This window comes from Subsaximicrobium wynnwilliamsii, from assembly GCF_007997225.1.
GTDB classification, from domain to species: Bacteria; Bacteroidota; Bacteroidia; order Flavobacteriales; family Flavobacteriaceae; genus Psychroserpens; species Psychroserpens wynnwilliamsii.
In genome coordinates this window covers 1-57,671 of record NZ_VORM01000009.1, presented here as the reverse complement: position 1 = coordinate 57,671, position 57,671 = coordinate 1, and the positions used below count along the sequence as shown (strand labels likewise).

Genomic DNA, 57,671 nt, shown 5'->3' with positions numbered 1-57,671 from the left:
TGTTTTGAAGCGCCACATTTTGCGAAATCTGCATTTGGGTTAGCAGATTGTACACTTGGGTTTCCTGATTTATCAAGCTCAATTCCAAATCGGTGTTGGAAAGTCTCAAAATAGGATCTCCTTTTTTGAGCACCGCGCCGTCTTCAGCCAACTTTTCTTCCACGCGACCACCTTCCAAAGCGTCCAGGTAAATAGTGGTAATGGGCAGCACGATTCCGTTTACTGGAATATTCTCCTGAAAAACGCCTTGTTCCGCAGCATTGATGCTAATGCGTTCTTTCTCGACGTTCAGTTTTGAACCGCCCATAGACGATAGAATCACAAAAACGATTAAAGCCAACAACAGGAAGATGCCCCCTATAAGTAATAAGTTTTTAGTGCTGAATCGTTTTTTTTCCAATAGAATGTCCATAGAGTATGTTGTTTTTCAATGGATACATTGTGAATATGATGCCAAAACCATAATACGTTCATTTTTAGAGTTATAAGTTTTTTTACTGAATAAAAAGTGTTCGGTTTTAAGACACTCCCTGTTCGCTGCCGACACAGTTTTATTAATTCTAAATTATGGATTCAGAATTCACAGTTAAAAGACTTGAATTTATTAATATTGTATCCTTAGTCTTCGGTAATAATTTTAGAATCTTTCGATTTAGCTCTATTTCAAATGGTTTTTAGTAACCTACCAGCAGGAAAGGCCTTAAGACTTAACCAAACAGCAATGCTATTTTAACTATGCTTCTCCAAAACTCAAAAATATTGGTCATCGACGATGATGAGGATGTGCTCATCGCGCTTCGGCTTTTGCTAAAATCGAAAGTAAAAGAGGTAGTAACCAATAACAATCCCAACAACATTCTCAACCTCATGCAGCAACATGCCTTTGATGTGGTGGTCCTGGATATGAATTTTAACGGGTTGGTAAATACAGGTAACGAAGGTATCTTTTGGCTGAATAAAATAAAGAAACAAAGCCCCGAGGTGGATGTGATTTTAATTACCGCTTATGGCGATATTGATTTGGCCATACGCTCTTTAAAGGAAGGCGCTGCCGATTTTTTGGTCAAGCCTTGGCAGAACGAAAAAATATTGGATGCCATACGCGAACGCATTGAAAAACAGAAAAAACAAGGCCCTAAAAAGCTGCATTTAAATGCCGACACCAAAATAATTGGCGACAGTGAAGCGATGCAGGATGTCTTTGTTAAACTGAAGAAAGTAGCACCAACCGACGCCAACATTCTCATTTTAGGGGAAAACGGAACAGGAAAAGACCTTATTGCCAAGGCGATTCACGACAATTCACTGCGGAAACACAAGCCTTTTGTAAAAGTGGATGTAGGCGCTTTAACCGAAACACTTTTTGAAAGTGAGCTCTTCGGATATAAAAAGGGAGCATTTACCGATGCCCGGGAAGACCGCAAAGGCAGGTTTGAAGCTGCAAATGGTGGCACACTTTTTTTAGATGAAATAGGAAATATAAGTTTGCGTCAACAAGCGCGTTTATTAACGGTTTTGCAAAACAGGCAAGTAACACCATTAGGCGCTAACCAATCCATATCCATTGACATTCGTTTAATTTGCGCCACCAATGTATCAATCCGCGATTTGGCAGATGAAGGGCGTTTTAGAAAAGATTTGATTTACCGCATCAACACGGTTGATATGACCATTCCACCCTTGCGGGAACGTGGCACAGACATGACCATACTGGCCCATTATTTTATCGATTTTTATGCTGAAAAATACGGAAAGGGAAACTTTAGCCTGTCGGCCAGTTTTATTCAAAAACTGAAAAAACACCATTTCAGCGGAAACGTTCGCGAATTGCAATATGCTTTAGAACGCGCCATTATCATGGCCGATCAAGACCTTTTAGAAGCAGAGGATTTGACCTTTTCGGCGATTGAACAACCGCAAGTGCGAGCGACAGAAAACGAAACCAATCTGGATGCACTTGAAAAAAACACCATCCTAAACGTGATTGAGAAAAACAACGGGAACATCTCCAAATCTGCCAAAGAATTGGGCATTACCCGCGCGGCACTTTATCGCAGACTCCATAAATATGACCTATAAAAGCTACGTCTTCTCGCTTACGATACGGGTGCTGGGCTTGCTTCTTGCGCTGATTTTATTGGCTTTTGGGATTGCCTGGGTCAAGACCTACGTGATTATAGGAGGTGGTATCCTTTCGGTAATTGCGGTATATCACCTCTATCGTTTTATGGTCAAACGTTTTGTGGAAGTGGATGATTTCTTCGAATCCATTAAATACCGCGACTTTTCAAGATGGTTTGTGGAGACCAAAGGCCCACAGGACATTCGAGAGCTGCACAAGGGATTTAACTTGGTCAACAAAACCATCAAGGCCATAGACAGCGAACGCCAAGCACAGTTTGTGTACCTTCAAAAAATATTGGAGATGGTCAATATTGGCCTCATCGCTTATAATGTTGAAACTGGCGAAGTGCTCTGGACGAACGACTCTTTCCTGAAAACCTTGGATTTCCCTGCGTTTAAAAACATCAGTTTTATTGAAAAAAGAGCGGCAAAAATATATGACGAATTGTTTGAGACCTACCACTCCAACACGACTTCGGTCACTTTGGAGCTGCGACAGGAATCACTTAAAGTCTTGATTTCAGACACGGTTTTTGAGATGGAATCCCATTCCTTCAAGCTCATCGTGCTTCAGAATATTGAAGACACCCTAAACCGCAACGAAAGTGAAGCTTGGAAAAAGCTGTTGAGCGTGATGACCCACGAAATCATGAACAGCATTGCACCCATCACGTCTTTAGCAGAAACCCTTCAGAAAAACATTCAGCAATCCATAGAACACCCAAAAACCACCTCATTGGAACTGGAAGATGTCAATGCAGGTCTCAACAGTATCAAAAAACGCAGTGCAGGCTTGATGAAATTTGCAAAGACCTATCGAAGTCTCAACAAAATCACGCATGTCAATAAAACCAAAATCAAAGTTTCTGAGCTGTTCGACAACATTAGCGAGCTCATGAAACCTTCTTTGGAGGACAGGGAAGTGCAACTGATTTTCAAGTTGGACGATCCCAATTTGCTTTTTGAAATTGATGCTTATCTTATCGAGCAAGTGCTCATCAACCTCATACTAAATGCCTTCGATGCCACAGAAAGCGTCGTGAAACCACAGATAACCGTATCGGCGGCCATCGGTTATAAAGGCGCTGCCCAAATCAAGGTGAGCGATAATGGCAAAGGCATTCCAGCCGAAATCATGGACAGTATTTTTGTGCCGTTTTTCAGTACCAAAAAGACCGGAAGCGGAATTGGGCTAAGCCTTTGCAAACAAATAATGCTCTTGCATGGCGGTAAAATTCAATTGCAAAGTATAGAACATGAAGGCACAGTGGTAAGCTTGTTGTTCTAGGATTTTCAAGCTCAAAATGTGGTTTTGACACCTGTTTTCTATAAAAAAATCGCCTCGACACTTTACTATTTTGAGTTACTTCCTATAGAGCGATCGTTGTTCCTTTTCGTATTAAACCATGGACTAAAGTACCATGGATTTCTTGAGAGTGGCGCCATTAAAAAGAACGGCCTGTTACAAATCAAACCCTTAGACGACAAAATTTATATCTGAAAAATGGTATTGATTTATGCTCCAACATGCGCTTTAGATTAAAAATCAAAAACTTTCGTGATGGCTAAACTTTTAGCTAAATTTATGAATACTCGTGAATTGAAATAGTTTGAAAATTAATGTCTTAAAAACCAATACATACTCAAGCAAATTTGTAAAAGTCAAATTCGTTTAATCGCGTCTCATCTTTAATTTCTGAACTATGAATTATGACCAAGAAGCAACCAATCAAGATATATTGCTATCCATTCCCATTAAAGTTAGTTTTATAAGCTTAAAAAATTACTTAAATAAAGAGTTCAAAGGGAAAATCATCAGTAGGGATAATTCTAATGGAAAGCGTATCAATTACTTTAAGATACTCGAGATTGATATCGCCAAAAGCACTATCAAAAAGTACAATTTAGAATTGATAGTTAAATTAGAAACCCTAACAACGCTCTACAAAAGTCGAGAACTTGAAATCTCAATTCAAACCTTTGTGAACATGGATATGGAATCCCAAAAAATTTTTATTGAAACTTATAAAATTGACAGTACAGGAAAAAGTTGGTTTGCTAATCAGATGCTGAAATCTGTGATCAATACATTTATGTATCGAAAATTCATCAAAAAACTCAATATTGAATTATTACCAATTATAACTGAAAACCTGATGCTGTTAAATGCAAAGCTTGCTTCTAAAATTGAAATCAAAAGTGGAATTTCGGTTTTAGGAGCATTGAATGACTTAACTGTCACTCATTTTGAGATAAAACAAAAAAATATATGGATCATCATAACAATAAATGGGTGGGGCATCATTGACGTAGAAAACTTGGATTTCTAAATGGCATTAAAATTTGGGGTTATTTTAAATTCAGAAAATACACTGAACATGACTAAGACTATTTTCTAAAAAGATGCAGTCTCAAGTTGAATCTCGCGAAAAAAGGGAGTCGCTGCATGCATCCCTCAAAGTAAATTTATTTACGTACTCAGATTTTTATTCCAAAGCCGTGCAATAGAATGAGTCTCAACCCAACATAGAACACAAGTATTGCTGTAAGGATTCCTAAAATCTTTAAGTTGAATTTTTTATTGGACAGATAAGATCCCAGACTTCCACCGAGCACAACTGCAATAATAAGGTTGAATACAAGATCATAGTCCAAACGAAAGGTTCCTGCTACGTTAAGGCCCACAAGTCCCGCAAGAGAATTCACGAGGATAAAAACTGAAGCCAGCGCAGCAATGATTCTGGGATTTTCCCATTTAAGTAAGTTCAATACTGGAGACAAAAATATCCCACCCCCAATTCCAGAAATACCAGAGAGCAATCCAATACTTCCTCCTAATAACAGCTTCTTAGGATTGGAAAATTCTACAGATTCTAATCGACTTTGAACAAGTTTCAGCAGCATAAATATCCCTGCCAATAACAAAGCACAACCTAACACTAAGAAAAATGAGTCTTGCGAAAGCTTCACCAGTGCTCCTAAATAGGCCATTGGGATGCTTAGCACAAAAAACGGCCAAAGCAATTTTGGTTTTAGAACCCCATGCTTCATATAAACGATTGTTCCAATAGTAACCACACAGATATTTAAGATCAAAGCTGTGGAACGGATCTCATAAAAGTCGGTAAGCACCAGACTCAAAATTGCCAGATAACTTGAGCCCCCTCCAAAACCAACGGAACTGTAGAATAAGGCAATAAAGAAAAAGATAAAGGGCAGGTATTCTATAGGCATGCTATGAGATTAAAAGACATTGTACCTGTTCCCCTTTTTTAAGCGAAGTTTCAGCATCTATAAAAGCCAACGCGTTTCCTTGTGCCATTGATAAGATCATAGACGACCCTTGCCCGTCCAGGATCTCAACTTCACCATTGCTGATCTTTGCTTTCAAAAATGAAGGCCGATCGCCTCTGTTCTCAAAATCATGGGAAATAAGGAAAGCGTATCGTGGCAATCCGCGTTTTTCTGATCCGCTAAGCTGATAAAGAAAATGCAATACATAGACGTAGAAACAACTTAAGGAAGATGCAGGGTTTCCTGGTAAAGCGAATACAAATCTCTCTTCTTTTCTTCCAAAATAGAGCGGTTTTCCAGGCTTTTGAAAGACTTTATAGAACTGCTCTTCCACTCCGTTCTCTTCCAGTGCCTGCTTAACAAAATCATAATCTCCCACTGAAATTCCTCCGGAAAGAATTAAAACATCTGCAGTTTCAAGGGATTTTTTTATTCCTGATTTTATTGCTTCAAAATCATCCTCAATTTGTTTCTTATTCCCACATTTAAATCCGAACTGTTCACAAGCGGAAGCCAGTGCGTAGCTATTTGATTCATAGATCTGCCCTACTGCCTTTGGTTTTCCGGGCTCTATCAATTCGTTTCCTGTAGTGATCAAATTAATAAGTGGCTTTCTAAAAACCTCAACGTTCTGGATTCCCAGACTTCCTATCAACCCTATTCCTGCAGGAGTGATGCTGTATCCTTTTTCGAAAACAAGCTGACCCTGGGTTAACTCTTCTCCTTTTCTACGAATGCTCTGTCCTTCCTTCGGCATTTGTTCCAAAGTAAGCTTGTTTCCAGCCACACTGGTTTTCTCCTGCATCATCACTGCGGAAGTGTTTTTAGGAACCTTCGCTCCGGTAAAAATGCGCACCGCTTCAAACTCCTTCAATTCAAACTCCTTCTTGTCACCGGCAGCAACTTCCCCAACGATTTTATATTCCTGAGAAATTCCGCATAAGGCATAGCCATCCATTGCCGAATTATCAAAAGAAGGCATATCAAAGGGAGCATTAATATCTTCTGAAATTGAAAAACCGAGACAGTCACTAAGTTTCCTTGTTTCTGTTTTCAGCTTAACCTTCTGATCTTTGATAATTTTATGTGCTTCTTCAATTGTTACCATTAGCCTCCAATTGAAATCATAGACCTGTTTTGTTCGTAATGGTCGGCATCCATTTTTACATCCATGCCATCACGGGAAAACTTTTTGGTCTTGATCGCGTTTATAATTAGCTCGTTCATTTCCCCACCATTACGCATAGGCGTGAGCAGATCGGTTTCTGAATTTGCGAAAAGACAATTCATCATTTTACCATCGGCAGTTAGTCGAATACGGTTACAATCGGCGCAGAAGGGATTCGTAATCGTGCTTACAATTGCAAAACTCCCTGTGTGACCTTTCACTTGAAAATTTGACGATGTACTGTGCTTTGGGTTTTGTAATACTTCAATATTTCCAAAACGTTCAGAAACAATATCCAGAATCTCTTGTTTTCCGACACCTTTGCTCCAGTCCCATTTATTGCCTTTAAAAGGCATGAATTCTATAAATTTTACGGTCAGATTTTTATTCTTGGTCAGTTCAATAAAATCATTGATCTCATTGTCATTCACTCCTTTTATCAAGACAATATTCAACTTCACTTCCATATCCATTTCAAGAGCCGTTTCGATATTCTTGATGATACGCTCAAAATAATCCCGTTTCGTGATGAAAACCGACTTTGCCTTATCCAAAGTGTCCAAACTCAGGTTGATTTTTTTCAAACCTATCTTCTGAAATAAATCCAGATATTTATCCAGCATAATTCCGTTGGTAGTGATTTTTAGGGTCACTCCCAGTTTTGCCAGTTCCTCTACCAGATACCCGAAATTCTTTCTTACCAAAGGCTCCCCACCGGTAAGCCGAATGGTATCCACCCCTAGATCGCGAAAAGTTGTAGCGAGTTCAATGATCTCTTCAATGGTCATGATATTGGATTTCTCCATCAATTCAATTCCTTCTTCTGGCATGCAGTAAAAACAACGCAGGTTACAACGATCGGTCAGCGAGATCCTGAGATAGGTATGTGCTCTTCCAAAATTATCTACTATTTTCTTTTTTTCTTCAATCATGTCTTTTTCCTTCTATAACTTTAAAAACGTGCAATACGTGCGGGAATATGGCGTCCATACATTCTGCAGCTCCTTTGGTAGATCCTGGCAATGCCAAGACTACCTTTCCGTCTTTTATTCCGGCTACAGATCTGGAAAGCATCGCATAAGGCATGCGCTGCTGCCCGTAATTTCTCATTTGTTCTTCAACGCCTTTCAATTTCAGATCCAGCATTGGTTCTATAGTTTCAGGAGTTACATCACGCGGACTAACGCCAGTTCCTCCCGTAAAAATCACAATATCTGCATCTGCAGTATTTAATGCCGATCTTATGTCTTCAGGTTCATCTGGAATAATAATCCGTTCAGATTTAATTCCAAGTGCTTCCAATTTTGAAACGATGGCCTTTCCTGCTTTATCTTCTCCTTTTCCTTTCGAAATGGTATCTGAACACACAATGACCTTTGCAGTCAATCCTTCAGCATCAATTTTATAAGCAGATTTTCCTCCCTTTTTATTCTGAAGTTTGATTGTCCCGATCTCTACATTCTTGTCGATAGGTTTTAGCATGTCATACATCGTAAGAGCCACAATACTTGCTCCATGCATGGCTTCCACCTCAACACCAGTTTTATAAATGGTTTTTACTTTAACTGAAATCTGGATTTCCAATCCGTTTATCTCATATTCTATCCCTGTATATTCAATAGGCAAGGGATGGCAATCTGGCAACAGCTCTGGCGTTTTCTTTACGCCCAGTAATCCTGCAGCTCTGGCCATTTCAAAAACATTCCCTTTCGGAACTCTATTTTCCTGTAGCGCCTTTATCGTGTCTTCGTTGGAAGTCCTTACTATCGCAATTGCGGTAGCTTCCCTCAACGTATTTATTTTATGGGTTATATCAACCATATTATGTATTCACTTTCCATTGGTGGGTTTCATCTTCGAAAATCTCTTTTCCGAAAATGGGCACATTGGCCTTGATCTCTTCCACGAAATAATTGCAGGCTTCTATTGCAATCTTTCGGTGTGCCGAAGAGGTAAACACAAAAAGGCAAAGTTCTCCAGTTTTTACTTGGCCCAGACTATGATAAATATGGGCACAGGTAATATCGAATTTTGAAAATGCCGCTTCCCTTATCTCATGAAAAACACGTTCTGCCATGTCTTCGTATGCCGAATATTCAATTGCGCTTACCATTTTACCGTCAATTTCATCGGCACGAATTTGTCCTAGAAAGATGCTATGTGCACCAATATTGGTTTTCGACTGATGATTCGCTATTGAATTGGCGATCTTCTCCGGCGGAATGGCGCCTTGAACAAATACTTTCTTTGGTTTTTTCTTATCCATTTATTATAGTTTTTATACCTCCTTCTACATTTTTTAAATTCTGAAACCCGAAATCTGTTTGCAGCATTTCAACTGCTTTCGCACTTCGTTTTCCAGACTGGCAAAACACCAGCACTTCTTCTTGCTCTGGAATTTCATTCGAACGCTGTTGCAGCTCTCCCAAAGGAATATGGATCACATTGGCAGCAGTCACTTTTGGCTGTTCAAATTCCTCCCGAACATCCAGATATTTTTTATCGGAATCTTTCATTTCGCAGTCCATACGCACCGACATGATTCCATTTTTTTTCACTTTTTCGATCTCTTCCGGTTTTTTCTGAATATTCAAAATTTGTTCTGAACCTGAAAGCAGATTCGATATTTTCAGTTTTCCTGAAAGCACATTTCCAACACCCAAAATTATCTTGAGAGCTTCCATCGCCTGAAGCATTCCAAAAATTCCTGGAACCACTCCTAAAACTCCGGTTGCTTCACAACTTACATTCTGTCGGGTTGTCTTGGAAAAAAGACATCTGTAACTAGGCCCGTTCTGATAATTGAACACCGAAAGTTGCCCTTCATTTTTATAGATCGACGCATATACCCAAGGCTTTCCGGCCAAAATACAGGCATCGTTGATAAGGTATTTTGTTTCGAAGTTATCGGTTCCATCAAGGATAAGATCATACTCACTGAAAAGCTTTTCCGCATTATCAATGGTTAAGGCCTCTTCAATGGCAACCAACTCTATTTCGCTATTCAATCGCTGTAACTTTTCTTTAGCTACCAAAACTTTAGACTTTCCAAGATCGTTTTCATCATACAAAACCTGTCGGTGCAGATTGCTAACGGAAATTGTATCATGATCCATCAATCCTATTTTTCCAATCCCTGCACCCGTAAGATATTGCGCTGCAGGACATCCAAGTCCGCCAACGCCAACGATCAAAACACTGGCGTTGCGGAGTTTTTCCTGCCCCGAAACTCCAACTTCATCTAATTTTATTTGTCTGTCGTATCTCATCAACCTCCTGCAAATGGTGGTAAAAATGCCACCTCATCGCCCTCTTTTAATTCTACTTCGTTATTTAAATTCTGATTTACCGCAATTTGTACCGATCCTGCATCTTGAATCTGATATGTTTTGATCTGCTGATCTTTCAATTCTCTTAGGGATAATCCTTGCTCCAGCTCTAAAACTTCTTCGCTTTTCCCGGCTGACTCAGCGATCACACCAAAATATTTTAAGGTCACTTTCATTCTTCCATTTGTTTTAATAATTCTACATCTTCCGAAGTATCCACGTCAAAATTTCCCATTTCGAATTTCACGATCTCAAAATCTAATTTCTGATCATGAATGAGTTTTTTGGCTCCCTGATCTCCTTTCAATTCTTTCAAATCATGAAAAACTTCCGCAGAAAAAATTGCAGGAACTCCAATATCTCCGGCATATTCTGAAAAGGTAGCTTGACTATTTTTGTCCAACTGAACCTGTATCAATGCCTCAATGCTTTCTCTGCTCACAAAGGGTTGATCTGAAAGCAAAATTACTATATGATCCAAATTATTTTCTAATTCCTGAGACCTCAACACGCCTTTCCTGATGCTGGAAGCCATTCCTTCTTCCCAGTTCTCATTTATCAAAATCTCAAATCCCTTTAAATCTATTTTACGTTCTATTTCTTCTTTCCTTGCTCCCAGCACTAAAACTTTGCTGTCAAAATCCATCACTTCTGAAATAGCTATCGCGTGTTGCAATAATGATTTACCTTTAAATTCCACTAATTGCTTTGCATACCCAAGTCGGCTGGAAGAACCTGCCGCAAGAATCATAACTCCTATTTTAGCATTCTTTATCAAACCTTTATTTCTTTGAAATGATTATTTTTCTTCTCATGTATAGGTTCCGACTTCTCTCTTAATGGTCTTGCACTGGTCTGCGTCAATACCGATTGAATTTCAGATAGAATTGAAAGTCCGATTTCTGCAGGTGTTTCTGCTCCAATTTCCAAACCTATCGGGGCGTGGATTTTTTTTGCAATTTCTTCAAAAAGTCGAATTCCTTCAGACTCCAGATCATTTTGCATTCGCTCATATTTCTTCAGTGGACCTAAAATTCCGATATATGGAATTTGATCTTCAGTCAGCAACAGTTTTAACACCGCCAAATCGTAATTGTAATTATGACTCATCAGCACAAAACAACTGCGTTGGTCTATCTCTATATTCTCCAGCGTTTTTTCAGGTTTTGTTACAATTACCTGGCAAGAACTGGTAAAACGTTCTTTATTCGCATGCGTTGGTCTACCATCAGTGACGATCACTTCCCATCCAAGTAAATCTCCCTGTTGTGCCAAGATCTGAGCATCATTCCCGGCTCCAACTATGATCAATTTTATTGGAGGTTGATAATTCTGAATGAATAAATGATGCGTTTCTCCGTTAATAGAAAATTCAGCAAAATGAGATCTTTTATTTTCCAGAGTTAATTGAGCTTGTTGCAGAATAAGGTCTAATACTTCGTTTTCCGGTTTTCTACCTGTATATTCTGAATTTTCATCGATTACCAAAATTGTACCCGTTTGCTCTTTAGATCTGTCTAAGTTGAACTGAACTGCAATTGCCAAAGAATTTTTCTGTGCAAGGACAGATTTAAGCAGTTCACATGAGTTTAGGCTATCCTCATAATCCAGTGGCTCAAACAACACCTGAATGATGCCATTGCAACCCAATTGCGCGCCGATTACAGCGTCGTCTTCATCACTAGTGTCGTACGTGATCAGTTTGTTTTTTTGCTGATGTAAGGCGTGTAAAGCTTTTCTAAGCGCATCGCCTTCCAGGCAACCACCGCTGATGGCTCCAGCAATATTCCCAAATTCATCTACCAGCATTCTCGCTCCGGCACGTCTATAGGAAGAACCTTCCACATGAACAACGGTCGCCAGCACGCATCCGATTCCCTGAGAACTTAAATTTTCGTATTGCGATATGATGAAATCCAACTCTCTCATACCACCGCTTTTTTTAGTTGGTGAACTGTATTCTTTATTTCTTCCGCAGCAAAGTTGATATCAGCCAGCGTGGTATTTCTACCAAGGCTAATTCGAAGCGAAGACAATGCAACTTCATCACTTAATCCCATGGCTTTTAATACGTGGGATGGATTTATCAAATTCGATGTGCAAGCAGAACCACGGGAAACAGCTAGACTGTTCAGTTTTCGAATTAATTGATTGCCATCACTGTTTCCAAAAGAGACATTGGTTGTATTTGGAAGTCGGTCGCTATTCTTTGAATTGATAAGAACATCTTCAATTTCTTCCAAAAGCGCTTCCAGCCTATTTCTTAATTTTGATATTCTGATGGATTCCTCTTGCATTTCTTCAGAAGCAATTTCCGTAGCTTTTCCAAAACCAACAATTCCGGGTACGTTCAAAGTTCCCGGACGCATTCCTTTTTCCTGACCTCCGCCAAAAACGGTTTGGTCGATCTCTACTTTATTCTTTTTATTGATATATAACGCACCAACGCCTTTAGGTCCGTAGAGCTTATGAGAAGAGAAAATGGCAAGATCTAAATTCAGTTCTTTCAGATCTACAGGAATCTTCCCAACCGCCTGCGTAATATCGCTCATCAACTTAACACCTTTAGAATGAACAATTTTTTCAATCTGCTTCATTGGATGAATGAGTCCGGTTTCATTATTAGCAAGCATCAAACAAACCAGAATAGTTTCCGCATTAATGGCATTCTCTAATTCTTCAAGATCGATAGTTCCTTCAGTATCCACATCCAGATACCTGATCTGAAAACCTTCATTTTCCAGCGCCTGCATGGTATCCAGAATGGCTTTATGTTCTGTTTTACAGGTAATAATATGTTTTCCTTTTGAGCTGTTCCTTTTACAAAAGCCGAAAAGGGCAAGATTCGCAGCTTCCGTAGCACCTGAAGTAAACGTGATCTCTGTAGGTTTACAATTTACCAGATTGGAAACCTGTTCCCTTGCGAATTCAACAGCTTCTTCAGCATCCCATCCAAAAACATGATCACTACTGGCATTGCCGAACATTTCAGTAAAATAAGGCAACATTGCATCCACCACTCTTTTATCTACCGGTGTGGTCGCATTGTAATCCAGATATATTTTATTTTTAGTTTTCATTAAAAGCGTTATGTATTTGTAAACATATCGGTTTATAAATTTAAGAAAGGATACGGACTTCTCTTGTGATTTAATGTTATTTTAAGAACTTTAGTAATTTTCCTTCTTGATCTATCAATTGCTTTACCTTCAATTGAAGCGTATCATATTCTTTCATTATTTCTAATGCGTAAGGACTTACTTCAGCGCCTCCTCCATGTTGGCCTCCTTTTTTCAAAATTACCAATGCCTCTTCTGAAAATTGATTCAGTCTTTGAACCATTGCCCAAGCTTTTTTATACGACATGTGCATTTTCTCGGCAGCTTTGGAAAGGGAACCTTCCTTTTGAATCTGTTTAAGGAGTTCATGTGGTCCCGGTCCGTAATACTTTTCTCCATCTGCTTCTATCCAGCACTTGATCTTTAATTGCTTCATTCAAGCGGCATCTTTAGGTCTTTAAATCATCCTGCATGTGTGAAATAAATGGCTGATCATAAAATCGCTTTCCGGTTGCTTTGTAAAGCGCATTCGCTAAAGCGCCCTGAATTGGCGGAAATGGCGGTTCTCCCAAACCTGTAGGATCTATGCCATTCTCTATAAAATAAACATCTATTGTTTTTGGAGCTTCTTTGTGACGAATCAGTCTGTAAGTATCAAAATTGCTTTGCTGTGGCACTCCATCTTTGAAGGTCATTTCACTATAAAGCGCATGACCAATGCCGTCGATGGTACCACCTTCAACCATATTTTTAGCGGCGTCAGGGTTTACCACGATCCCGCAGTCTACAGCACAGGTCACTTTATCCACCGATGGCTGATTATTCTTTACCGATAGGTCTAAAATTTGCGCCACATAAGAGTTATGACAATAGTAGGCAGCAACACCTCTGCTCAATCCGGTAGTGTTATCCCAGCCAGATTTGTCTCTAGCTAGCTTTAGAACCCCAGCGTAACGGGCTGCATCATAATCATTTTCTTCACCAACAGGATTGCTTCCTGCGCGATCCAATAGATCTAAACGAAATTGAATAGGATCCTGACCCATTTCTTCGGACAATTCGTCCAAGAAAGACTGTTCGGCGCCAGCTATAAAATTAGATCGCGGCGCCCTAAAAGCTCCGGTTGAAATATTCGATTCCATACTCCAACTTTCAGCTAAATAGTTCTCTATTGCTCCTGCCGGAAACCGATTCGCAAAAAGCGGACTTTCAGGGATTCCTCCCGCATTTACATGAAAAGCGGTTAGTTTATTATTGGCATCAAGCGCTGCACGATAAGTGACGTGATACGCCGGACGGTATACCCCGTTGGTCATATCATCCTCTCTTGAATACACAAGTTTGATGGGTGTTCCCATTTTTTCAGAAATCACAGCTGCTTCCACAAGAAAATGTCCATACAGTCTGCGACCGAAACCACCACCCATTCGGGTCATTTGAATGTCTATATTTTCCAAGTCTAATCCCAGACGTTTGTTTACACTTTTCTCGGCAAATTCAGGAGTTTGGATTGGGCCTAATAATTCTGCCTTACCTCCGCTAACGTCTGCGAAAAAGTTCATTGGTTCCATGCAGTTGTGAGACAGGAACGGACAGGTATAAGAACGTTCAATAACCCGAGCTGCATTTTTAAATGCCTTTTCAGGATTCCCATCTCGTCTCACAATTTCAGATTTTTTAGAGCCTACATCTGCCATTAGTGTCATATGGATCGAAGTGCTTTCCAATCCGCTGACACCATCCATTCCTGCAGATTTCTCGAGGATTTCAATTTGTTTAACGAGTTTCGGATTTAAATCCCATTCCACCTTTACTTCTTTTTTAGCCTGCATGACCTGCCAGGTACTTTCGCCAACTACGACGACAAGTTTAGAAAATGCTGCGACATCGCTCCATTCCTTCTCCATATCATCAGGATAGGTGTCAATGGTAAACACATCTTTTATGCCTGGCATTCCTTTCGCTTTCGCCGCATCCATCGTTTTGAACTCCATTCCGAAAGCTGGCGGTTGCACAATCATCGCAATCAACATTCCCTCTTTAAAAGTGTCTATCCCGAACAATGGTTGACCTGTAACTATTTTCTTGGCATCCACATTTTTCCGGGAGGTGCCTATAATTTTAAAGCTGTCTATATTTTTTAATTCCACTTCTTCGGGAATTTCAACATTTACGGCAGCTTTTGCGATCTCGCCGTATCCAATGGTACGGTCGCTATTTTTATGACTTATTATTCCGTTTTCAACTGAAAGTTCTAATACAGGAACTTCCCATTGCTTTGCAGCAGCGGTTAGCAACATTTGCCTTGCTGTTGCTCCGGCTGTTCTTAAGGATTGCCAGCCTTGACGAATAGACTGACTTCCACCTGCAAGTTGACGGGTAAAGACTTCAGTATTCAAAGGCGCCTGTTCTACCACTACATTATTCCAGTCTACATCGAGTTCTTCAGCAACGATCATTGGCATAGACGTCTTCACGTTCTGACCAATTTCCGGATTTGGAGAATAAATAGTTACAATGCCGTTATCTCCAATTTTGAGATAGCCATTCAGTTCGAACCACTCCTCTGGCATTTGCATCGCCAATTCCTTTCCACCTTCTTCCGTAGGGCCTTGACACGCTAACCAATTAAATCCTATTATCAGTCCGCCTCCAGCTAAAGAAACACTTTTAATAAAGGATCTTCGGCCCATTGATGTTTTTATTTTAGTCATTTTTATGTATGAATTAAACTGATAATGATTAGAGTTGTGAATCTGAAGCCGTTTTGATGGCAGCCTTAATTCTGGTGTAAGTACCACAACGGCAGATATTCCCGCTCATGGCATTGTCAATATCCTTATCACTTGGGTTGGGATTTTGTTTTAACAATGCCGAAGCAGTCATGATCTGCCCTGCCTGACAATAACCACACTGTGGCACATCATGCTCCAACCAAGCTTTTTGAACTGGGTGGTCTCCATGTTCTGAAAGTCCTTCTATTGTGGTGATCATATTATCTACTGCTGCAGAAACAGGAAGCTGGCAAGATCTCACGGCAGTTCCATTAAAATGTACTGTACAAGCTCCACATTGGGCTATACCGCAACCATATTTTGTACCTACCATTTTCAGATGGTCTCTCAACACCCATAGCAAGGGCGTACTAGGATCGACGTTTACGTTATGATTCTCGCCATTAATGTTAATACTGAATTCTGCCATGATCTTAAATTTTCCTAAAAATTAAGAAATAATTTCCTTTTATCGATACATATTAGAAGACTTATTATTCAAAACCTTATAAAAAGAAAACGCCCAACTCTAGAGCTAGGCGTTTTTACTTTAGTTTTTAAGCTGTTATGCCGGGCTCCAGACCTGCTACAATCAACTTTTCTGGAGTGATAGGCAGGCTTCGCATTCGCTTACCAGTGGCGTTAAATATGGCATTTGCAATGGAAGCAGCAACACTGGTTATCCCCAATTCGCCAATTCCTTTAATACCCATTTTATTGGCGACCTTATCTTCTTCGGGAAGGAAGATCACATCAATATTGGCCATATCCAGATTTACCGGTACGTGATAATCTGCAAAAGAACGGGTAATAAAATTTCCAAAATTAGGTTCCACATGAGTTTGTTCAGCCATGACCATGCCTACGCCCATCGTTAAACCTCCTATGATCTGTCCGTACGCCGTCTTCGGGTTTAATATTTTTCCAGCTGAAGCTACATTGACCATCTTCTCAATGCGATACATTCCTGTATCCTTATCTACCCAGACTTCACAAAAATTAGCGCCGAATGAGAAAACCGAGTATTTTGCGAATTCTGCAGATGGCTCCGCCATTCCTTCAGCTTCGAATTTGGTAAGTTGGTTCTTTTTTAGAAGTTCAGAAACCGCAACTTCTTCGTCTTCTGCTATATTTCCATTATTCTTAAGTGTTTTAATCGCATTTTCACAAGCAGCACGGGCTCCATTACAATAGGAAGCTGCTCCCCAAGAACCTCCGGAACCGGGGGTTATGGGGAAATCGGAGTCCCCTAATTCTACACTTACTTGTTCTACCGGGATCTTTAAGTATTCTGAAGCGGTTTGGGCAATAATGGTATAACTACCAGTACCAATATCAGTGGCATCCATTTGGATGGTAGCAAATACCTTATCTTCATCCAATTTCAGAATTACTTTTGAATGCGTTTTCTGGTATGGAGAATTTCTGGAAGCGGCACTTACGCCATAACCAATAAGCCAATTCCCTTTTTTGTTAGTACGTGGTTCTGGTTTTCGGTCTTTCCAACCAAATTTATCGGCTCCAATTCTCAAACATTCCACCAATAAGCGGGAAGAAAATGGTCTGTTCTCATGAAGATCGGTTTGTGTATCGTTTTTTATGCGGAATTCCAAAGGATCCATTTTAAGTTTCCAGGCCATTTCATCCATAGCAGATTCCAATGCAAAACTACCAGTAGCTTCTCCGGGAGCTCTCATAGCGAAGGGCACCTGGATATTCATCGGGATCAACTTATAGGTCACCTCATTATTAGGTACTTTATATAACATCTTAGAAACCATTCCGCAAGGCTCCTGATATTCTTGGTTTGTAGCGGTATGAGAAAGCGTTTCATGAGAAAGCGCTGTGAGCGTACCATCTTTTTTAGCGCCTACACGTATTTTTTGTTCGTTCTGTTGACGCATGTTTGTATTGGTAAACATCTGCGTTCTGGTAACGGTTACCTGAACTGGTCTTCCCACCATTTTAGACGCCATTACGCCCATAATCACATGTCGATCCAGGTTTAGTTTAGATCCGAATCCACCACCCACAAAAGCAGATATGACGCGCACATCTTTCTTCGGAATCTGGAATGTGCCTGAGATGGCTATTTTAGCATCTTCCACAATTTGCTGACTCGAATAGGCCGTTACTTTTCCATTATCCCAAGAGGCGATAACGGCATGTAATTCCATTGGGTGGTGATGCTCGATTGGTGTATTATAGGTTTGCTCTACTACCGAATCTGCTTCAGAAAGTCCTTGTTCCATATTTCCCCTTGAATAATTTGAACCATTATCTGGAGTGTAGGCTTTGGATTTCGACTTCTCAAAGTCGATAACTGCGGAAGGATCCTTTTTATATTCAAATTTCACTAAACTCGCTGCATATTGTGCCTGCTCGAAAGTTTCTGCCACAACAAGACCAACATATTCTCCATAATAATGCACTTTATTACTTTGCAACACCGGAGCAATAGTGTCTGTGGCAATTGGGGTCATTTCCTTATCGAAATCTTTTAGTTTTTCAGCATTTTTATAAGTAATGATCTTTAGAACCCCATCTAATTTTTCAGCTTCAGAAGTATCTATGGAGATGATCTCTCCCTTAGCGATCGTACTGTTGATACCTTGTCCATAAACTTTGTTCTCTACCGGGAATTCAGTCGCATACTTAGCCTTTCCCATGACCTTAAGATGGCCTTCCACTCTATTGATGGCAGTTCCAACACCGGATGCATTTATTGTCTTCGTCATAATTTTAATTTTTCGGGATTGGTCTATACGGTTCTCTCGTAGGCTTGGGTAAGCGCTCTTACGATCGCATTTTTGCCCATTTCTACTTTATATGTGTTCGCTTCAAAAGGTTTTGCATCCTTCATCTCCAGTGCTGCGGCTGCTTCAAAATTTTCCGAAGTTGGTTTCTTTCCAGCAAGGAATGCTTCAGCTTTTGTAAGTTTCCAAGGGATATGCGCAACTCCGCCCATGGCCAATCCAACCTTTGTGATCACTCCACTTTTTACCTGCAATCCTGCAGCAACCGATACCAATGCAAACGCATAACTGGAACGTTCGCGAATCTTTAAGTAGTAATAATGATCTGCAAACTCTGGCTCTGATAAATGAATGGCAGTAATTAATTCTCCTTGCATAAGGGTCGTATCCTTTTCAGGCCGATCGCCCGGCAAACGATGAAGATCTGTGAATGCTATCATGCGTGAAGAACCATCTGTTTGCTGAACTTCCACCGTTGCTCCAATGGCAGCGAGCGCCACGCACATATCTGAAGGATTTGTAGCAATACAACTATCGCTATATCCAAAAATGGCGTGTAAAGCATTCATTCCGTTCAACGCTCCGCATCCGGAACCTGGCTCTCTTTTATTACAGGGCATCGAAACCTCGAAGAAATACGGACAACGGGTGCGCTGCAGTAAGTTTCCTCCATTGCTCGCCATATTTCTAATCTGCGCCGTGGCAGCAGAAAGCATGGCCATGGATAGTAAGGGATAATTGGTTCTTACTTCTGGATGATTGGCAGTTTCAGAATTGCTAAGCATTCCGCCAAGTGTTAGTCCGCCATTTTCATTAGAAGTTATTTTTTTATAATCGAGGTTGTTAATATCGATAAGTTGATCTGGACGCTCCACATCTTCCTTCATCAAATCCACCAGATTTGTCCCACCCCCGAGATAATGAGAAGTTGCTGTAAAAGCCTGAAGCGCTTGATCTTTATTTTGTGCACCTGTATATTTGAATGGTCTCATTTTGGTTGAATTTTAAAATCTTTAATAGTATTTCAAATTAGAAAAACCTAAGCTCCTCTAAGCATTCTTGGCATTATCCATTTGCTCTTGTGTGGCAAATTCCCAAGTTGGCATCTCCTCATTTCCGGTATGCACTTCTTTAAAGGCCTGTACAATATTATTGTAGGCACCGCATCGACAAATATTTCCAGACATGCGTTCCCGTATTTCTTCTTCGGAAAGCGTCAAACCAGATTTAATGGTCTTCAAATCTTCAGTCACATAACTGGCTTCTCCATTTTTAGCTTCCTCTAAGAGCGCTACCGAAGAACAGATCTGTCCGGGTGTACAATAACCACATTGAAAACCATCGTGTTTTAAAAATGCCTGCTGCATGGGATGCATTTCTCCATTATTAGCGAGCCCTTCTACCGTTGTGATCTCTTTTCCTTCACAGGTAGCTGCCAAAGTAAGGCAAGAAAGATTGCGTTTTCCGTCTATAATTACAGTACATGCGCCACATTGGCCATGATCACATCCTTTTTTCGTACCAGTGAGAGCCAGTCTTTCTCTTAAGGCATCAAGCAAACTAGTTCTCGAATCTATAGTGATTGGTTTTACGACTTTGTTAACCCTAAGATTAACCATGACCTCGTTTAATAAAACTCGGGCGTTTTCTGGTAAGTCTTTCATAGTATCGGCGAATATTTCAGAAGTAAAAATAGAGGATGCGTATAATCCTAAACTAAACATAGAAACCTGTTTTAAAAATTTTCTACGGTTACTTCCGTTCAGCCCCATCGCATCGAGGATGATATTCTCGTCATCACTCAGCTTGTCTAAATTGACCTCTTCTTTAAATTTGTCGTCTTCTTTCATAAAAATAATGTTAGTTATTTCAAACAGCTCTTGACCTAATACATAATGTCCAAAAAGACGCTACTTGTATTTCTATTGAGGCATCGAATTTGATTAATATTTATATCTTAAAAACTGTGAACTTAAAAAGCATAATGCAATCAATAGGAGGGCTTTATAGTGCTTGCTTTAGCTTCTAAAGCAAATTTATACTTATGACTTTACGTTGTTAACTCGAAAAAATAATATTTTAACCCAAAACCGAACAAATTTTAATATTGAGAATTTCAAAAGTGTAAATTCTACTGCCAAATGAGGGCGCTTATTAAAATATGAGCGCCATATTTTAGTTTTCTGATTTTCAAAAACCTACATGATGAATGCTTGTCTCTATCGCATTTTCGAATTGCAAGTGAATGGGAAATCAAGGTTTGACACTCATTCATTCCGGTGGAACTGCTATCAATTGTTTGAAACATATTTCAGATCATTCAGAAGTATTGCTTGATCAGTTCAATCCTACTTCAAGTCTCGAAAAAAGCAAAAAAATGCGTTATGGAATGGCATACAATCCAAATCTGACTGACATTTACAATTTATCAAAAATAGCTTCCGAAGAATTTCCCGAATGCCCCTGAATTATTTGCCGATAGCTGTAACTTTAAAATGGTTTCAGCAGTTAATTTTACTCATGGCATCTAACAATTGATTGAGCACTTTCTTCATAAGAATTAAAAACACATAATTATCCATATTCATATAAGTGCCACTATTTTAACTGTAACAGCAATTTTTTTAACTCATAATACCATTTACAAAAGGAAATTCAGAATAATATTCTATTTTCAAGAATCCTATTGCTGAGTGCCTAGGAAACGAAATTGGTATTCAGAACTAATCAGTAGTGTCCAACTAGAAATATGACCTAAACCATGCACGATAAAAACAGCTCTAATACAGCAAATTTCAGCAGCAATTCCAACGCTACAAAAGTTCAACTGCACATCAACAAAACCACATTACACCTACACGTCATGCCTTGGGTAAGCCTATTGGATGCCATTCGTGACCACGGAAAACTGACCGGCACTAAAAAAGGTTGTGACCATGGACAATGCGGAGCTTGTACTGTTATCTGTGATGGCAAAAGAATTTTGAGCTGTCTTACGCTAGCAGTCATGAAGGATGGTTCAGAAATCACAACCATCGAAGGCATCGCAAATGGCGAAGTGTTGCATCCACTGCAAACAGCCTTTATTGAGCACGACGCTTTTCAATGCGGATATTGCACACCCGGACAAATTTGTAGTGCCATCGCAATGCTTGAAGAAGGCAAGGCCGATACACGTGATGAAGTTAAAGAACAAATGAGCGGTAATCTTTGCAGATGTGGCGCGAACACCAATATAATTGATGCAATAATGGAATTTAAAGACAAGCGCAATGAATAATTTTACATATCAAAAAGTTTCAAATCCCAACGATGCCTTAAATAAAATCTCGAAAAACAATGCAGCAAACTTTATTGCAGGCGGCACAAATCTTATCGATTTATGGAAGTACAATCTAGCGCATCCAAAAACATTGGTGGATATCAATGGCCTCAACGACTACAAAGCTATCAAGGAAGATGATCATGGCGGGCTGTTTTTGGGAGCATTGGCGACAAATTCAGACACAGCTTATCATAAACTAGTTGAAGAGCGTTATCCATTATTATCCAAAGCAATATTGGCAGGCGCTTCAGCTCAAATTCGAAATAGTGCAAGCAATGGTGGAAATCTTTTACAACGCACACGCTGTTATTATTTTTATGATGCCTCTTCGCCTTGCAATAAGCGAAATCCTGGTTCCGGTTGTCCGGCAAAAAACGGTCTCAATCGAATACACGCCATCCTTGGAACAAGCGAAGACTGTATTGCCGTATTTCCTTCAGATATGTGCATCGCCTTGGCTGCACTTGAAGCGGTTGTACATGTAAAAAGTCCTGATGGAGAACGTGAAATTGAGTTTTCAAATTTCCACAGACTCCCTGGCGACACACCAGAATTGGACAATAATTTAAAAGAAAACGAATTGATTACCGGCATAAGTTTACCTTCAGAAGGTTTTGCTGAAAATTATTCTTACCTAAAACTTCGCGATAGAAATTCCTATGCATTTGCACTCGTAAGTGTAGCAACAGGAATGGTATTAGAAAATAATAAAATCACTAAAATCCGAATTGCCTTAGGCGGAATTGCTCACAAACCATGGCGAGTAGTAGCAGCAGAAGAATTTTTAGTTGACAAATCACCGACCGAAGAAAATTTTGCCTCAGCAGCCAACATGATTTTAAAAGGCGCCAAAGGTTTTGGCAAAAATGATTTCAAAATCGAACTTTCAAAACGAGCAATTGTACGTAACTGCATCATGGCCTTAGATCCAGAATCACAAAGGCCAGGAGCGCAACCTTCATTATAAACAGCTTATGAAAATATCAAAACAAATAGGTAAATCTGTAAACAGGCTCGAAGGTCATCTCAAGGTCACTGGAGCAGCAAAATATGCAGGCGAATATGACGTGCCAGGTTTGCTGCAAGGGTATATTGTAAATAGCACAATTACCAAAGGAAAGATTTTAGAAATAGATGAAAGTGCAGCCCATGCTTTATCTGGAGTCGTCGCTATATTTTCTCATAACAATCGTACAAAACTTCCTTGGTTCGACATCATGTATGCCGATATGGATGCGCCACCAGGAACGCCCTTTAAACCTTTCTATAATGACCAAATTTTGTATAATGGCCAGCCCATTGCACTTGTTGTTGCAGAAACTTTCGAAACTGCACGTTATGCTGCAACTCTAATTAAAGTCACCTATGATGAAGAACCGTTTGAAACAGAATTGGCAGCGCATTTAGACGACGCTCGTGACCCCAAAAAGGGAATAGCAACCTTTATAAAACCTTTGCCACCAAGTGCGAATGGCGATTTTGAGAAAGCCTATAACGATGCTGATGTACAATACGCCGGTGAGTTTATCCATGGCACTGAGCACCATAATCCCTTAGAGCTTTTCACTACAACCACCGTTTACGAGGGTGATGGCAAATTGACGGTTTACGACAAAACCCAGGGAACGAGTAATTGCCAAATTTATATAGCCAATGTTTTCGGACTTCATTATAAAGACGTGCGCATTCTATCACCTTTTGTTGGTGGCGCATTTGGTTCTGGCTTAAGACCTCAATACCAACTGTTTCTTTGCGTCATGGCATCGTTGGAACTCAAAAGGAATGTACGTGTTACGATGGATAGAGCGCAGATGTTCACGTTCGGACATCGACCACAAACCATTCAGAAAACAAGATTTGGGGCTACTGCTGACGGTACTGTTACAGCAATCAACCACACTGCAATCGCCGAAACATCACAACATGAGGATTACACCGAAGTGGTCGTGAATTGGGCCAATATGCTCTATCCTGCCAAAAACACCTTATTGGATTACAAATTAGTGCCATTAGATGTTTTTTCACCAATGGATATGCGCGCACCAGGCGGAAGCACAGGATTGCATGCCATCGAAGCCACAATGGATGCACTGTCTTATATATTGAAAGTCGACCCAATGGAATTGCGTTTGCTCAATTATGCTGAACGAGATGTGAGTGCAAACAAACCGTTTTCGAGCAAAGAATTAAAACAATGTTATCTCCAAGGTGCAGAGAAATTTGGTTGGGCAAACAGAAAATCTGAACCTCGAACCACAAGACGAGGCAACCGTTTGGTAGGAACTGGCATGAGTTCTGGAATCTGGGATGTTATCGCGCTTCCTGCAAAAGCAAAAGCCAGCATCAACAAAAAAGGAAAATTGAAAGTGAAAAGTGCTGTGACCGATATTGGTACTGGAACATTGACTGTAATGACACAGATTGCTGCAGATTCATTAGGCATTCACATTGATGATGTTACTTTTGAATATGGCGACAGCAACATGCCATTGTCACCAATTCAAGGTGGTTCATATACAACCGGCGTTGTAGGGTCGGCGGTAAAAGCTGCTTGCGAATCCCTCAAAAAGAAAATCTTTAAGAAAGCCAAAAAGATGAACAACTCCACTTTTAATTCGGTAGCTCTGGAAGATGTCGTTTTTGAAGATGGTTCCATGCACTTAAAACAAGACAAAAGCAATTTTGTAACATTTAAAGAGATTATAGCCGATAATGATGGAAAAAAAATCAAGGCTTCAAAAAACAATATTCCGAATGTGTTGAAATTGAAACAGTATACACGTGCAGCGCATAGTGCAGCTTTTGTAGAAGTTGAGGTAGATGAACAATTGGGGATCGTAAACGTAACCCGTGCAGTAACTGCTGTAGCTGCTGGAAAAATTATTAATCCGAAAACAGCACGCAGTCAGATTTTAGGCGGAATGATTTGGGGAATTAGTAAAGCTTTACGGGAGGAAACCTTAATGGATCACAATTTAGGTAAATATATGAACACCGATTTAGGCGAATATCATATTCCTGTTCACGCAGATATTCATGAATTGGATGTGATATTTGTCGATGAAAAAGATGATATTATAAACGAGTTGGGCAGCAAGGGTGTTGGCGAAATTGGATTGGCTTCCATGGCACCTGCCATTGCGAATGCGATTTATCATGCTACAGGAAAACGCGTGAATAAATTCCCTATTCATTTTGATCAATTGCTATAAATATTCCAGTAGTTGCACTGTTACAACGCCTCAAAAACCGCAAAAAATATGTTCTAAAGTTGTTGCATGGTTTGTGTCTATTGAGGGTTATGACTTCCAAAATCAAGAGAGCTCCCCACCTAGTGCAAGCGTCTCGCTCGTGCCCACAAGATAATGTCTTCTCCTTTTTTTCTCATAATTCCTTAATGCCTACATGCAGTCCCTGATGATCTATATTCAGTTAGGTTTTACCTTTGGCATAAAACAATAGGCAAAAATTTTCATGCCTTTTTGAGTTCTTCAATAGCTTATGCGCTCTTCTAAAACATTGAAATAAACTTCTCGAGTTAAATAATATCTAAGCAATACATCGTTGCACATTAGAGAAGCGAATGCATGTATGCCATAATGAAAAATAGCAAGCTGTGACTAAAACTCATAAAGTATGCTGCGGTTGGGATCTGAGATTTGTAGTTTTAACTCGTGTTTTTTTTACTAGTGCAAGCCTCTTGTTTGTGCTGCTATAATTATTCGTTCTTACTCAGACGGTCAAGAGCGGGACGCTCGCGATAGCAGGGCATAAGAAGCTTTGCCTAAACTTTTGTGGTTTTAAGGCATGCTTATAGCTGCTAGAACCTTTCAAGAATATATAAAAACATTGTTTTCATAAAGTTGTGGCAATAAAAAAGTGGGGCATAGAGCCTGGTTATTAATTTGCACTGGTATTCTATCTGGGGTGTATAAATCTAGAAAACTTTATTAAATAAAAAGAAGCCGACTCCAATTTTAATTGAAGTGGCTTCTAAACCATTAAGGTTACAAATATTAAGGGCAGCTGGGTCAAACCGGAGGCAGTACCTTTAGCATTCTACTCCACAAGATGCTCCAAGATTTATTCGTTTGGATTAATCAACATGGGCGTTTTACCGTCGGTGATGATAATTTTACTATTTGGCGATGCAGATAATCTATTAAAGGCATCTATACTTTTAATTTTAATGATTTCTGGAGTAAGTCCTGTAGCCAGAATAATTTGAGCATCTCGTTCTCCTTCGGCATCTATAATTTTTCTCTCGGCTTCTAGTTTGGCTTGCTGTATAACAAATTCCATACGCATGGCATCTTGTTCGGCTTGTAGTTTTTCCTCAATAGAATTAGCTAAACCTCTTGGAAGTCGGATACTTTTCATTAAAACGGCAATAAGCTCAATACCTTCTGCTTGCTTTAAAAGATTTTCTTCCATTTTAATTTTAATTTCTTCTTCTATGGTTGATCGCATCCCAGAGTGCATATCCTTTGCGTAAAATTTAGCACAAACGTCAGAAGAGGCAGATCTAAATACACTGGTAATGATATCTTCATATTCCTGTCCTAAATTCTCTAAAACAGAAGGGATTTTGTTTTGCTCCAAACGGTACAAAATAGAAATCTCGGAATCCACACTCAAACCTTCTTTACTAGGTAAACTCAAAACCAGTTTTATATTATTGGTCTGTGTTGATTCTTTTATAATTTTACTGATAAAAGGGTTATAAATGACCGTGCCCTCTGTGATTACGTCATCCGAAAATTTACCTAATGTCTGTTTTACACCAGCCTCCCCTGGTCTAATTACAGCACAATTAGAAAATAGTAGCAATATTGCTGTCAAGAGTAAAAATTTAGTTTTCATAGCATTATTATTTATGGTTTATATTTTTGTTTACTTTTTTTATTGTTTTAAAGCAGCTTAAAGCTGAAACTAGGATGACAATTAATTGAATAAGAAACGAGCTTTTGTCATCTCATATTGAATTTAAACATATCTAGCTTTTTCAGTTATAACTTAGTTCTCTCGTTTTATTCGTTTGCATTGATCAACATCGGCGTTTTCCCGTCGGTGATGATAATCTTACTATTTGGCGAAATTGATAATTTATTGAAGGCATCTATACTTTTGATTTTAATAATATCTGGAGTAAGCCCCGTAGCTAAAATTATCTGAGCATCTCGTTCTCCTTCTGCATCAATAATTTTTCTTTCTGCCTCTAGTTTTGCCTGTTGTATTACAAATTCCATTCGCATGGCATCTTGTTCGGCTTGTAGCCTTTGTTCTATAGAATTAGATAATCCCAATGGCAGTCGAATTCGCTTCATCAATACGGAGATAAGTTCAATGCCGTCCGCTTGCTTTTCAAGATTTTCGTCCATTTTAAGCTTTATTTCCCGTTCTATGTCGGCACGCATACCGGAGTGCATGTCTTTTGCGAAAAATTTAGCGCAAACATCGGAAGAAGCAGATCTAAACACACTCGTTATGATATCTTCGTAATCCTGTCCTAAATTTCTTAACACAGAAGGAATTTTATTCTGCTCTAAACGATACAAAATTGAGATTTCTGCATCAACACTCAAACCTTCTTTACTTGGTAAAGACATTACTAAATTTATATTATTGGTTTGTGTTGATTCTTTTAAAACTTTACTTATAAAGGGATTATAAACCACAGTACCTTGGGTGATAACCTTATCTGAAAATTTACCCAAAGTTTGTTTAACGCCGGCCTCCCCAGGTCTTATTACGGCACAATTAGAAAACAATATCAATACACCCGTTAAAAGAAAAAAATTATTTTTCATCGCAAATTTATTTTAGTTTAAAAGTTAGCGTCTTAATTTACTCTAAGATGGACTAATAGATAACAGGGAATTATTCATGGTATGAATTCGAAACAAACGCTTATTCTTTAAAATCGAATTACTTATGGTTTTATGCCTATATACATTATTTTTTAAAATCAGTAGTTTTGCCAAGCAACTTACTATTTATCTAAATTTTTAATAAGTTTTGGAATGGTTTACGTCATATATTTCAAGAATAATGGTCGATCTGCTCCATTTGGAATATCTATTTACCTTTTAGTCATTTTAATATTTCAAGGAACTTCTTTTTTTAAAGTTATAAGATATATTGCTTATATTATTATTTATAATTATTATGTTACATATAAATATAATTTATGCTAAGACCAATTTAGTTCCTTGGGTTCTTACGATGTAAAAAGTGGATTTTATCTTGTTTTTAGAAGTCAAACATCTTGTTAAAAATGTGGTACAATTCTAGAATTCCGATTCCAATTTTGTTTTCTTTAACTTTTAAGATTGAGCATGAAAGAATATGTAGTATTTTTTTTCAGTCTAAAAAGGCAGATTTATAAAAAATGTAATGCGAAATTGTTGTTTATAAGGTAATATTTTACTCGAAAACGTTAAATTTTTTCAGTAATCTTTCCTAATAAATGAAATAATTTTGAACTTATTATAGTCTGATTTATGGATTTGAATAGCATTGTAAATGTGAACGTTGAACGTACCATTTTATTTGAAATTGCTACTTCAGAGCCTACCACACTAATCGTTTTGATGCTTAATAGAACAAATAAGGTAACTATTCTGCCTTTATATAGCAATAGTTTTAGAAGCACCCAAAATGTTTTGACCGTTTTTAATACAGGTATCTGTTAACTAACCTATTACGGCATATATTTGTGCCCCCACAAGCGCGAGCGTCTCGCTCCTGCCCACAAGATAATGTCGTCTCCTGTTTTTCTCATAATTCCTAAATGCCTACGTGCAGTCCCTTATGATCTATATTCAGTTAGGTTTCATCTTTGGTATAATCAATTGGCAAAAAATTTCATTCCCCTTTCCGCTCTTCAATAGCTTATGCGCTCTTCTAAAACATTGAAAACAAACTTCTCGAGTTAAATAATATCTAAGCAATACATCGTTGCACCTAAGCGAAGCGAATGCATGAATGCCATAATGAAAAATAGCAAGCTGTGACTAAAACTTATAAAGTATGCTGCGGTTGGGATCTGCGATTTGTAGTTTCTACTCATGCTTTTTTTACTGGTGCAAGCCTCTTGTTTCTGCTGCTATGGTTTTTCGTTCCTGCTCAGACTGTCACGAGCGGGACGCTCGCGCTAGCAGGACTAATATCATAAATCCATGAAACAATAATCCAGATGGGCAGACCAATGGCTAGAACGATCATAATAGATTGAATGACCTAATCTGCAGCTCCAAATGTAGGGAGCACTGCTAAAGTGAATTGTATGACAATCCAAGACACAACCAAGTAAGCAATTGTAGACTTAATGACGTTACGTCGCTTTAATTCATTAAAAAAATTGCTCATTGAATTATCATTTTGATTGCAAAACTAAATTATTGAATTTAGTATAAAATGAATTGTAAAAATGATTAAGTTATAGCTGAGGACTTATAAATACACAAAAAAGAGGTCCACATTGTGGTTCCTAAATGATTTTAAGTGATTCATTTTCAAATCGTCAAGACTCTGTTTTATTTGCCTGTCCACGACATACTTTTTTTGTCCAATAAGAAGTTAGTGAATCCGTAATGTCCGTTTGTAATTCCAAATTTTCCATCGAAATTGAATAATCATTTGTCAATTCTGCTTTAAAACTTTTTATAGGGAAACAATTGCCGCGTATTATCTCGTAATCCTAAAGTTATCTAAGTTAATGTCGTCTGTACCGATATTATCAAAAGGGTATTCTAAATGGTTCTGAATATTGTACAAGGAGATAAGGATGAATTCCGTAAGAATCACAATGGTATATGCCACCCAGCTCAAGGATTCTGAACCTATAGCATAGATTATGGTTGGCGCGTACATGAACGGAAAAACATACACAAATATCTTACAATAAGCTTTTAAGCTTATTGGTGTTCTGTGCGAATGTATGGAATGTAAGTTTTCAATAGAGCGGTGCACATCCCGCATAAACCTAAATACCTTGTCGCGCGAGCCTTTTGCCATTGTAGCATCTTTGTCTAGTGTAAACTGAAAGACCTTATCGGTAATAGTATCTAGGTCTTTTAACGAGTATTCGGACTTACCTAAATGCTGTAATACCGACTCGTTAATCTCAATTAAGATGTCTACACTTTCGATTTTTTCTTGTTCTGTCAACCCGTTCTTACTCATCAAGAAGGCTTGAACGGTTTTTAAGTTAGAGCGAAATGCGCTCAAATGTTCCAAGGCCTTCTCACGGCGTTTGAAAGAACCTCGAATGGTAAATACCAGAGGAAAGATAATGGCAATACTCAATAAGGTGAGGTCTACATTAAAACTGATATTAAAATAATAGGCAAGAAAGGTGACCACAATAGAGATGACCGTCACTATGATCGTTCTGTGATTTAATATGGAGAAATATTGTTTAATACGTTAACTATTAATAGCTTATATTAGCTAAAGCTATTAACAATCTCATGAATAAACAAATATTTTCTGCTCTCGTTTTGTTTTATTTTTTTTTCAGCACGTCCAGTTTTGCACAAACCGCTGCTGATACAACGCAAACCACGAAAATTTCCAAACTTTTTCGAAGTCAACGTGTAGTCCCTATAAAGATGAGCTATTCGCGAAAGGAAATGAAAAAGGAAACTAATGACAGTAGCTATATTACTACTAATTTTGAGTACCAGACCTCCGAAGGTAATTGGAAATCCATAGGGTTGCAATTACGAAAACGTGGCAATTTTAGGTTAAAGAATTGCACCTTTCCTCCATTAAAATTGAAAATTAAAAAGGACTCTGCCAAAGGCACCATATTTAAAGGTAATAAGCGGTTGAAAATGGTTATGCCCTGTTCTGCACAATCGGGCAATAACAATAAGGTGGTAAAGGAGTATATGGCTTATAAGTTTTATGAGCAGCTCTCACCCTATCATTTTAAAACACGGTTATTGGAGATAGATTATACGGATATGAAGAACAAAAAGCCGAAAAACTATAAGTTTATGGGCTTTCTTATTGAAGATGATAAAGTGGTTGCCAAAAGATATAATGGCAAAGTGCTGAATCGCAACGTGCATCCTTTGCATCAAGAAGTAGTATGCTCGGTAAGGCATGCTTTTTTTCAGTTCATGATTGGCAATACAGACTACTCTGCTGCATATGGACATAATGTAAAGCTTTTTTTTATAGATAAAAATACCGTACCTGTACCCTACGATTTTGATATGTCTGGTTTGGTAAATGCCCGTTATGCAGTGGTGTCACAAATTAATAATGAAACACTGCCTATGGAAAATGTACGCCAACGCTTATATCGTGGTTTTAAGCAACCAAATGACGTATTTCAACAAGTGAGACAAGAATATCTAGGTCAGAAAGACGCTATTTACGCTATAATTGAGGATTGTAAACCCATGTTTGATGATGATAGCGAGTATGAGAAAGCTAAAGAATATATACAAGACTTCTATCAGATTTTAATTAACGACGCCAAATTTTCAAAGGAAATTGTTAAGGTGGCACGGACGAAGTAGACCAACGAAACTATCGTCATCACTGTTGTGTCTCTATGAATGGGAAGGTTAAATGCAGGTATTTTATTTTTTTATTTTAATCTTTTGGCCATCCATAGTACCTCGGTAAAAATTGCCATTTTCTATAAAAAGCAACTCACCAGAAACACCATTTTTTATACTGGTATCTACTGCAAAAATCTTATTCCCAAATAGTGATTCGATTTGTTTTTGCGACGTATGACCAACTATAATATGATCGACCTGTAAGGTTTTGAGTATTTTTTTTAGTTGTGATTTTTTAAAGTCTTCACTAAAATAACCACGATACCATATTGGACCCTCGCTGTTATAATATTTGTTGTAAATAGAGTCCCATTTAGTTTCTGTTTGTTCTTCTAACAACGATTGCCTCATTTTTTGATTGGTTGCTTCCAGGTCAATCCCGCTTTCTATGAAGTTTAATGATATTCCGGCATGGACAAAAAGATAATTATCAATTTTCAAAATGGTCGCTTTTGAGCGTAACCATTTCCCTAAAACGGTTTCATTGCTATAAAGTTGGTCATAGTGCGTTCGTAGTATTCTTTCGGTCTGTCTGTATTTCTTGTTAATATATCGCAAGTCGTTTTGCATTACCATATATTCATGGTTACCTAACAGATAATGGACTTTTCCTCCGGCTTGTTCAGCCTGCGTTTCGAGTTTAAAAATTAACCAAAGAAGTTCCGTAACATTTGGGCCACGATCAAAGATGTCACCAACAATTACAAAATGCCCATCTCCGTAAGCCCAATTGTCTTCAGCATCAATAATCCCATTGTTTTTTAGGATGGTTTTCGCTACATCATATTGGCCATGGATATCGCTTAATGCAGCAATTTTTGAGGCGTTCGTAAAGGTTGAAGATTCGTTATCGAATTGCGACCGCATTGTTTGCAATGCAGCCGTTTTAGTCTCTAACTTACCCTTAATGATTCTCTTTTCGATTAAACTATCACTAGTAATAAAAATATAAGGGCCATCCGTAATTTGGATGGTATCAAAGCTTTCTGTTTTTGGAAACGAAATATCCGAAACTCTTTTATAATCATAGGTTCTAGAAGCGACTAAAGCCAATCCTATAAAGCAAATGAATATAAGTGAAAATACTTTTGTCATTATAAATCTATTTATCATTTTGCAAGGCTATAATTTATAAAATATAGTTTGACTTTAAAACCAGAATAGTCTCTTTTCCTATTTCTTGAATATCTTGAACACGATGTTTAACCTAAAGTACGTCAAATCTCCTTAAAACAGGTTAGTTTATGATTCATTTAGTGCTTTTCAATTTCCGTGGATTGTTTTTTTTGTGCGTCAACATCCCAAGTGATGTTCCATATTGAAATGTATTCTTGTAGCGTGCGAAGGCCTGCATCGGGGCGTGGAGACTTTTTATGATGAGCTCAAGAACAAATTGAGAATCGCGCATTTCCCTGGCTATTCAAACCAGAGCATCCTGCAGGATTTTAAGGCGGTATTATTCATAAGTAACGCACAGACTTTGATTGTCAGTGAGCTCGAAGAAGACCTTAAAGAGAGTAATCGGGAGCACGTTTCGCCCCACAAGCGCGAGCGTCCCGCTCGTGCCCACAAGATAATATCGCCTCCTGTTTTTCTCAAAATTCCTAAATGCATTCCTTTATCATCTATATTCAGTTAAGCTTCATCTTTTGCATTAAACTATAGGCAAAAACTTTCATACCTTTTTCCACGCTGCAATAGCTTATGCGCTCTTCTAAAACCTTGAATTAAACTTTCCGACTTAAAAAATATCTAATCCATACATCCTTGCACTTGAGCGAAGCCAATGCATGAATTCCATGATAAAACATAGCAAGCTGTGACTAAAACTTATAAAGTAGGCTGCGCTTGGGATCTGCGATTTGTAGTTTCTACTCCTGTTTTTTTTACTGGTGCAAGCCTATTGTTTCTGCTGCTATGGTTATTCGTTCTTACTCAGACTGTCACGAGCGGGACGCTCGCGCTAACAGGTTAATCTTGAAAAACCAATCGATGAGCCATCCCTGAAGCGGCTTGGTCTATCGTAAAATCACAGCTTTTCAAATTGGCCTTTAATTGTACACTATCCTGCCCAAACGTCCATGATATATCGAGTTCATGGTCAGGACTGTCCTTTATGGATACCATGCCGAGAAATGCTTTCGAGGTGTTTCGCAAGCGCATGATTTTTAATTGGTTCAGTACAATGGGTGTCTTTAGGCCTTTTTCAATGGCATCCATCGTGAGAGAGCTGCGATTGATTTCCTTGTGTCCTGCACTTCCACCTTGGTCGGCAGCTTCGTAGTTGTTCTTTCCGGCGAATAGGTCCAAATACCAGACTTGCGGAATTCCCGGCATGAACATTTGAATGGCCCTGGCCAACAGCAATTTTCGCTCGTCTTCGCCCAAGGCACTAAAAAAAGTGGCGTTGACCTGATAGTATGAAATCTTTCTTCCCGCGGGATCATACAGATTTTTAACGCGACCACCACGCGCGATGATGGTTTCCATGATGGCTTCAATGTCGGCATCTTCTAGCAAACCTTTGTTATAAGTGCCATCCACTTCCTTGCCCTTTAAATCCAGAACAGGGATGCCGTCATGGCAACCGAGCATATTAACGGTTTTGTAATCTTCCGCAATAATTTCGGTTACCCAACTTATAAGGGCTTTGCTGCTGCCGTTTTCAAGGGTGTGAATCATTAAGCCTGGTAAGAAAAAATCATAAATGGGAAATCCCTTTTTGGCGACCTCATCATGTAAGCCCAGACCATATTCGGCATGGATTTCTGGCAAGACCATCAGCTTATTGCGTTCTGCCATCTTCTTGATGCGCTCGAGATAGTCCCAAGTGCCTGGTTTGTTGAAAAAATTGGTTTGCCCAACTTGCTTGTGCAAATAGGCAAAGGCATCCAAGCGTAGAATTTTGCATCCAAAATGGTTTAATTTTGAAAGCGTTTCTTCATAAAAATTCCAAACCAAATCTGACTTGGCATTCACATCCATCTGACCCAAATAGGTTCGCTTTTTTTTGACGATTTGTATGATGTCACTTTTGAAGTGTTTGTTTATGCCAAAGTCTATGCTTTTGAAATCTTGGTTTTTTGCGAGTGCGCTATTTACTTTTTCGCAAATCACGAGCATTTCTTCAGTACTGAAAATTTTTAGCCCTTTTAAATCTTGAATAGTAATCTCATGATAGTGTATGCTTTGGTAAAAGGTATTCCAAAATGGTTTTTCGCTTCCGTCAGGGAAAAGCACGTTTAACACTGGAAGTCCGGGTTTTCTCATGAACAGTTTGTTCAGGAATTCAGCATCTGGAATCACGACGCCATCTGCTGAAAGCGTACCGTTCCCTTCCCAGAATTCATTCCAATTGATAAAAAAATCTTTATATTGTGATGCCTCGCCATGTTGCAATACATCCTTGAATTGAGGGGACGCCACCGAAATATGATTTAACACAATATCCAATTTCAACATGATATTAAGTTCGTCCAACGCTGCCAAATCTTCGGGTGACACCAAAGTTTCATTGAGGTCATAATCTACGATTGAAAACCCCCTATCCAAATCACTGTTGAAAAAGGTGGGCAATACATAAAACATGGAAAAAACATCCTTGAAAGCGGGCATTTTTAGCATTGCAACGGCATCACTTAAGGTGTTGCCAATACTATCAGGATAAGCGTTGAGCATGACACCCTTAAACACCTCGGTGTTTTCGGAGTTATTGGCCGTATTTTGGGTGATGTCATCCATAAGCATGTGTTATAAAAGTTTAGAAAGAATGGTAATGTTATCGGGCAGCCTTCCCACATTCTGAAGTTTTAGCGCCGCCAGTTGTAAGGCAACTTTCAAACACTCCTCCACAGGTTTTTCTTTGATAAAGGCGAATAAAAATCCAGACCAAAAAGCATCTCCAGCGCCGGTGGTGTCCAATACTTTTTCAACTTTTATGGCTGGTAATTCAATAATTGGTTGGTCTTTTTGTGAGAGCTTTACGCCTTTGCTTCCTAGTGTGAGACATACAATCTCTACACCTTCAGCATGAAAAAACTCGAAGATGTCGTTGTGAGGCAAATGACGTTCAAAAAGGCGCTCCATATCATCCTCACTGATTTTGACCAGCGGATTAAACTTGCAATAGGCCTTGATAACATCAAGCGCCTCCTTCTTGCTGTCCCATAACTTTTTGGCGTAGTTGACATCAATACTCAATTGGCAACCCAGATGAAATGCTTCCGCTGCTTTTTTCAGAATGGTAGATTGCGCAGGTTTTTTACTCAATGCAAAACAGGTGGTGTGGAATATTTTGGTATCGGAAAGTATGGCCTTTGGGATTTGCGATTCTTGGATACAACAATCGGCATCGCGATAGGGAATGAAATCAGGCGTGCCTTCAGACTTAGAAACAAAAATAACACTGGTTGCCTTATCTTCATGCCCCAGCATATGATTGGTATTTACACCAACTTCTGAAAACCTCTTGAAAATATAATCGCCAAAGCCATCAGTTCCCACTGTCGCCACCATTAGTGACTTTAAACCCAATCTTGCTGAATTCATGGCGACATTGGTTGGGGAGCCACCTAAATACCGGTGGTAATCCCTTGTTTCGTCAATACCCACGCCCGATTGATGCCCTATAAAATCGATGAGCACTTCCCCAACGCATAGTATATCTATCGTTCTTGAATTTCGTTTGTTATTTTTTAGTTCTAAATCCTTCATTTGTATCGGTTTCCTGTTGAACACATTATATGTTGCCATGAATTTTCAACTTAGTCATTGCCACAATCAAACTTCAAAAAATCGATTCTGGGTCTTTCAGCTCATTCAGGTCTTTAAGGTAGCCGTCTTCCAACAAGGATAAACCATATTGATAGGACGCATTCATCCAGCCAAAGCCTTCATTCGTGATGTATTCGAAATCGGTGCCCACATTGCCGTATTCGGCAAATACTTTGTGTGTTGCTTCTACGACATCGTATTTTTCTGGGATGGTGCCATTGTAATCCACAGCGTTCTTGGTAATCATGTACAGCCATCGATAGATTAATTCTTGGGCTTCGTCCTTATAACCATAATTTAACAATCCCTTCCAAATCATCATTTGGTGTGGTGCCCATCCATTCGGGTAGTCCCATTGGCGCTCAGGCCTGTCGTCTGAAATTTCGCCCCTGCTTTCTTCCGTTGAAGCAGCTATTCCACCACGCTCCTTAAGTAATGGCAAGGCTGTTTCTACCAAACGTTTTGCCTGTTCTTGAGATGCCATTTTAGACCATAGCGGCACTAAGGTGGTAGCGGCCACATAATTTGATGGTGTATTTGTTTTGAAATTGTAATCGAAATACAATCCTTTTTTTTCGTTCCAAAGAAATTGATCCGACAACTCTTGTCTTCGCTTTGCCTTTATTGAAAAGTAGTCGCTAGTATAGGTTTTTGCCTTCGTTTGAAATGCATCATTGAATTCAGTCTTTATCAACTGTGCAAAATCAGTCTCGTATTTATAAAGCATTGCATTTAATTCCACCAGATTCAAATCGGCACAGTTGCCCTCGATACGGTAGGAAGTATCGTGTCCTGATTCCCTAACAGTACGGTCTTGGACAAAATAGGCGTCGAGTTCAGGGCTTTTGATAACACCCGAAGTATAGTTTGATAAATAAACGTCAATTGAGAGTCCTGCCTTTTCTGCATAAGGTTTAAGCAGGGCGTTGAAATGGCCCTTTTCGGTTTCGGGCGGCACACCGATACCTTCAGCCAAATAGCGGTTCAAACCAGTATTCACCAAGCGTTTCCCTGGCACCATCCAGACGGTTTCATATTCCTTGATGGCGGTTATCAAATGGCTTTTTAGCCATTGCTTATCTTTTGTGACCTCATACACTTCCCGAATCAAACTGGAATAGAACGGTGGCTGCGTTCGGGTTAAATAATAGGAGCGATTGGCATTGAGTATTTTGCCATAATAATCAATCTCATACTGAAAATTATCGGCCATCGCCTTTGCCAACTCTACCTTGCCATCGACAATGAGTCCAACCGATTCAAAGTAACTGTCCCAACCATACATCTCATTAAAACGACCTCCGGGAACTACGAACGGCACGCCTTTTAGCTCGTTATTTTTCTTTACCAATTTCAAGGATAGAATCCCGGGCTGCTCGTTGATGGATTTGACATATTCTGGTGTTACCGTGGCCGGAAGTTGGATGGCCTTTACAGGAAGTTCGCTTTCCAAGCTTTTGTAATAGCGATAGGCAATGGTGTCGTTATGTGGCACATAGATGGTAAGTTCGTTGGAAATCAAATCTTGGTTTTTAGTGTCCTTGATAAGGGATTCGATGCCGGCTTTATCCAAATGCCTCGTCAAACCATCCCAATAATAATCCTTAATCAATCTGGAGGTTCTGGTCACAGGAGCTTCATTGATATAGGTCATCTCTAGAGTTGCAACAGTCTCTCCCTTGTTTTTTGCCATTACCAACTCCTGCAGTAGATTTGAGAGCTTGTAGGTGTCTTCCACTTTATAAGTGTTTCCAGATTCAGATGGCAACTCGAAGACCTTAGGCCCTTTATCTTCAATGGTGATTTTTTTATCCCCATCTGTGTCTTCTTGTGCCAATAATCGCTCTAAAGTTTGTTCTATGTTGGCTTTAAAGATGGTCCCGTTAGCAGTTTGTTGCTTGGTTTCATTTTTACAGGAAATCATAACTAGCGCCCCAAATAGGATTACTTTTAATTCAGTTTTCATAATTCAATTTCTTATTCAAAAGTTAAATAATCTTCTTTCTGGCGTTTTATCCGCAATGCTAAAAGGGAAGCGATGATAAAAAACACACCACCAAATAGAATGGCGTTTACGGCACTGTTTCCTAAAAAGTGCTTTACAATGAATCCAAAAGTCAATGTTTGGATACCCATAGGAATCACAATCATCATATTGACAATGCCCATATAAACGCCACGTCTTTCCTTCGGAATGACTTTTGAGACCATGGCATACGGAATGCCCATCATGGCTGCCCAACCTATTCCGAACAATATCATTGGAAGCAATAAAAGATAAGGGTCTTCAATATAAGGCATACTTAACATGGCAATCCCCGTAAGGAATAAACTGCCCACATATACTGCTTTATTGCTGTATTTTGCGGCAATTGGCACCAGCACAAGTGCGACCAACATTGTTACCATGTTGTAGGTGCCGTTCATCAATCCTGTTTGCGCTAAAGCCTGCTCAGACAGGAATTGGAAATTCTGTGCAAATGAAGTGTCGGCCGCAGTAATTTCGGCTCCAGAATTACACGCCGCCATGATGCCATCAAACCGCTGGGTATCTGAATTGCTGATGCCAAACATGCTTACCCGTAACATTGGTGTGATGAACTGCCAATAGACAAAAAGCGCGTACCACTGAAAAAGGTACACACCTGCGAGTTTTTTCATTAATACAGGCATTTTCCCTAAGGCACTATAGATTTCTATAAATGGTTCAAACACCCGATGGGCGAATGACGAATCTTTATTGCGGTCCCGAATAAATTTCAATTCCTCATCGGACGGTGGTATTTCTGGGGTTTTAAGAACCGACCATAAGATGGTACCTATGGACATGATCGCTCCTAGAAAAAATGAATAATACACCCAGGTAGGAATGGCTGATACGACTTCGTTTCCTGCTGTGCATAAACTTGCGCCCTCCACAATGGGAACGCTGAACCAATCCTGAAACAGAAACAAGGAAAAATTTGCTAAGGTAATGCCTGCGCCCACGAAGAGGCTCTGCATTTGAAAACCATAAGTCAATTGTACATCGGGCAGTTTATCCCCCACAAACGCCCTGTAAGGTTCCATGGCAGTATTGTTTCCAGCATCCAAAACCCATAAAAGCCCAACTGCAAACCACAATTCCGAACTAAATGGGAACATAAACAAACATAAACTTGCCACAATGGCACCAATTAAAAAAAAGGGTTTTCTTCTCCCCCACCGTGGCGACCAGGTTTTGTCTGAAATAGCACCTATCAATGGTTGAATTATCAAACCCGTTACAGGACCCGCAAGATTGAGCAATGGTAGTTCTTCATTGTGCGCGCCCAAAAAAGAAAAAATAGGGTTGATTGCTGTTTGCTGTAATCCAAAACTGAACTGGATTCCAAAAAACCCAACGTTCATATTCCAAATCTGCCAGAACGATAATTTTGGTTTAGTGAATTTCATATGCAAAAAGTTAGTTGGTCATTTATTTTTGATTTACATGTTTACAATGCTCATGGCAAAACCTCCTCCAGGCGCCAGTTTTATATCCAAGGAAGAAGCCTTGGTCAACTCCAACTCCTCAATGGCATAGTCTTGAGGATTATCATCCCAATGCGCATTTGGTCCATCTTTGTAAAGTGTGGCTTTGTAGGTTTTGCCTGTTTCGAGAAAATCAAACGTCAAGGTTTCAGTGCGTTCATTTTCATCTGTTATGCCTCCAACAAACCAATTGCCAGTTTCGCGTTCCTGTCTTGCAATGGTCACAAAATCGCCTACTTCGCCATCAAGAACTTTTGTGTGTTGCCAATTGACGCCCACATCGCTAATAAATTGGAATGCAGGGTGGGTTTTACCATCCACCATATAATGTTCGGGTAAGTCGCTTGCCATTTGGATAGGACTGTAAATGACCACATACAAGGCCAATTGGTGCGCCAAGGTGGTATTGACTTGATTCTCTTTTTTGTAGTCATCAAATTTGATGTTGAAAATCCCAGGTGTAAAATCAAAAGGCCCAGAGAGCATTCGTGTAAATGCAACCGTTGGCAAATGGCTTGGTGGATTGCCACCATCGGTCGCCCAAGCATTGAATTCCTGACCTCGCGCACCTTCACGTGAAATGGCGTTTGGATAGGTTCTTCGTTTGCCTGTATCTTTTATGGGTTCATGGGCATTGACTGCTATTTTCTTTTTAGCTGCTTCCTCCAACACATGTTGATAATGATTGACCATCCATTGGCCATGATGGTATTCGCCTTTTGGAATGATGTTTCCAACGTATCCTGTTTTTACTGAATTCATACCGTTGGCTTTCATAAAATCATAGGCAACATCCATTTGTTTTTCGTAAGTTCTAGGTGCTGCAGAAGTTTCGTGATGCATGATGACCTCGATGCCTTTTTCATCGGCATAACGCATGACTTCCTCAAAGTCGTAATCTGGATAAGGGGTCATAAAATCGAATACCCCTTCTCGGTCATCGGTATTGATCCACTTGTCCCAGCCCGTATTCCAACCTTCAACCAACAACCCTTTGATTCCATTATCGGATGCGAAATCGATGTATTTTTTGGCATTTTCCGTGGTGGCTCCATGTGTTGATGTACCCGGTTTGCCTAGGGTATAGGTACTCATGTCTTGGCTTCCTTCCATATCCCATGTGGATTTGCCAATGTGCATCTCCCACCAAATACCGACATATTTCATAGGTGTAAAATAACTGACATCGCCAATAGCGTTTGGGTCGTTAAGATTCAATAGCATGTTGGATTCCAATAAATCACCGGCCTTTTCTGCAATTTGAATCGTTCGCCATGGTGTCTCAAACGGTACGGTCAATTTCGCTTTGCCGCCCAAACGTTCAGAGCCAACAAGTTCACTAACCATGTTTAGATTTTGAGGATCAACCTTTAGGGTCATTCCGGCGTAATTGGTCAAATCGGCTTCATGAAAACTTAAATACAAACCATCATCTGTTTTCATGGTCACAGGTGTATTGACGGCATTTTCTGGAATGTAAGTGGAATTCAAATTGGGATGGTCTCGTTTTGAAATGGCATCAATCTCTGAAAATTTAGTTTCGTTATACAGTTGCTCATAAATGTCCCAATCGCCAGGAATCCACCATACTCTATGGTCGCCGGTCAAATTGAATGCTGTGTTCTCATCCGTTATCAAAACTTCTTTTAGATTGTTCTGTTCAGGAACTTCATAGCGAAAACCAACGCCATCATTATAGACTTTAAAATGAAGGGTCATTTTTCTTTTCAAATCTGATTGTTCTTCTAAAGAAATAACCAACTCATTGTAGTTATCCCTAACATCCAACTGTTCACCCCAAGGCAGCTGCCAAGTTTCATCCTTGGTTGCTTTGCTAGAGGAAACAAGTTTGAAATTATCTTTAAGCGACGGCACATCCTTAAAATCAAAACCCAAAAACGAGGTATCGATGACCATTTTGTCTTTATGTTCAACCAAATAGAAGGGTTGGCCGGATTTAGAGAGTCCAAATTCCATGTGTATGTTACTGTCTGGAGAATTGGCAGTTAAATCTGCCTTTGGCGTGCCGCATGAGACTGATATGATTAAAAGCACTATCCAGTAATAAGGGTTGACGATTTTTTTCATGATTACTATATTTATTCAATTAATTTACAAATGACTGCTTGGTACTATTTTAAAGTGAATTTTCGGTTTTCTTCATTATTATTGATAATTGATTTTCGTTTTTGACCGAACAGGAAAAGGCAAATGCCGCAAAAAATGTGTTAGGGATAAACCAACTCATGGTGTTTTGTTTTTAATGGGCATATAAATTTCTGCTTTCCAAGTTAATTCATTGCCACCCATATTGGGGTTATTGTTAAATACCTCAATGGGCGTATGCTTTAGTTGAATATTCTTTTTTTTGGCATAATCAATAAGCGCATACCACGCTCTGTCTGACGTAATATAGTTTCCATTATAGATGGCTTTAATGGCTTTTCCACCTTTTATCTCCTTATATCTCAGGGTAGGATGACTCGGCAACCCTTCTTTTTTTACTATTGGATAACAAAAATTATAAGAGATACTATCCGTTTCTGTATCCCAAGACCTAACCTCAACAATGGGTTTTCCATTTAACACAACCCCATTTGCTATTAAAAAAGTGCTCAAAATACCATAGTTTTCCATCATGCCTTTTGCTTTTAAAAATTGCTTTGTCGTTACTGGAATGTAAGCGCAGTAGGTCGATGGGGAGGTTGATTCGCCTTCAATTTTAACTTCAAAATTTTCTAAATGGGTATTTAAAACCATTATAAAATCAGAAATTGTAGGCTTTACTTTTTTTTCAAAGTCCGTATCATTAACTAGAATATTGACTTTATTTTTTAAACTGTTTTCACGGTCTTTAATGCCGATATTGACCTGCGTCGTGGAATCGTCAATTCTCGATAACGCCCAATGAAAGTCATAATCGATACCATCAAAATTCAAATTTTGAACCAACTCACCGGTCTCAACTTGATGCATGGGTTTGCTTTGGTCTAAATTAGTGTTCCATAATTTTAAGGTCTGGTTGATAGTTCCTATTAGCGCCTTAGATTTGAACGCTACAGTATAGTCGTAAGGTTTTAATAAGTACCATAAAGAAACCGCGATCAAACCAATGATGCTTATAAAAAAAATACCCTTTTTCAGACTGAAATTATTCATTGAGCATATTTAAGTTGTTGACTACAAAGATTCCTAAATCCCGTCCTTGTTTTACACCTACTTCGACCGCTGCTCTATAATGAATGCCACCATACATTCTACTAATGGCAGCTTCATTGGCCGCTTGTTCGAAAGAATTAAAGCTTCTAGTGGGCAATCCAAACCGCTGTTCAGTATCATCATCAAATTGAAAATCATCGCCGAATATTGAGTTTAGAGCAATTGAGGCGGCTCCCGAAGCCACAGAATGGCCACTTGGATATTCAGGGAATGGTGGCGTTTGAAGAATGGGTTTCCAGCTATCATTGACATATTTATTGATAAGGGTTTCAGGCCGCACTAAGTTACTTCGGTATTTTTCATCCCAGCAGCTTATAAATGCCTCAAATATGGCGATGGATGTTTTAGTGTGCGCATAAACCGTATCCTCAAAATTCATATTGCTTTTTTTAGAAGCGATTTTGGTAATCCCTATCCAATGCGCGCCGGGTGTGATTTTTTTTGTGGCGAACATTAAATGGCCCCTAGTAACCGTTACGTAGGGATTACAATCCCAGAATTGGGCTATTTGGATTTCTTCCGAGGTGTCGCCTTCTTCTGTGATTTTATTGCTTATGTCATACACTTCCACCAATTCTTTATGAAATTGGCTGTCTGGTTCCATGGAAAATATTGGAGGTGGAATAGGTTTGAATTGGGATGCCGAATCTAAAACAAATGTTCTTATCTTATTCCAGTGCGGCTCCAGCCCGTCCATGTAAGAAGGTGGCGTAGGCTCCCATCTAGCAATGTCATTAGAATCGATATTGAATTTGGACATGGTTCTGGTTTGCTTATAATTGTCTGCATTCATCCATTGAGCGATATGTTTGTTAACTTCCAAGGCATACGCTTTGGAGTTCCTGAAAATTTCCGGATTCTTGTGCTCCCAAATGTCATAAAGACTGTCACTGTAGGACGTCATCTGATCTTCAGAAAAAACCAGTTGTCTGCTCAAATCCATGTGGGCAATCAAAGCAGCCAATTCAAAGTTGATGTGGTCTGGGGTTTTAGGTTTAGGAATGTTGGTCAATTCTGATACTTGTCCGCTCAATGATTTGTACCGCGGGTTTTGCATGGCTATAATTTCATAAGCAGCAATATTGGGATAAGCAAAAATGCGACTTGCCACCGGCGGCGAAAAAATATCGTGAACCATAATCTCCACAACTTTATCCACGGCGTTATGATAATCGTTTGGTGTGATCACTATAGGCTCCGACTTTTTGCACGAAGACAAAAGCAGCAATGCTATCATTATTTTATAAAATCTCATGAGTCTTATTTTAATATGCTATAAACTTCTGCTTTACTGTTATTGAATGTCACTAAAAGATACGGTTTGTCTTTAAAATGGATGATGTTTATTTTTTTTACTGCTTTGTTGCTCAAATTCATTCCTAATTGTGTTGCTACGGAAATTGATTTTGAATTTTTAATAAGCGCTCCAGAAAAGGCATCCAGACGACCATGGAAAGGTGTTACCCCCAAATAATTTCCTGAAGCAAATACCTCCTCTTTATTGTCGCCATCAAAATCATACTTTAAAAATGAGGTTATGGGCGCCACTTGCAATTCATTCATGAACGGAACGAATTTAAAATGGCCTTTGTCATTTTCCAGATACCCAGATTGAAGGGTATGAACCTGCAACGTATTGGCGTTCTCAATCATTTTTTGATCCAAGACTGAAGTGATTGGCTGCCCAGCAAAACTTTTATATGAATTGAATTTTTTCTTTAAGAATACCAATTGGCTCGATAGTTCATCCAAGCCCAAAATGGGATAGTAGATGTCGTCTTTTGCAGTACAAACAATGGTTTCAGTCTGCCCATTCCCATCAAAATCACTGTAATACATAAGCATTGGGTAGTCTTCTGAAGCGGTAAATTTTGTATTCATCCCCCAATTGCCGAGCAAATAATCGGTATCGCCATCAGCATCAATGTCAAAGGGTTCTATGGCCTGCCACAACCCGTTGAGATTACTTATTTTAGTTGTTTCAATAAATTTTCCATTCGTGTTTTTATAAAATTTAGGCGACATCCACTCACCTACCACAATTAAATCCTTGAATCCATCACCATCAAAATCGTCCCACACAGCATCGGTTACCATTCCCATTTGGTATGCGCCATCTGCAATTGAAAATGCTCCATTGGTATTGACCAAAATATAGGAATTTGGGATTTTACCAAAATCATTCGTAACTGCGTAACCACCAACAAAGAGATCCAAATCGCCATCATTATCAAAATCACAAGCTTTTACCACGGAGGCATTTTCAAAATTGTGAGGCAACTGCTGCACCGTGAAGCCAGCATCTTTATTTTGTGTATAATAGCTATTTTGTAAAGGTTTCATTTTGTCATAAAAATCACCACCACCAGTAGCGATGAAGACATCGTTTTTTTTGTCATTGTTTAAATCTGCTATCAAGGCCGACACATCCTCCTTAATGGAATCTTTTGTAGAAACTGGAAAGGTCGCTTCTATATAACTCGAATCGGTTTGTAAGTACACTTTGGCTGTTTTGAATTTTGAGCCGCCAAAGAAAATATCCTCTTTGCCGTCTCCATTCAAATCACCTACGGCAACCGCTGGGCCCTTATCAGAAATTTTATAGGGTATCAGTTTTTGCCTTAAAAAATCAAGATTATTATCCTCTTCATGAATGAAATCAATTCCCAGATTACCTTCCACTTTTTCAAACATCTTGTTTTTAAGAACGACGTTCTGCTTTAATGGTTTGGTGTTTTCTGGCCTTATAACCAGTGTTTGATTGAGCTTTACATCTTTCAAGACTTGAAACGTTTTATTGGGCCATATCACTTTCACAGAATCTATACGCTTTGCCTCAGCAAAACCAAAATGAATCACAGGCTCCGATGTGGATTGAAAACCTCGAGTTGTGTATAACTCCTTGAACTGCAGCTCCCCGTTTGTATAAGCGTAAACCTTTGTGCCGATGCCAAAAGTGTTGGGTGCTTCATAATTGAATCTTATTTTGAGGTAGCCATTTGCTGTTTTATCAGTTTGGTTTTCGTAAATGGAGACCAGTTCGTTTAGATTACTTACCACCAAATCCAAATCACCATCATTGTCCAAATCGCCCACGGCCGAAGCGTTAGAAACGGACGGTGGGTTGTCATCAAACCATGTTTTTGATTTATTTTCAAACCTTAAATTGCCTTTTCCCATAAAAATGTAGTTTGGCACTTTACCTGAAGGCATTTTTAGCAAGGCTTCTTGATCGACTAAATTGGTATTATTAATTTTATTAAGGATTTGGTCATTGGACACATAGTTGATGTAATCGAGATCATTTGGCCGTCTCTCAATGCCATTGGATATGAACAAATCCTGTTCGCCATCTTGATTATAATCGCCAAATAAAGCACTCCAACTCCAGTCTGTTGACGCCACGCCACTTAATAAAGCAGTTTCCTGAAAGCTGCCATCTGGCTGATTCACTTGCATCATATTGCGCATGAATTGATAATAATACCCATATTGGTCGGTGCGCAATTTCTGTATTTGAATATCCTCATCCCCTTCTGATGCTTTTAGAACCATCTCGTCTTCAGCATTCATATCTAAAGTAAGGATGTCCTGTAAACCATCATGATTAATGTCTGCAACGTCATTACCCATTGAGAATTTTGAGGTATGTCCAAAATACGTTCGCATGTGGTCTGTAAAGGTGCCGTCCCCATTGTTTAAATAGTAATAATCATCTTCATGGAAATCATTGCCAACATAAATATCTGGATAGCCATCTTGATTAAAATCGGCGACGGCCAAACCCAAACCATAGCCATTGGGGCCACCAAAAATCCCTGCTTCTTCACTGACGTCAATAAACTTGCCGTTATCATTGCGCATTAACCGATCTCCCGATTGATAATTCCGTTGATGCCTTAAATCTGCTTTCCCAAAAGATTCTTGAGTATGCACCGCATGATTGAGCAAGTACATGTCTAGATCTCCATCCAGGTCATAATCCAAAAAAGCGACAGAAGAACTGAATGTATCAAAATCCAACCCGTATTCTGAAGCAGATTCCTTAAACGTGTCATCACCATTATTTATAAACAGTTCATTGTGTCCATAAAACCCATTGACACCTACTACCGCACAAACATAAATATCCAACAACCCGTCGCCATTGACATCTCCCATGGCAACACCCGTATTCCATGAGCTATTGCCTTCAATGCCTGCCTGCTTGGAAATATCCTCAAACTGCATGCCTCCTTTATTGAGATATAATTTGTTCTTGACCTGATTTCCTGAAAAGAAAATATCCGCTAAACCATCACCATTGATGTCTCCAATGGCAACACCTCCACCATTATAAAAATAGAGATAGTCGAGAATGCTGAGGTCTTTAGTTTCAGTCAATGTATTAGTAAAATCAATATGGGAGGTTGCCATATTTACCTTTGTAAATACAGGTGGCTCTTCTTGACCACAGCCAAAAAGAGACACTAACGACGCAATGGCCACTATTTTATTTATTGATTTTGAAAACTTTTGGAATCTCATCGTTTATTGCTGCTATGACATATATAGTTCCACTTTTATCCTTGAATTTTGCAATGTGCTTTATTTCGTTTCTAACGAAAAATCCGCTTTTGGAATAGTCTTCCCATTCAAATTCATTATTTCCTTTATTCAGTAATAACGAACCGTAATTGGCATCCAATCGTGAGAATTGTGGTTTAAATTCAAAATTATTTCCGCCTAATATGATATCCATCAATCCATCATCGTTCACATCCATGCAAGTAATGCCACACACACAGGACAATTGTACCATTGTCGGTAAATTTTTGATGGTAAAGTTGCCGTTGCCCTCATTGATGGCAATGACAGATTCCGAAATATTTGTTTGTTTCACAATGGTAGTGTTCATATCAATTTTGGGGAACAATTCATTGATGCTGCGTTTTGCATAATCTGAAGCTTTGAGATTTTCCTTTTTTAAGGAGACAATTTGAGCCGTCAACTCCTTTTTCATGTGCAACGGATAATCGCCACCATTGAGATGTCTGGTAAAAATCTGTTCAATGGTTCCATTGTTGTCGTAATCATTGATAAACATCTTCATAGGTTCCTCGGCATTGAACTTATAGAGCGTGTTATTTCCTTGATTCCCTAAAATAAGGTCCAAGTCGCCATCATTGTCCAGATCTGAAGCCTCCACTGCGTTCCATAACCCTTTGAGATCATCCAAATTGGAGCTTAGTTTCATCAAACGTTGGCCAGTGTTTTTGTAAATATTTGGGGTTCCCCAATCAGAGACCGTTATGAGATCTTTTTTACCATCGCCATCAATATCCACCCATTGAGCGTCTGTTATCATACCAGCATCTTTCAAATCATAGGCGATTTTTTGTGTGGCGTCTCTAAATGTGCCATCGCCTTTATTTTCTAAAAATAAATGGTCGGGATTGATGCCATAGGTGCCAACTACGCTTCTAGAGCCGATAAACACATCCACATCACCATCGGCGTCATAATCATAAGGTACAATTACAGAGATGTTGTTTTGGGTAAACGGGATAGACCGGGTATCTTTTGCAAAATTGCCCTTTCCATCATTGAGGTACAGCCGAATTTTATAAGTCGATTGCTGACCCACTTCATTCCCACCCGTGCCGACCATCAAATCCATATCGCCATCGTTATCAACGTCAAAAAAAGCGGCAGCCGTATCTTCCAAATCTGCGTCATCGATCAAGGCTTTAACTTTTGACACCATAAGTTTCCCGTTGGATTTGTTGAGGTATATGTTTCCCGATGTGCCTTTTGCGCCACCTATAAAAATATCCTCATGACCATCATTGTTAATATCAGCTATCGCTAAAGCGGGCCCTTCCTGTGATAGCATTTTAGAAATAAGCCCTTCATGATCAAAATCAGAATAGCTATTTTCCTTGTGACTTACGAATTCAGTCGGAATCTCTTCAAAAAACGGCTTGGCTTTTTTTACAGTTGAAAGTTTATAGACAGAAGTGGCTTCGTTCTGCTTGATGTTCAATAATTTATTGACTTTAACATTTGTCAATTTTTGTGTTTGATCATTTGGCCAAATAATCCTGATGGAATCTATTTGAGTTGCATCTCCCAAACCAATGGTCATCACATGGTCCATTGACGATTGAAACCCTCTTGTTGGCATCTGTTCCTGAACCATGATTTTATCTTTATGATAGATGTTTACCGTACTACCGATGGCAAATTTATTGGATGGAATGCCCTCCAGATTCAGTTTGATGTAATTAGTATTCGACCTCTTCTCTGAATTGTTTCTATAGACAAATGCCTGCATATTAACGTTGTTGACCACCAAGTCCAAGTCGCCATCATTATCTAGATCTGCATACGCCGCGCCGTTTGAAAAGCTAGGTTTTTCAAATCCCCAATTGGTGGTCTCGTCTGTAAAGGTTAAATCCTTATTATTTTTGTAGGCATAATTGGGCTGCGGTTTTTGGGGCATTTTATTGATAATGGAGTCAATGGCTTGTTTCTTTCCCGTTAAGGCCATATTTTGAATGATCTCATTGGCAAAGAAATCTACGAAATCTAAATCTGTAAGGTCGTGGTTGATGCCATTGGTAATGAAAATATCTCTGAAACCGTCATTATCCATATCAAAAAGAAGGCCTGCCCAACTCCAATCCGTTTTTGCAACACCGCTGAAATTGGCTATTTCTGAAAAGGTGTTATTGCCATTATTTATCTGAAGGGTGTTCTGGATGTACTGTTGAAAAAAGTCCTTTCTCTGTTTTAGTTTAAAAACATTATAGCCTTCAAACTCCATAACAGATTTTGTTCTTTGATCTGCTTCGGGAAGCATGTCTGTCACAAATATATCTGCCAAACCGTCATTATTGACATCAGCGATATCCACGCCCATGGCCGACAAACAAAGATGCGATGTCCAATTTTCTATATCTTCCTTAAAAGTGCCGTCCTGATTGTTTATATACAAATAATCGCGTTCATAAAAATCGTTTGAGATGTAGATATCCGGGTACAAATCCTTGTTGATATCTGTAACCATAACGCCCAATCCGAATCCTATCAGGCTTCCGTAAATGCCTGCTTCTTCGCTTACATCGGTAAATTTGCCGTTGTCATTTCGCAAGAGCATATCGCCCACACCTCTAAATATATCAGGAACGTTTTCCCAGTCTTGTGCGCGTTTTTCCCTTTGGTGTGCATAGCCAAGACTGCTCACAGGAATGTTACTATTATTGAGAATATAGGCGTCCAAATCGCCATCTTTATCATAGTCAAAAAATGTGGTTTGGGTTGTAAAGCCGGAGGTTGCCAAATTATAGTCTTTAGCTTTCTCGGTAAAGGTCAAATCGCCGTTGTTGATGTAAAGGTCATTATCATGGTTATTCCCTTCCATATTACCTGCGTTACTCACATAGATGTCCAAAAACCCATCTTGGTTGATATCCACCATCGTCACACCAGTAGACCAAGGTTTATTGCCTACAACGCCTGCGGTTCCAGAAATGTCTTCAAAAACAAAGTTTCCCTTATTTAAAAACAACTTATTTGGGCCCATGTTAGCGGTAAAATAGATGTCAGGAAGGCCATCATTGTTAATATCGCCAATGGCCACACCACCACCGTTATAAAAATTTCTGTATTTAAATATGTTGAAGTTTTTTTGATTCACAACCGTGTTTACAAAATCAATGCCCGTTTGCTCTGGCATCATACTTGTAAAAAGTGTCTCCTGTCGAACCTTTTCCTCCTTATTGGATTCTTTCTTATCTGAATTACAAGCATAAATTGTAAAACCTATAAAAACGGCCAATCCTAGCTTACTTACATTTTGATAAAAAAATTGGAATGTCATTGGCTCTTGAAATGATATAATAGTTCTTGATTTTTGTTCAAATAGGTCAACTTTTTTATCAACTCATCCTTAAGCATTAGCAGTGTTACTTTTACTGATAATAGGGATAATGAATTTTAAATTACCATACTCCTTGAATTTAATGAGACAAATTCTTGCAGATTACTGTTTGGGTGCTGTTTATCTCGTGTTGAACCCAAATCAGGGATTATAAAATTTTGTCGCCAGGAGCGTCAAAAACTACCACTTTTATAGTTTTCAAAATGCCGTTGGGTTTTGATGATGCCTCATGTTTTTCTAGTACAATTTCCCTTCATTCTTGATTTATAAAGATAGTTATTGGCGTTTAATATCCCAACAAGATTGAATCCATGAATTGGTCAAGTTTGCGCTATATTCCAACCTAAGGTTTTATGAGATAAACAATTGCCCTGCTCATTCATTTGACCAGAACTTTTAATAAAAAAAAAGGGGGAAATTCCCCCTCTGGCTAAAATCAAATAATAAATACAAAATTAATATCCTTCGTTTTGAACTAAATTAGGGTTAGATATGATCGCAGTTGCTGGTATTGGAAATAACACTCTGTAAGCATCCGTATTACTTTTATATTGCCAAGGCTCACTAAATTTACCAAAACGGATCTGGTCATTTCGTCTCCAAAACTCTCCATATAATTCTCGTCCTCTTTCATCCAACATATTTTGTTCAGATACCGCCGTTAATGGAGTCGTGTTCCCATTAAGGTTTCTCATAGCCCGTAACTCATTTACCAGACTCAAAGCTGTTTCAGAAGAAGTCGCTCCGCGCAATATCGCTTCTGCCTTCATTAAATGTGCATCTGCATATCTAAATACAATTTGATGTCCTGTAAAACCACCATTTTCAGGGTGGTATTTAATGACTCTTATACCTGTAACCTCATCGTTTCCTAAAAGCCCTGGTAACTCTCTCGTGAAGTCTAGCGGGTTACCAACACGATCTGTCATCGCAGTTCCTGTTTCATCGTATTGTTGACCGATTAAAAATCCATAACCAATTCCTAGATTAGAACCATCTGTGGGAACGTAACCTCTTCGCTCTTCCTGCCCTGATCCAGGTTCGTTGATATTAGGATCTCCTTCGAATGTATCGTAAAATTCTGATAGTGTTGTAAATCCATTCCAACCACCACCTTCATTATCAGGAGAATTTTGCTTGTAATGTAATGTATTCCATATTCTCGGTCCTACTTCCGAAGTTGTAAATAAAATAGTCTCACTATCTACAGTATCCTCAAAAATATCAAAATAACCACTTTGCAATGCAAAACCATCATCTTGAATCGCATTAACATACTGCACAACCTTAGTCATATCTGCAGCATCCACTGCGGTTCCTGAAAGCACATTTCTATTTAAGTATAATTTCGCTAAAAGAAAATTTGCAGAAGCTTTAGATGCTCGATTTAAAGAAGCGCTTGGTCCAGTTGCTAGCAAATCTGGAAGCGCTTCTGTTAAATCTTGTACTGCAAAATCGAAAGCTTCGGCTCTAGTCTTCACACTTGGGTTAATACCCGCACCCTCATCTGGTGTTCTAAAGGGTGCTTGGCCATACAAATCTGCAATCCAAAACGTACTGAATGCTCTCAAAAACTTCGCTTCGGCTACCTGTTGAGCTGATGAATTACTCCTTGGGTCAATAATTAAAGTTGCCTTAAAAACATTTTGATTTAAACTATTCCAAGTATTTACCACATCTCTATGAAGGGGATTCCAATTATGATCATGCAAATTGCGCCAAACCCCATTATCTCCCCAATCTGTTCCACGAGTAGGAACCAACAATTCGTCTGAACTAACCTCATTTAGAGCATAAAGCCCTTCTTGTCCTTGAATTTGACCTCTCAAATCGTTGTAGATACCGTCTAAGGATGTAGCTGGATCAACGCCTTGAAATTCACTACTTAAAGTTTCGTCAAAAGCGGAGTCTGTCTGCTCAATTTCTAAATCAGTACAACTAAACGATATAGTTAAAACTGAAAGTGTTAAAAATTTTATTGTATTTTTCATAGTTCGTTTTTTTAAAAATTTGCATTTAAGCCAAAAGTAAAAGTTCTCGGCCTTGGGAAACTCGTATAGTCGATCCCAAAAGATGGAATATTGTTAAGCCCACTAGGCGTGTCAACTTCTGGATCCAATCCTGAATACGGCGTGATCACAAATAAGTTTTGACCCGTTATTGAAAGACGTACAGATTTAAAAAATGAATTATCCTCTAAATTTAATCTATATCCTATTGAAGCAGTTTGCAATCTTAAGAAATCACCTTTTTCTAGAAATCTAGTAGACACATCAGGAGCATTGGCAGTAGATTCCCCACTCGATAATACATTTTGAGTTACATTTTGACCACTACCAATAATTCCAGCTGTAAAGAAAGCATTAGCGGTATTATTATAAATATATTGACCATACTGTCCGTTGAGAAAGGCGTTAACATCCCAATTCTTGTAGCTAAAACTAGTATTGATGCCTACTATAATATCTGGCAAGGCACTTTTACCCACAAACTCTTGTTGATCCCCATTTGGATAAATGGAAATTCCATTTTCGTCGAAGCCAGCAAAATCTCTTAAGAAAAAAGAATATAAAGGTTGACCTTCAGCTAACAACTGCGCGAAAGCCCCAGTTAACCCATTTCCATTAATTTCTCCAGTTTGTATTAATCCATCAAAATTTTGAACTTCGTTCTCATTATAAGCCACATTGAAACCAAAATTCCAATTCATATCTTCTTGTTGGATGATATCGTAATTTATAGCGAACTCAATTCCTTTGTTAATAATATCGGCGTCAACATTACTAAAACGAAATGGATTAATCGCTGGTTGTGCTGTTAATTGTTGCAATATCAAATTAGTGGTTGATTTATGGTATAAATCTATAGAGCCACTTAAACGATCGTTAAAAAAACCGTAATCAAAGCCTATGTTTGATTGAAGTGTTTCTTCCCATTGCAAGCTTGAATCTTCGTTTGAGATGATACCAGCGGATCCAAATTGTACTTCTCCACCATTGCCAATACCAGGATCACCGAAACGTTGTCGCTGTATAAAGTTTCCATAGCCCAATGCGTCCTGATTACCAGTTTTACCATAACTCAAGCGCAACTTCAGATTTGAGAAAGCCTCTGGGATAAAATCTTCCTTATGCAATTGCCAGGCAAAAGCTCCAGATGGAAAATAACCGTATTGATTGTCTGGTCCAAATCTTGAGGACCCATCAGCTCTTAAGGTAAAAGTAAATAAATACTTATCACCTAACTTATAATTTACACGTGTAAAGTATGATTGCAGTTCATCTGTAAAATCAAAAGTATTCCCAGTAACTGTATTTACAGGAACTCCAGACGGGGCACCTATTTCTACATTACCATTAATTGTAGGTAATATTTGATTGATGAATAAACCGGCAGAGCTGAAACCATACTGTTGGAATGGCGTTCCTCCAATACTGCCTTCAATAATATTTGCAGCGTTTTCCAAATTTGTAGCTATTTGACCTAAATTATTAGAGTTCATTCCGTAACCAAGAACGGTTCTTCCGCTATTTTGAAAACTTTGATAAGAATACCCCAATAATACCTCTAAACTTGAATTTTTAAATTCTTTCGTATAATTTAATGTGAGATCCATCAATTGGTTTTCCACATTCACATCCTGTAAGGCTGCACGCCCATTTCCTGTTGCTCCATTATTAAATCCATCTATATCTGGCGAAATAACCTGTGTCCTTGTACTTTCTGATTTGTCATATCCCAGATTGACTTTCGCTTTTAAATTGCTCAAAATTGAGTACTCTGCAGCACCATTCAACAAAGTTCTATTAGTTTCATTTAAATCTTGATAATACGTTAGAAGTTGTCTTGGATTCAATTTACCGTCGCCACTAGTAAATTCAACGGTATTTGGCCAAGTAGGGTTTGCAAAATATGTAGCCCCTAATAAATCACCTTGTGAGCCTGCCGAATTTGTGATATAAGGTGACTCATCATCTATTTTTGAGAGTGTTGCATTGATATCCACCTTTAATTTATCATCGAAAAAGCGATGAGATGCATTGACTCTACCAGTCAAACGTTCCTGTGAAGAATTTTCAACAACACCTTGTTGATCAAATAGACCTATAGAGCCTCTCACATAGCCGTCGCCATAATTATTGGAGTATGCAAATGTATTATCTGTGGAGAACACATCTCTAAGTATGACATCTTGCCAATCGGTATTCGATCCAAAGTTTAAAGCTTCAGCATTACCGCCAAATTGAGTAATTGCATTTAAATATTGAGGACCTTCTAATAAATCAAATCTTTTTAAGGCTCTAGAAAAACTGGTATTAGAATTCAATTCAAAAACGCCTCCGCCTCCTTTTTGACCACTTTTGGTTGTAATAATGACCACACCATTTGATCCTCTAGATCCATAAATAGCGGTCGCCGAAGCATCCTTTAAAACCGTCATGGTTGCAATATCATTGGGATTTAAAAAACTCAAAGGGTTTCTGGCAGAACTTGTACCACCACCTAAATCAGCACCACCTGCGGTGCCACCGGTCGATAATGGAATACCATCTACTACAAACAGCGGGTTATTATCGGCACTTAGGGAAGATGTTCCTCGAATTCTAATGGCAACACCCGCTCCTGGCTCACCACTGGATTGGGTAATTTGAACACCAGCCGTCTTACCTTGTATTAATTGTTCTGGGGAAGAAATGACACCTCCATTAAACTCTTCTGCAGTTACCGTACTTATGGAGCCAGTGGCATCCTTGATTGTGGTCGTTCCATAACCGATGAGTACAATCTCATCAAGCAAAGCAGCATCTTCCGCTAACGTAATGTCAATTTTATCTCGTCCGCCAACATTGACTTCTTGCGTTTTGAAACCAACAAAGCTATAGACCAATACGCCGTCTGAAGGCACATTATTCAAGATATATTCGCCGTCAAAATTAGTTTGTGTTCCATTGGCTGTTCCCTTGACAAGGACATTTACACCTGGTAATGGTCCAGAATTATCAGAAACGATTCCACTAACTGTTTGAGAATGCATTATTCCTGCTAAAAGAAAGAAAAACCCATAGGCGACTTTTTGTAATAAATTTTGTTTCATCTTAAAATGATTTAGTGGTTGTGCTTAAATTGGTTTCGTTTTGAAATCATGATACCATAAAATGATTATTGAAATTTTATTAATAATATGTTAATTTGATACTATTTTTTGCATCCTACAAATTAACCGTTAAAAAAAACTGAAAATAACCCCGAAAACGTTTTCGGTAAATGTGATTTTATTCATTTTATCTCAAAAATCTAAGAATATCCCATATATTCACGTTAAATATTGCTAAATCAAAAAATCCAATTGTCAATCATAGCTATGGTGCATGCTCCTGTTTACCTTTAAGCTTATTCAGCTCGATACAGCAACCAGTTATAGCCGAAAATCCATTTAATTAATAACTGTTTAGCTAAACCCAATTACAATAAGTCATCATGTCCAAAGTCACATTAAAAGATATTTCAAAGATTTTAGGGATTTCAACCTCCACGGTGTCGAAAGCATTAAAAAATTACTCAGATATAAATGTCGAGACTAAATTGAAAGTTCAAGAACTAGCCAAAAAACTCAATTTCACGCCCAACGCTTTCGCCCAAAGTTTGAGAAGTCGTGAAACCAAAATAATTGGAATTTTGGTGCCAGAACTGGTTCATCATTTTTTTTCAAACGTCATTGATGGTGCCATACATGAAGCTGAAAAACATGGCTATCTTGTTATAGTGCTTCAAACGCATGAATGCTACGAAGACGAGATTAAGCAATTAAAGTTGCTCGTTGACAAAAATATTGACGGCATCCTGCTCTCACTTTCAGATAAGACTGTTAAATATGACCATATTAAGAACATCATTGATGAAGGGATGCCAGTGGTCCTTTTTGATAAAATAACCCATTTGATTGATTGCCCAAAGGTGATTATAAATGATAGGAAAGCTGCTTTTAGTGCAACCGAGCATCTCATAAAAACCGGTTGCAAAAAAATAGCCCATATTACGGGTCCTCTAAAGCCCAAAACTACCATTGACCGTTTTATGGGTTATAAAATCGCACTCGAAACCTATAACATGCCATTCGATAAATCCTTAATTTACACCAGTGAAAACCTTTTCTTTGAAGATGGCTATAGGCTTGCGGGCCAAATGATGGCAGAACATCCCGATATTGACGGGGTATTTGCTTTTATAGATCTTGTGGCTATAGGCGTGCTGAAAGGATTGAGGGAACAAAAGATCAAGGTGCCAAAACAAGTTGCTGTCATAGGCTTCAGCAACTGGTTGATGTCGAAGACCACCACACCCTCTTTAACCACCATTGATCAACCTGGGTACGACATGGGTAAACAGGCATTCCAGTTGTTATTGAAAAATTTGAACCAAAAAAGAGAGGGAAAGGTTTTTACTTCAGAAATAGTAGAAATTCCAACACGTGTTGTTGTTAGAAAATCGACTAATGCTATAATAGATAATTCATAACATCATCGAAAGTGATTCAATGCAATAAATTTGTTTCCACAATAAAATTCATTGTTGACCGATAAAAGACATAAGACCGCTTCGCTTTTAGAACCAAGACTTGACTCCAACTATCTTACAAACTGGAATTCCTACAAAAAGCGTGACTATTTTTATTAAGCCGCTTTATTGATTAAATTTTCTAATTCTAGTTGCATTTCCAATGGTGTTCTATACCCCAAGGTTGAATGGATCCTTTTGGTGTTGTACCAGCTTATATATTCTACCAGGCACGCATGCAGCTGTTCACTCGACGCAAATCTATATCTATTTGTAC

General features: G+C 38.9%; 43 protein-coding genes (1 of these 43 running past the window's edge). 10 read left to right on the top strand and 33 right to left on the bottom strand.

Annotation, left to right across the window (positions count from 1 at the left end; translation table 11 throughout):
- Positions 1-412, bottom strand: the start of a protein-coding gene (locus ESY88_RS09770; protein WP_147087091.1) for an efflux RND transporter periplasmic adaptor subunit. 842 nt of this gene lie to the left of the window's left edge; 412 of the gene's 1,254 nt are visible here — the first part of the coding sequence; its start codon is at positions 410-412; its stop codon lies off the left edge, out of view.
- A 323-nt stretch (positions 413-735) separates the two neighbouring features.
- Here ESY88_RS09770 and ESY88_RS09765 point away from each other — a divergent pair, with 323 nt between their 5' ends.
- The 3 genes from ESY88_RS09765 (at position 736) to ESY88_RS09755 (ending at position 4,454) form a co-directional block, all read left to right on the top strand.
- Entirely contained in the window at positions 736-2,079 is a 1,344-nt protein-coding gene (locus ESY88_RS09765) for a sigma-54-dependent transcriptional regulator (RefSeq protein WP_147087090.1), read from the top strand.
- Positions 2,069-3,412: a sensor histidine kinase gene (locus tag ESY88_RS09760; protein WP_147087089.1), complete on the top strand. Its 1,344-nt coding sequence runs from the start codon at positions 2,069-2,071 to the stop codon at positions 3,410-3,412. Before ESY88_RS09765 ends, ESY88_RS09760 begins: the two co-directional genes overlap by 11 nt.
- Positions 3,413-3,827: 415 nt before the next feature.
- Positions 3,828-4,454 (top strand): DUF4403 family protein, encoded by a 627-nt coding sequence (locus ESY88_RS09755; protein WP_147087088.1) that lies wholly within the window; start codon positions 3,828-3,830, stop codon positions 4,452-4,454.
- 148 nt (positions 4,455-4,602) lie between these two features.
- Here ESY88_RS09755 and ESY88_RS09750 read toward each other — a convergent pair whose 3' ends face one another.
- The 16 genes from ESY88_RS09750 to ESY88_RS09675 form a co-directional block, all read right to left on the bottom strand.
- Positions 4,603-5,358 (bottom strand): sulfite exporter TauE/SafE family protein, encoded by a 756-nt coding sequence (locus tag ESY88_RS09750; RefSeq protein ID WP_147087087.1) that lies wholly within the window; start codon positions 5,356-5,358, stop codon positions 4,603-4,605.
- Position 5,359: 1 nt separating this feature from the next.
- A complete protein-coding gene (locus tag ESY88_RS09745; RefSeq protein ID WP_147087086.1) occupies positions 5,360-6,526 on the bottom strand; it encodes a molybdopterin molybdotransferase MoeA in 1,167 nt (388 codons plus the stop codon).
- Positions 6,526-7,518, bottom strand: coding sequence for a GTP 3',8-cyclase MoaA (gene moaA, locus ESY88_RS09740; RefSeq protein ID WP_066434197.1), 993 nt, complete (start codon positions 7,516-7,518; stop codon positions 6,526-6,528). Before moaA ends, ESY88_RS09745 begins: the two co-directional genes overlap by 1 nt.
- A complete protein-coding gene (gene moaCB, locus ESY88_RS09735) occupies positions 7,511-8,407 on the bottom strand; it encodes a bifunctional molybdenum cofactor biosynthesis protein MoaC/MoaB (protein WP_147087085.1) in 897 nt (298 codons plus the stop codon). Before moaCB ends, moaA begins: the two co-directional genes overlap by 8 nt.
- 1 nt (position 8,408) lies before the next feature.
- A complete protein-coding gene (locus ESY88_RS09730) occupies positions 8,409-8,852 on the bottom strand; it encodes a molybdenum cofactor biosynthesis protein MoaE (RefSeq protein WP_147087084.1) in 444 nt (147 codons plus the stop codon).
- Entirely contained in the window at positions 8,845-9,855 is a 1,011-nt protein-coding gene (locus ESY88_RS09725) for a HesA/MoeB/ThiF family protein (protein WP_147087083.1), read from the bottom strand. The genes ESY88_RS09730 and ESY88_RS09725 overlap by 8 nt, the downstream gene beginning before the upstream one ends.
- On the bottom strand, positions 9,855-10,091 hold the full coding sequence (locus tag ESY88_RS09720) for a MoaD/ThiS family protein (protein WP_147087082.1): 237 nt from the start codon (positions 10,089-10,091) through the stop codon (positions 9,855-9,857). Before ESY88_RS09720 ends, ESY88_RS09725 begins: the two co-directional genes overlap by 1 nt.
- Positions 10,088-10,666, bottom strand: a complete 579-nt coding sequence (locus ESY88_RS09715; protein ID WP_223270791.1) for a nucleotidyltransferase family protein — start codon at positions 10,664-10,666, stop codon at positions 10,088-10,090. The genes ESY88_RS09720 and ESY88_RS09715 overlap by 4 nt, the downstream gene beginning before the upstream one ends.
- A gap of 23 nt (positions 10,667-10,689) precedes the next feature.
- Complete coding sequence (locus ESY88_RS09710; RefSeq protein WP_147087080.1) at positions 10,690-11,844, bottom strand: XdhC family protein; 1,155 nt, start codon at positions 11,842-11,844, stop codon at positions 10,690-10,692.
- Positions 11,841-12,995 (bottom strand): cysteine desulfurase family protein, encoded by a 1,155-nt coding sequence (locus ESY88_RS09705; protein WP_147087079.1) that lies wholly within the window; start codon positions 12,993-12,995, stop codon positions 11,841-11,843. The genes ESY88_RS09710 and ESY88_RS09705 overlap by 4 nt, the downstream gene beginning before the upstream one ends.
- 76 nt (positions 12,996-13,071) lie before the next feature.
- Positions 13,072-13,410 carry a winged helix-turn-helix domain-containing protein gene (locus tag ESY88_RS09700; RefSeq protein ID WP_066434165.1) on the bottom strand — a complete coding sequence of 113 codons (339 nt, stop codon included), beginning with the start codon at positions 13,408-13,410 and terminating at the stop codon, positions 13,072-13,074.
- Positions 13,411-13,423: 13 nt separating this feature from the next.
- Positions 13,424-15,688, bottom strand: coding sequence for a xanthine dehydrogenase family protein molybdopterin-binding subunit (locus ESY88_RS09695; protein WP_147087078.1), 2,265 nt, complete (start codon positions 15,686-15,688; stop codon positions 13,424-13,426).
- A 28-nt stretch (positions 15,689-15,716) separates the two neighbouring features.
- Positions 15,717-16,178, bottom strand: coding sequence for a (2Fe-2S)-binding protein (locus tag ESY88_RS09690; RefSeq protein WP_147087077.1), 462 nt, complete (start codon positions 16,176-16,178; stop codon positions 15,717-15,719).
- A 127-nt stretch (positions 16,179-16,305) separates the two neighbouring features.
- Positions 16,306-18,486: a xanthine dehydrogenase family protein molybdopterin-binding subunit gene (locus tag ESY88_RS09685; protein WP_147087076.1), complete on the bottom strand. Its 2,181-nt coding sequence runs from the start codon at positions 18,484-18,486 to the stop codon at positions 16,306-16,308.
- 23 nt (positions 18,487-18,509) lie between these two features.
- Positions 18,510-19,496, bottom strand: coding sequence for an FAD binding domain-containing protein (locus ESY88_RS09680; RefSeq protein ID WP_147087075.1), 987 nt, complete (start codon positions 19,494-19,496; stop codon positions 18,510-18,512).
- Between the two features lie 57 nt (positions 19,497-19,553).
- Positions 19,554-20,354, bottom strand: coding sequence for a 2Fe-2S iron-sulfur cluster-binding protein (locus ESY88_RS09675; RefSeq protein WP_147087074.1), 801 nt, complete (start codon positions 20,352-20,354; stop codon positions 19,554-19,556).
- Positions 20,355-20,749: 395 nt separating this feature from the next.
- Here ESY88_RS09675 and ESY88_RS09670 point away from each other — a divergent pair, with 395 nt between their 5' ends.
- The 4 genes from ESY88_RS09670 (at position 20,750) to ESY88_RS09655 (ending at position 25,041) form a co-directional block, all read left to right on the top strand.
- Positions 20,750-20,971, top strand: a complete 222-nt coding sequence (locus ESY88_RS09670; protein WP_147087073.1) for a hypothetical protein — start codon at positions 20,750-20,752, stop codon at positions 20,969-20,971.
- Positions 20,972-21,265: 294 nt separating this feature from the next.
- Entirely contained in the window at positions 21,266-21,784 is a 519-nt protein-coding gene (locus tag ESY88_RS09665; RefSeq protein ID WP_147087072.1) for a (2Fe-2S)-binding protein, read from the top strand.
- A complete protein-coding gene (locus tag ESY88_RS09660; RefSeq protein WP_147087071.1) occupies positions 21,777-22,796 on the top strand; it encodes an FAD binding domain-containing protein in 1,020 nt (339 codons plus the stop codon). The genes ESY88_RS09665 and ESY88_RS09660 overlap by 8 nt, the downstream gene beginning before the upstream one ends.
- 7 nt (positions 22,797-22,803) lie before the next feature.
- Complete coding sequence (locus tag ESY88_RS09655) at positions 22,804-25,041, top strand: xanthine dehydrogenase family protein molybdopterin-binding subunit (protein WP_147087070.1); 2,238 nt, start codon at positions 22,804-22,806, stop codon at positions 25,039-25,041.
- An 871-nt stretch (positions 25,042-25,912) separates the two neighbouring features.
- Here ESY88_RS09655 and ESY88_RS09650 read toward each other — a convergent pair.
- Positions 25,913-26,692, bottom strand: a complete 780-nt coding sequence (locus ESY88_RS09650) for a prohibitin family protein (RefSeq protein ID WP_147087069.1) — start codon at positions 26,690-26,692, stop codon at positions 25,913-25,915.
- A 167-nt stretch (positions 26,693-26,859) separates the two neighbouring features.
- Complete coding sequence (locus ESY88_RS09645; RefSeq protein WP_147087068.1) at positions 26,860-27,639, bottom strand: prohibitin family protein; 780 nt, start codon at positions 27,637-27,639, stop codon at positions 26,860-26,862.
- A gap of 699 nt (positions 27,640-28,338) precedes the next feature.
- Between ESY88_RS09645 and ESY88_RS09640 the strand changes: the two genes are divergently transcribed.
- Complete coding sequence (locus tag ESY88_RS09640; RefSeq protein WP_147087067.1) at positions 28,339-28,524, top strand: hypothetical protein; 186 nt, start codon at positions 28,339-28,341, stop codon at positions 28,522-28,524.
- Between the two features lie 994 nt (positions 28,525-29,518).
- On the opposite strand, the gene ESY88_RS09635 is transcribed toward ESY88_RS09640, so the two are convergent.
- Positions 29,519-30,214 carry a hypothetical protein gene (locus ESY88_RS09635; RefSeq protein WP_223270790.1) on the bottom strand — a complete coding sequence of 232 codons (696 nt, stop codon included), beginning with the start codon at positions 30,212-30,214 and terminating at the stop codon, positions 29,519-29,521.
- 230 nt (positions 30,215-30,444) lie between these two features.
- On the opposite strand from ESY88_RS09635, the gene ESY88_RS09630 reads away from it, so the two are divergent.
- Positions 30,445-31,365, top strand: a complete 921-nt coding sequence (locus ESY88_RS09630; RefSeq protein WP_223270789.1) for a hypothetical protein — start codon at positions 30,445-30,447, stop codon at positions 31,363-31,365.
- Between the two features lie 63 nt (positions 31,366-31,428).
- Here the strand turns inward: ESY88_RS09630 and ESY88_RS09625 are convergent, their stop codons facing one another.
- The 12 genes from ESY88_RS09625 to ESY88_RS09570 form a co-directional block, all read right to left on the bottom strand.
- On the bottom strand, positions 31,429-32,505 hold the full coding sequence (locus ESY88_RS09625; RefSeq protein ID WP_189702570.1) for a metallophosphoesterase: 1,077 nt from the start codon (positions 32,503-32,505) through the stop codon (positions 31,429-31,431).
- An 876-nt stretch (positions 32,506-33,381) separates the two neighbouring features.
- Entirely contained in the window at positions 33,382-35,151 is a 1,770-nt protein-coding gene (locus ESY88_RS09620; protein WP_147087063.1) for an alpha-amylase family protein, read from the bottom strand.
- Between the two features lie 9 nt (positions 35,152-35,160).
- Positions 35,161-36,123 carry a carbohydrate kinase family protein gene (locus ESY88_RS09615; RefSeq protein ID WP_147087137.1) on the bottom strand — a complete coding sequence of 321 codons (963 nt, stop codon included), beginning with the start codon at positions 36,121-36,123 and terminating at the stop codon, positions 35,161-35,163.
- A 73-nt stretch (positions 36,124-36,196) separates the two neighbouring features.
- Positions 36,197-38,149: an alpha,alpha-trehalase gene (locus ESY88_RS09610; RefSeq protein WP_147087062.1), complete on the bottom strand. Its 1,953-nt coding sequence runs from the start codon at positions 38,147-38,149 to the stop codon at positions 36,197-36,199.
- 11 nt (positions 38,150-38,160) lie between these two features.
- Positions 38,161-39,618: an MFS transporter gene (locus ESY88_RS09605; protein WP_147087061.1), complete on the bottom strand. Its 1,458-nt coding sequence runs from the start codon at positions 39,616-39,618 to the stop codon at positions 38,161-38,163.
- Positions 39,619-39,651: 33 nt separating this feature from the next.
- Positions 39,652-41,784 carry a glycoside hydrolase family 97 protein gene (locus ESY88_RS09600; protein ID WP_147087060.1) on the bottom strand — a complete coding sequence of 711 codons (2,133 nt, stop codon included), beginning with the start codon at positions 41,782-41,784 and terminating at the stop codon, positions 39,652-39,654.
- 156 nt (positions 41,785-41,940) lie between these two features.
- Positions 41,941-42,855, bottom strand: a complete 915-nt coding sequence (locus ESY88_RS09595) for a GyrI-like domain-containing protein (protein WP_147089854.1) — start codon at positions 42,853-42,855, stop codon at positions 41,941-41,943.
- On the bottom strand, positions 42,848-44,170 hold the full coding sequence (locus ESY88_RS09590) for a vanadium-dependent haloperoxidase (RefSeq protein ID WP_147088402.1): 1,323 nt from the start codon (positions 44,168-44,170) through the stop codon (positions 42,848-42,850). The genes ESY88_RS09595 and ESY88_RS09590 overlap by 8 nt, the downstream gene beginning before the upstream one ends.
- Positions 44,171-44,175: 5 nt before the next feature.
- Complete coding sequence (locus ESY88_RS09585; protein ID WP_147088401.1) at positions 44,176-47,442, bottom strand: VCBS repeat-containing protein; 3,267 nt, start codon at positions 47,440-47,442, stop codon at positions 44,176-44,178.
- Positions 47,408-50,779 (bottom strand): VCBS repeat-containing protein, encoded by a 3,372-nt coding sequence (locus tag ESY88_RS09580; protein ID WP_147088400.1) that lies wholly within the window; start codon positions 50,777-50,779, stop codon positions 47,408-47,410. Before ESY88_RS09580 ends, ESY88_RS09585 begins: the two co-directional genes overlap by 35 nt.
- A gap of 515 nt (positions 50,780-51,294) precedes the next feature.
- Entirely contained in the window at positions 51,295-52,830 is a 1,536-nt protein-coding gene (locus ESY88_RS09575) for a RagB/SusD family nutrient uptake outer membrane protein (protein WP_147088399.1), read from the bottom strand.
- An 11-nt stretch (positions 52,831-52,841) separates the two neighbouring features.
- A complete protein-coding gene (locus ESY88_RS09570; RefSeq protein ID WP_147088398.1) occupies positions 52,842-55,934 on the bottom strand; it encodes a SusC/RagA family TonB-linked outer membrane protein in 3,093 nt (1,030 codons plus the stop codon).
- Positions 55,935-56,317: 383 nt separating this feature from the next.
- Here ESY88_RS09570 and ESY88_RS09565 point away from each other — a divergent pair, with 383 nt between their 5' ends.
- On the top strand, positions 56,318-57,355 hold the full coding sequence (locus tag ESY88_RS09565; RefSeq protein ID WP_147088577.1) for a LacI family DNA-binding transcriptional regulator: 1,038 nt from the start codon (positions 56,318-56,320) through the stop codon (positions 57,353-57,355).
- A gap of 155 nt (positions 57,356-57,510) precedes the next feature.
- Here ESY88_RS09565 and ESY88_RS21880 read toward each other — a convergent pair.
- A partial coding sequence (locus ESY88_RS21880) for an IS3 family transposase (RefSeq protein WP_147088277.1) occupies positions 57,511-57,671 on the bottom strand: 161 nt, incomplete at its 5' end.

Excerpts from the sequence above, each read along its gene's own strand:
- ESY88_RS09665 (WP_147087072.1), top strand. The coding sequence starts at position 21,266 with ATGCACGATAAAAACAGCTCTAATACAGCAAATTTCAGCAGCAATTCC.
- ESY88_RS09650 (WP_147087069.1), bottom strand. The coding sequence starts at position 26,692 with ATGAAAACTAAATTTTTACTCTTGACAGCAATATTGCTACTATTTTCT.
- ESY88_RS09620 (WP_147087063.1), bottom strand. The coding sequence starts at position 35,151 with ATGGATGACATCACCCAAAATACGGCCAATAACTCCGAAAACACCGAG.
- ESY88_RS09720 (WP_147087082.1), bottom strand. The coding sequence starts at position 10,091 with ATGAAAGTGACCTTAAAATATTTTGGTGTGATCGCTGAGTCAGCCGGG.
- ESY88_RS09590 (WP_147088402.1), bottom strand. The coding sequence starts at position 44,170 with ATGAGATTTTATAAAATAATGATAGCATTGCTGCTTTTGTCTTCGTGC.
- ESY88_RS09610 (WP_147087062.1), bottom strand. The coding sequence starts at position 38,149 with ATGAAAACTGAATTAAAAGTAATCCTATTTGGGGCGCTAGTTATGATT.
- ESY88_RS09670 (WP_147087073.1), top strand. The coding sequence starts at position 20,750 with ATGGGAAATCAAGGTTTGACACTCATTCATTCCGGTGGAACTGCTATC.
- ESY88_RS09585 (WP_147088401.1), bottom strand. The coding sequence starts at position 47,442 with ATGAGATTCCAAAAGTTTTCAAAATCAATAAATAAAATAGTGGCCATT.
- ESY88_RS09580 (WP_147088400.1), bottom strand. The coding sequence starts at position 50,779 with ATGACATTCCAATTTTTTTATCAAAATGTAAGTAAGCTAGGATTGGCC.
- ESY88_RS09765 (WP_147087090.1), top strand. The coding sequence starts at position 736 with ATGCTTCTCCAAAACTCAAAAATATTGGTCATCGACGATGATGAGGAT.
- ESY88_RS09725 (WP_147087083.1), bottom strand. The coding sequence starts at position 9,855 with ATGAGATACGACAGACAAATAAAATTAGATGAAGTTGGAGTTTCGGGG.
- ESY88_RS09675 (WP_147087074.1), bottom strand. The coding sequence starts at position 20,354 with ATGAAAGAAGACGACAAATTTAAAGAAGAGGTCAATTTAGACAAGCTG.
- ESY88_RS09645 (WP_147087068.1), bottom strand. The coding sequence starts at position 27,639 with ATGAAAAATAATTTTTTTCTTTTAACGGGTGTATTGATATTGTTTTCT.
- ESY88_RS09760 (WP_147087089.1), top strand. The coding sequence starts at position 2,069 with ATGACCTATAAAAGCTACGTCTTCTCGCTTACGATACGGGTGCTGGGC.
- ESY88_RS09575 (WP_147088399.1), bottom strand. The coding sequence starts at position 52,830 with ATGAAAAATACAATAAAATTTTTAACACTTTCAGTTTTAACTATATCG.
- ESY88_RS09700 (WP_066434165.1), bottom strand. The coding sequence starts at position 13,410 with ATGAAGCAATTAAAGATCAAGTGCTGGATAGAAGCAGATGGAGAAAAG.
- ESY88_RS09565 (WP_147088577.1), top strand. The coding sequence starts at position 56,318 with ATGTCCAAAGTCACATTAAAAGATATTTCAAAGATTTTAGGGATTTCA.
- ESY88_RS09660 (WP_147087071.1), top strand. The coding sequence starts at position 21,777 with ATGAATAATTTTACATATCAAAAAGTTTCAAATCCCAACGATGCCTTA.
- ESY88_RS09625 (WP_189702570.1), bottom strand. The coding sequence starts at position 32,505 with ATGACAAAAGTATTTTCACTTATATTCATTTGCTTTATAGGATTGGCT.
- ESY88_RS09730 (WP_147087084.1), bottom strand. The coding sequence starts at position 8,852 with ATGGATAAGAAAAAACCAAAGAAAGTATTTGTTCAAGGCGCCATTCCG.
- moaA (WP_066434197.1), bottom strand. The coding sequence starts at position 7,518 with ATGATTGAAGAAAAAAAGAAAATAGTAGATAATTTTGGAAGAGCACAT.
- ESY88_RS09630 (WP_223270789.1), top strand. The coding sequence starts at position 30,445 with ATGAGCTATTCGCGAAAGGAAATGAAAAAGGAAACTAATGACAGTAGC.
- ESY88_RS09655 (WP_147087070.1), top strand. The coding sequence starts at position 22,804 with ATGAAAATATCAAAACAAATAGGTAAATCTGTAAACAGGCTCGAAGGT.
- ESY88_RS09705 (WP_147087079.1), bottom strand. The coding sequence starts at position 12,995 with ATGAAAACTAAAAATAAAATATATCTGGATTACAATGCGACCACACCG.
- ESY88_RS09680 (WP_147087075.1), bottom strand. The coding sequence starts at position 19,496 with ATGAGACCATTCAAATATACAGGTGCACAAAATAAAGATCAAGCGCTT.
- ESY88_RS09685 (WP_147087076.1), bottom strand. The coding sequence starts at position 18,486 with ATGACGAAGACAATAAATGCATCCGGTGTTGGAACTGCCATCAATAGA.
- ESY88_RS09745 (WP_147087086.1), bottom strand. The coding sequence starts at position 6,526 with ATGGTAACAATTGAAGAAGCACATAAAATTATCAAAGATCAGAAGGTT.
- ESY88_RS09615 (WP_147087137.1), bottom strand. The coding sequence starts at position 36,123 with ATGAAGGATTTAGAACTAAAAAATAACAAACGAAATTCAAGAACGATA.
- moaCB (WP_147087085.1), bottom strand. The coding sequence starts at position 8,407 with ATGGTTGATATAACCCATAAAATAAATACGTTGAGGGAAGCTACCGCA.
- ESY88_RS09690 (WP_147087077.1), bottom strand. The coding sequence starts at position 16,178 with ATGGCAGAATTCAGTATTAACATTAATGGCGAGAATCATAACGTAAAC.
- ESY88_RS09600 (WP_147087060.1), bottom strand. The coding sequence starts at position 41,784 with ATGAAAAAAATCGTCAACCCTTATTACTGGATAGTGCTTTTAATCATA.
- ESY88_RS09715 (WP_223270791.1), bottom strand. The coding sequence starts at position 10,666 with ATGATTCTTGCGGCAGGTTCTTCCAGCCGACTTGGGTATGCAAAGCAA.
- ESY88_RS09755 (WP_147087088.1), top strand. The coding sequence starts at position 3,828 with ATGAATTATGACCAAGAAGCAACCAATCAAGATATATTGCTATCCATT.
- ESY88_RS09595 (WP_147089854.1), bottom strand. The coding sequence starts at position 42,855 with ATGAATAATTTCAGTCTGAAAAAGGGTATTTTTTTTATAAGCATCATT.
- ESY88_RS09710 (WP_147087080.1), bottom strand. The coding sequence starts at position 11,844 with ATGAGAGAGTTGGATTTCATCATATCGCAATACGAAAATTTAAGTTCT.
- ESY88_RS09570 (WP_147088398.1), bottom strand. The coding sequence starts at position 55,934 with ATGAAACAAAATTTATTACAAAAAGTCGCCTATGGGTTTTTCTTTCTT.
- ESY88_RS09750 (WP_147087087.1), bottom strand. The coding sequence starts at position 5,358 with ATGCCTATAGAATACCTGCCCTTTATCTTTTTCTTTATTGCCTTATTC.
- ESY88_RS09695 (WP_147087078.1), bottom strand. The coding sequence starts at position 15,688 with ATGACTAAAATAAAAACATCAATGGGCCGAAGATCCTTTATTAAAAGT.
- ESY88_RS09605 (WP_147087061.1), bottom strand. The coding sequence starts at position 39,618 with ATGAAATTCACTAAACCAAAATTATCGTTCTGGCAGATTTGGAATATG.